The sequence below is a fragment of the Gordonia effusa NBRC 100432 genome (assembly GCF_000241305.1).
Lineage (GTDB): Bacteria > Actinomycetota > Actinomycetes > Mycobacteriales > Mycobacteriaceae > Gordonia > Gordonia effusa.
On record NZ_BAEH01000073.1, the window covers coordinates 1 to 57,671 of the forward strand.

The 57,671-nt window shown below is 62.3% G+C and carries 53 protein-coding genes and 1 tRNA gene (1 of these 54 running past the window's edge); 15 read left to right on the top strand and 39 right to left on the bottom strand.

Annotated features, from left to right (window positions below; translation table 11 throughout):
• Nucleotides 1–235 precede the first annotated feature (235 nt).
• The 20 genes from tyrS to infC all read right to left on the bottom strand — a co-directional run bounded on the left by tyrS (nt 236) and on the right by infC (nt 21,599).
• The gene (gene tyrS, locus GOEFS_RS12685; RefSeq protein WP_007318318.1) at nt 236–1,558 is read right to left on the bottom strand and encodes a tyrosine--tRNA ligase; all 1,323 of its coding nucleotides are present in this window, start codon (nt 1,556–1,558) and stop codon (nt 236–238) included.
• Nucleotides 1,559–1,574: 16 nt separating this feature from the next.
• The gene (locus GOEFS_RS12690; protein ID WP_007318319.1) at nt 1,575–1,796 is read right to left on the bottom strand and encodes a Trm112 family protein; all 222 of its coding nucleotides are present in this window, start codon (nt 1,794–1,796) and stop codon (nt 1,575–1,577) included.
• 45 nt (nt 1,797–1,841) lie between these two features.
• The gene (locus GOEFS_RS12695; RefSeq protein ID WP_007318320.1) at nt 1,842–4,832 is read right to left on the bottom strand and encodes an AMP-binding protein; all 2,991 of its coding nucleotides are present in this window, start codon (nt 4,830–4,832) and stop codon (nt 1,842–1,844) included.
• Nucleotides 4,833–4,984: 152 nt separating this feature from the next.
• Entirely contained in the window at nt 4,985–6,418 is a 1,434-nt protein-coding gene (gene argH, locus GOEFS_RS12700; protein WP_007318321.1) for an argininosuccinate lyase, read from the bottom strand.
• Nucleotides 6,415–7,614, bottom strand: coding sequence for an argininosuccinate synthase (locus GOEFS_RS12705; protein ID WP_007318322.1), 1,200 nt, complete (start codon nt 7,612–7,614; stop codon nt 6,415–6,417). The genes argH and GOEFS_RS12705 overlap by 4 nt, the downstream gene beginning before the upstream one ends.
• A gap of 97 nt (nt 7,615–7,711) precedes the next feature.
• Nucleotides 7,712–8,212, bottom strand: a complete 501-nt coding sequence (locus GOEFS_RS12710; protein ID WP_007318323.1) for an arginine repressor — start codon at nt 8,210–8,212, stop codon at nt 7,712–7,714.
• Nucleotides 8,209–9,138: an ornithine carbamoyltransferase gene (gene argF, locus GOEFS_RS12715; RefSeq protein WP_007318324.1), complete on the bottom strand. Its 930-nt coding sequence runs from the start codon at nt 9,136–9,138 to the stop codon at nt 8,209–8,211. The genes GOEFS_RS12710 and argF overlap by 4 nt, the downstream gene beginning before the upstream one ends.
• Complete coding sequence (locus GOEFS_RS12720; RefSeq protein WP_245549841.1) at nt 9,135–10,295, bottom strand: acetylornithine transaminase; 1,161 nt, start codon at nt 10,293–10,295, stop codon at nt 9,135–9,137. Before GOEFS_RS12720 ends, argF begins: the two co-directional genes overlap by 4 nt.
• 35 nt (nt 10,296–10,330) lie before the next feature.
• The gene (argB, locus tag GOEFS_RS12725) at nt 10,331–11,227 is read right to left on the bottom strand and encodes an acetylglutamate kinase (RefSeq protein ID WP_007318326.1); all 897 of its coding nucleotides are present in this window, start codon (nt 11,225–11,227) and stop codon (nt 10,331–10,333) included.
• Nucleotides 11,224–12,459, bottom strand: coding sequence for a bifunctional glutamate N-acetyltransferase/amino-acid acetyltransferase ArgJ (argJ, locus tag GOEFS_RS12730; protein ID WP_050949895.1), 1,236 nt, complete (start codon nt 12,457–12,459; stop codon nt 11,224–11,226). Before argJ ends, argB begins: the two co-directional genes overlap by 4 nt.
• On the bottom strand, nt 12,414–13,451 hold the full coding sequence (gene argC, locus GOEFS_RS12735) for an N-acetyl-gamma-glutamyl-phosphate reductase (protein ID WP_007318328.1): 1,038 nt from the start codon (nt 13,449–13,451) through the stop codon (nt 12,414–12,416). Before argC ends, argJ begins: the two co-directional genes overlap by 46 nt.
• Nucleotides 13,452–13,511: 60 nt before the next feature.
• Nucleotides 13,512–16,013 carry a phenylalanine--tRNA ligase subunit beta gene (pheT, locus tag GOEFS_RS12740; RefSeq protein ID WP_007318329.1) on the bottom strand — a complete coding sequence of 834 codons (2,502 nt, stop codon included), beginning with the start codon at nt 16,011–16,013 and terminating at the stop codon, nt 13,512–13,514.
• A gap of 52 nt (nt 16,014–16,065) precedes the next feature.
• Nucleotides 16,066–17,142, bottom strand: a complete 1,077-nt coding sequence (gene pheS, locus GOEFS_RS12745) for a phenylalanine--tRNA ligase subunit alpha (protein ID WP_085949527.1) — start codon at nt 17,140–17,142, stop codon at nt 16,066–16,068.
• A gap of 68 nt (nt 17,143–17,210) precedes the next feature.
• Nucleotides 17,211–18,635 (bottom strand): acyltransferase family protein, encoded by a 1,425-nt coding sequence (locus GOEFS_RS12750; RefSeq protein ID WP_007318331.1) that lies wholly within the window; start codon nt 18,633–18,635, stop codon nt 17,211–17,213.
• A gap of 65 nt (nt 18,636–18,700) precedes the next feature.
• On the bottom strand, nt 18,701–19,132 hold the full coding sequence (locus GOEFS_RS12755; protein ID WP_007318332.1) for a TA system VapC family ribonuclease toxin: 432 nt from the start codon (nt 19,130–19,132) through the stop codon (nt 18,701–18,703).
• A complete protein-coding gene (locus GOEFS_RS12760; protein WP_040525090.1) occupies nt 19,129–19,389 on the bottom strand; it encodes a hypothetical protein in 261 nt (86 codons plus the stop codon). Before GOEFS_RS12760 ends, GOEFS_RS12755 begins: the two co-directional genes overlap by 4 nt.
• Nucleotides 19,390–19,444: 55 nt before the next feature.
• On the bottom strand, nt 19,445–20,245 hold the full coding sequence (locus tag GOEFS_RS12765) for a TrmH family RNA methyltransferase (RefSeq protein WP_040525092.1): 801 nt from the start codon (nt 20,243–20,245) through the stop codon (nt 19,445–19,447).
• 34 nt (nt 20,246–20,279) lie between these two features.
• Nucleotides 20,280–20,660 carry a 50S ribosomal protein L20 gene (gene rplT, locus GOEFS_RS12770; protein ID WP_007318335.1) on the bottom strand — a complete coding sequence of 127 codons (381 nt, stop codon included), beginning with the start codon at nt 20,658–20,660 and terminating at the stop codon, nt 20,280–20,282.
• A 40-nt stretch (nt 20,661–20,700) separates the two neighbouring features.
• Nucleotides 20,701–20,895 carry a 50S ribosomal protein L35 gene (gene rpmI, locus GOEFS_RS12775; protein ID WP_005178720.1) on the bottom strand — a complete coding sequence of 65 codons (195 nt, stop codon included), beginning with the start codon at nt 20,893–20,895 and terminating at the stop codon, nt 20,701–20,703.
• A gap of 104 nt (nt 20,896–20,999) precedes the next feature.
• Nucleotides 21,000–21,599 carry a translation initiation factor IF-3 gene (gene infC, locus GOEFS_RS12780; protein ID WP_083837324.1) on the bottom strand — a complete coding sequence of 200 codons (600 nt, stop codon included), beginning with the start codon at nt 21,597–21,599 and terminating at the stop codon, nt 21,000–21,002.
• Between the two features lie 374 nt (nt 21,600–21,973).
• Between infC and GOEFS_RS12785 the strand changes: the two genes are divergently transcribed.
• Complete coding sequence (locus GOEFS_RS12785; protein ID WP_007318338.1) at nt 21,974–22,345, top strand: DUF1844 domain-containing protein; 372 nt, start codon at nt 21,974–21,976, stop codon at nt 22,343–22,345.
• A 20-nt stretch (nt 22,346–22,365) separates the two neighbouring features.
• Nucleotides 22,366–22,668 (top strand): hypothetical protein, encoded by a 303-nt coding sequence (locus GOEFS_RS12790; RefSeq protein WP_007318339.1) that lies wholly within the window; start codon nt 22,366–22,368, stop codon nt 22,666–22,668.
• Nucleotides 22,669–22,816: 148 nt separating this feature from the next.
• Here the strand turns inward: GOEFS_RS12790 and uvrA are convergent, their stop codons facing one another.
• On the bottom strand, nt 22,817–25,675 hold the full coding sequence (gene uvrA, locus GOEFS_RS12795; RefSeq protein WP_007318340.1) for an excinuclease ABC subunit UvrA: 2,859 nt from the start codon (nt 25,673–25,675) through the stop codon (nt 22,817–22,819).
• Nucleotides 25,676–25,769: 94 nt separating this feature from the next.
• Here uvrA and GOEFS_RS12800 point away from each other — a divergent pair, with 94 nt between their 5' ends.
• Complete coding sequence (locus GOEFS_RS12800) at nt 25,770–26,444, top strand: MBL fold metallo-hydrolase (protein WP_083837325.1); 675 nt, start codon at nt 25,770–25,772, stop codon at nt 26,442–26,444.
• Nucleotides 26,445–26,537: 93 nt separating this feature from the next.
• Nucleotides 26,538–28,847 carry a HelD family protein gene (locus GOEFS_RS12805; RefSeq protein WP_007318342.1) on the top strand — a complete coding sequence of 770 codons (2,310 nt, stop codon included), beginning with the start codon at nt 26,538–26,540 and terminating at the stop codon, nt 28,845–28,847.
• Nucleotides 28,848–28,942: 95 nt separating this feature from the next.
• Here the strand turns inward: GOEFS_RS12805 and GOEFS_RS12810 are convergent, their stop codons facing one another.
• Nucleotides 28,943–29,389, bottom strand: a complete 447-nt coding sequence (locus GOEFS_RS12810) for a universal stress protein (protein WP_007318343.1) — start codon at nt 29,387–29,389, stop codon at nt 28,943–28,945.
• A gap of 136 nt (nt 29,390–29,525) precedes the next feature.
• Entirely contained in the window at nt 29,526–31,682 is a 2,157-nt protein-coding gene (gene uvrB / locus GOEFS_RS12815) for an excinuclease ABC subunit UvrB (RefSeq protein ID WP_040525093.1), read from the bottom strand.
• 121 nt (nt 31,683–31,803) lie between these two features.
• Between uvrB and GOEFS_RS12820 the strand changes: the two genes are divergently transcribed.
• From GOEFS_RS12820 to GOEFS_RS12830, 3 genes are all read left to right on the top strand, one after another.
• Complete coding sequence (locus GOEFS_RS12820) at nt 31,804–32,331, top strand: hypothetical protein (RefSeq protein ID WP_007318345.1); 528 nt, start codon at nt 31,804–31,806, stop codon at nt 32,329–32,331.
• Between the two features lie 87 nt (nt 32,332–32,418).
• Nucleotides 32,419–32,862 carry a QcrA and Rieske domain-containing protein gene (locus tag GOEFS_RS12825; protein WP_007318346.1) on the top strand — a complete coding sequence of 148 codons (444 nt, stop codon included), beginning with the start codon at nt 32,419–32,421 and terminating at the stop codon, nt 32,860–32,862.
• A 23-nt stretch (nt 32,863–32,885) separates the two neighbouring features.
• On the top strand, nt 32,886–33,413 hold the full coding sequence (locus GOEFS_RS12830) for a ribonuclease FAU-1 family protein (protein WP_007318347.1): 528 nt from the start codon (nt 32,886–32,888) through the stop codon (nt 33,411–33,413).
• A 325-nt stretch (nt 33,414–33,738) separates the two neighbouring features.
• Here the strand turns inward: GOEFS_RS12830 and GOEFS_RS23935 are convergent, their stop codons facing one another.
• Entirely contained in the window at nt 33,739–34,002 is a 264-nt protein-coding gene (locus GOEFS_RS23935) for a hypothetical protein (protein ID WP_306304946.1), read from the bottom strand.
• Here GOEFS_RS23935 and GOEFS_RS12835 point away from each other — a divergent pair.
• Nucleotides 33,943–35,295 carry a DEAD/DEAH box helicase gene (locus GOEFS_RS12835; protein WP_007318348.1) on the top strand — a complete coding sequence of 451 codons (1,353 nt, stop codon included), beginning with the start codon at nt 33,943–33,945 and terminating at the stop codon, nt 35,293–35,295. The two genes, GOEFS_RS23935 and GOEFS_RS12835, sit on opposite strands and share 60 nt — an antisense overlap.
• Nucleotides 35,295–35,834, top strand: a complete 540-nt coding sequence (locus GOEFS_RS12840) for an SWIM zinc finger family protein (protein ID WP_007318349.1) — start codon at nt 35,295–35,297, stop codon at nt 35,832–35,834. The genes GOEFS_RS12835 and GOEFS_RS12840 overlap by 1 nt, the downstream gene beginning before the upstream one ends.
• On the opposite strand, the gene coaE is transcribed toward GOEFS_RS12840, so the two are convergent.
• Complete coding sequence (gene coaE / locus GOEFS_RS12845; protein ID WP_007318350.1) at nt 35,835–37,022, bottom strand: dephospho-CoA kinase; 1,188 nt, start codon at nt 37,020–37,022, stop codon at nt 35,835–35,837. It lies immediately after the preceding gene.
• A 182-nt stretch (nt 37,023–37,204) separates the two neighbouring features.
• On the opposite strand from coaE, the gene GOEFS_RS12850 reads away from it, so the two are divergent.
• Entirely contained in the window at nt 37,205–38,293 is a 1,089-nt protein-coding gene (locus tag GOEFS_RS12850) for a DUF2332 domain-containing protein (protein ID WP_083837326.1), read from the top strand.
• A 151-nt stretch (nt 38,294–38,444) separates the two neighbouring features.
• Here the strand turns inward: GOEFS_RS12850 and rpsA are convergent, their stop codons facing one another.
• Entirely contained in the window at nt 38,445–39,920 is a 1,476-nt protein-coding gene (rpsA, locus tag GOEFS_RS12855) for a 30S ribosomal protein S1 (protein WP_007318352.1), read from the bottom strand.
• A gap of 514 nt (nt 39,921–40,434) precedes the next feature.
• Between rpsA and GOEFS_RS12860 the strand changes: the two genes are divergently transcribed.
• On the top strand, nt 40,435–41,268 hold the full coding sequence (locus GOEFS_RS12860; RefSeq protein WP_007318353.1) for a class I SAM-dependent methyltransferase: 834 nt from the start codon (nt 40,435–40,437) through the stop codon (nt 41,266–41,268).
• A gap of 18 nt (nt 41,269–41,286) precedes the next feature.
• On the opposite strand, the gene GOEFS_RS12865 is transcribed toward GOEFS_RS12860, so the two are convergent.
• From GOEFS_RS12865 to GOEFS_RS12920, 12 genes are all read right to left on the bottom strand, one after another.
• Nucleotides 41,287–42,114 carry a peptidylprolyl isomerase gene (locus tag GOEFS_RS12865; protein WP_007318354.1) on the bottom strand — a complete coding sequence of 276 codons (828 nt, stop codon included), beginning with the start codon at nt 42,112–42,114 and terminating at the stop codon, nt 41,287–41,289.
• 21 nt (nt 42,115–42,135) lie between these two features.
• Nucleotides 42,136–43,209 (bottom strand): isocitrate/isopropylmalate dehydrogenase family protein, encoded by a 1,074-nt coding sequence (locus tag GOEFS_RS12870; RefSeq protein WP_007318355.1) that lies wholly within the window; start codon nt 43,207–43,209, stop codon nt 42,136–42,138.
• A complete protein-coding gene (locus GOEFS_RS12875) occupies nt 43,206–43,958 on the bottom strand; it encodes an amino acid ABC transporter ATP-binding protein (RefSeq protein WP_007318356.1) in 753 nt (250 codons plus the stop codon). Before GOEFS_RS12875 ends, GOEFS_RS12870 begins: the two co-directional genes overlap by 4 nt.
• A 17-nt stretch (nt 43,959–43,975) precedes the next feature.
• Entirely contained in the window at nt 43,976–44,920 is a 945-nt protein-coding gene (locus GOEFS_RS12880) for an amino acid ABC transporter permease (protein WP_007318357.1), read from the bottom strand.
• A gap of 33 nt (nt 44,921–44,953) precedes the next feature.
• Nucleotides 44,954–45,868, bottom strand: coding sequence for an ABC transporter substrate-binding protein (locus tag GOEFS_RS12885; protein ID WP_007318358.1), 915 nt, complete (start codon nt 45,866–45,868; stop codon nt 44,954–44,956).
• Nucleotides 45,869–45,981: 113 nt separating this feature from the next.
• On the bottom strand, nt 45,982–48,651 hold the full coding sequence (polA, locus tag GOEFS_RS12890; RefSeq protein WP_083837328.1) for a DNA polymerase I: 2,670 nt from the start codon (nt 48,649–48,651) through the stop codon (nt 45,982–45,984).
• An 81-nt stretch (nt 48,652–48,732) separates the two neighbouring features.
• Nucleotides 48,733–49,482 carry an ABC transporter ATP-binding protein gene (locus GOEFS_RS12895; RefSeq protein ID WP_007318360.1) on the bottom strand — a complete coding sequence of 250 codons (750 nt, stop codon included), beginning with the start codon at nt 49,480–49,482 and terminating at the stop codon, nt 48,733–48,735.
• On the bottom strand, nt 49,466–50,485 hold the full coding sequence (locus GOEFS_RS12900) for an ABC transporter ATP-binding protein (protein WP_007318361.1): 1,020 nt from the start codon (nt 50,483–50,485) through the stop codon (nt 49,466–49,468). Before GOEFS_RS12900 ends, GOEFS_RS12895 begins: the two co-directional genes overlap by 17 nt.
• Nucleotides 50,482–51,669: a branched-chain amino acid ABC transporter permease gene (locus GOEFS_RS12905; protein ID WP_007318362.1), complete on the bottom strand. Its 1,188-nt coding sequence runs from the start codon at nt 51,667–51,669 to the stop codon at nt 50,482–50,484. Before GOEFS_RS12905 ends, GOEFS_RS12900 begins: the two co-directional genes overlap by 4 nt.
• Nucleotides 51,666–52,736 carry a branched-chain amino acid ABC transporter permease gene (locus GOEFS_RS12910; RefSeq protein ID WP_007318363.1) on the bottom strand — a complete coding sequence of 357 codons (1,071 nt, stop codon included), beginning with the start codon at nt 52,734–52,736 and terminating at the stop codon, nt 51,666–51,668. The genes GOEFS_RS12905 and GOEFS_RS12910 overlap by 4 nt, the downstream gene beginning before the upstream one ends.
• A 105-nt stretch (nt 52,737–52,841) precedes the next feature.
• The gene (locus tag GOEFS_RS12915) at nt 52,842–54,065 is read right to left on the bottom strand and encodes a branched-chain amino acid ABC transporter substrate-binding protein (protein ID WP_007318364.1); all 1,224 of its coding nucleotides are present in this window, start codon (nt 54,063–54,065) and stop codon (nt 52,842–52,844) included.
• A gap of 180 nt (nt 54,066–54,245) precedes the next feature.
• Entirely contained in the window at nt 54,246–54,851 is a 606-nt protein-coding gene (locus tag GOEFS_RS12920; protein WP_007318365.1) for an ANTAR domain-containing response regulator, read from the bottom strand.
• Between the two features lie 129 nt (nt 54,852–54,980).
• Between GOEFS_RS12920 and GOEFS_RS12925 the strand changes: the two genes are divergently transcribed.
• Nucleotides 54,981–55,054, top strand: a tRNA-Leu gene (locus GOEFS_RS12925).
• 314 nt (nt 55,055–55,368) lie between these two features.
• Here the strand turns inward: GOEFS_RS12925 and GOEFS_RS12930 are convergent.
• Nucleotides 55,369–55,929: a TetR/AcrR family transcriptional regulator gene (locus GOEFS_RS12930; protein WP_007318366.1), complete on the bottom strand. Its 561-nt coding sequence runs from the start codon at nt 55,927–55,929 to the stop codon at nt 55,369–55,371.
• 90 nt (nt 55,930–56,019) lie between these two features.
• Here GOEFS_RS12930 and GOEFS_RS12935 point away from each other — a divergent pair, with 90 nt between their 5' ends.
• From GOEFS_RS12935 to GOEFS_RS12945, 3 genes are all read left to right on the top strand, one after another.
• Entirely contained in the window at nt 56,020–56,481 is a 462-nt protein-coding gene (locus GOEFS_RS12935) for a nuclear transport factor 2 family protein (RefSeq protein ID WP_007318367.1), read from the top strand.
• A gap of 86 nt (nt 56,482–56,567) precedes the next feature.
• Nucleotides 56,568–56,828 (top strand): hypothetical protein, encoded by a 261-nt coding sequence (locus GOEFS_RS12940; RefSeq protein WP_007318368.1) that lies wholly within the window; start codon nt 56,568–56,570, stop codon nt 56,826–56,828.
• Nucleotides 56,829–56,832: 4 nt separating this feature from the next.
• On the top strand, nt 56,833–57,671 hold the beginning of the coding sequence (locus tag GOEFS_RS12945; protein WP_007318369.1) for a cytochrome c biogenesis protein CcdA. It continues 865 nt past the right edge of the window; the window shows 839 of its 1,704 coding nt (coding positions 1–839); its start codon is at nt 56,833–56,835; its stop codon lies off the right edge, out of view.

Consider the following 57,671-nt stretch of genomic DNA (forward strand, 5'->3'; position numbering starts at 1 on the left):
ACTGGACGTACTTGGTCGGTACGGATCCTGCAGGCTGCCCCAGCGCGCAAGCCAATGCTTACGTTCTGTTCTCGGGGCTGGCACTCACATCAGCGGAGTGACTAGGTCACTCTACCAGACACACTCACTCACCCCTAATCACTAGGACCGGAGTGAGTGGCTCGTCGTGGTGCGTTGAATAAGTTACGCAGAAACGAACAGGGTGTCAAATCGCCTGGTCAGAGGCGCGCAAATGTTACGAGTCAGTGTCTAGGAAGCGAGCGCCCGCGAAGGTCTTCTTGCCCCGACGGACGACTAGCCACTGACCATGCAGAAGGTCTCCGACCGCGGGCGTCCAGTCCGGGTCCACGATCTTCTCGTTGTTCACGTACGCCCCACCCTCACCAATCGCACGACGAGCGGCCTTGTTTCCGTCGGCCAGACCACTGTCGACCATGATCTGCACCAGCGTCGGCTCAGCGCCGGTCGGGTACTTCGCAACCGTCGTCTCCCCCAACGCCGCGGCGATGGTCGCCTCGTCCAAGCCGGCCAATTCGGCCCGTCCGAACAACGCTGCGCTCGCCTGCTCGACGGCCGCGGTCTGATCCGCACCGTGGATCAGCGTGGTCATTTCCGCGGCCAACGTTCGTTGCGCCCGACGTAGATGCGGAGTCTCCTCGGTTGCCAACTCCAACTCGGCGATCTCGTCGCGGGTAAGGAACGTAAACCAGCGCAGGTATCGGACCACATCGGCGTCGGCCGTATTCACGAAGTACTGGTACCAGGCGTATGGACTGGTTAGCTCGGCGTCGAGCCATAAACTACCGCCGCCCGTCGACTTTCCGAACTTCTTACCGTCCGACGACGTCACCAAGGGAACCGTCAAGGCGTGAACCGCGGCTCCGTCGACCCGACGTGTCAGGTCCACGCCACCGACGATATTTCCCCACTGATCGGATCCGCCGATCTGCAATGCGCACCCATACCGGCGGTTCAGCTGCAAGTAGTCATTCGCCTGCAAGAGCATGTAACTGAATTCTGTGTAGCTGATGCCGTCGGACTCGAGCCGACGCTTCACCGTGTCGCGCGCGAGCATCACGTTGACCGAGAAGTGCTTGCCAACATCACGCAGGAATTCGATCGTGGACAGTGGCCCGGTCCAGTCCATGTTGTTGGCAACTATCGCACCAGACTGAGTGTCGTCATCGGACTCCTCGAGGCGCACGAATCGACGCAACTGCGCATCGATCCGCTGCGCCCACTCGGCGACGGTATCGGCCGAGTTCATCGTTCGCTCCCCCACATCGCGAGGGTCGCCGATGAGTCCGGTCGCACCACCGGCCAGCACGATCGGACGGTGGCCAGCCTGCTGGAACCGACTCAACGTCAACAGCGGAACCAAGTGACCGGCATGCAGACTCGACGCCGTCGGGTCAAAACCCGCGTATAGCGTGATCGGCCCCTTGGCGATCTCCGCGCGTAATTCGTCGAGATCGGTCGATTGGGCGATTAGCCCGCGCCACTCAAGTTCATCGATGATGTCGGTCGCGGTTGCCTGCTGGGCGCCTTCGAGAATCACGCGACCTATTTTGCCCTTAGCCGATGAGCCGCTGATGTTCGGCCTCGTCGACCGACCGCGCCTCGTCGGCGAGCATCACCGGTATGCCGTCGTCGTCAATCCGGTAGGCCACCTGCATACGCGGGTTGTACAGCTCATCCCCGGCATCGAGTAACGGCCCTTGATCCTGTGGGCAGACGAGTCTTTCACGAACGATGGGATCAATCTTCGCTGCACGCGAGGAAGTTTCTGTCGGCATCGGGAATCCCCTGACTTTCTTCGGGCGGATGAAAAGAGCGTCGAGCTACTTACTTGCGCCCCACTGTAGTTGGGCGGCCGCGGATTTCGTATACCGACGGTAGCGACCTCCTTCGTCGCGGTACCAGACTCGCGGGCCGGGAGCGGGCACGCCGCGTTTGGCCATCTCAACCCACAGTGGCCGGTATGACTCCGACACCGGAATCTCGTCGACCAGGCAGATGATGTGCGGGCGTTGTTTCGCGGGTAATCCACCCAACGCCGTGCGTAGTTGCGTGACGGTGATCGAATCCGCCTTATTCGGCTGCCCCTCGTCGGACGTCCGCACGGTAATCGCGGCGATCGCAGTCTGCTCACCCGGTTCGCCGACGACGTAGGCCACCACCTGGTCAATCGCCTTCACCCGCGAGAGGGCGTCCTCGATTGGCGGCAAAAAGACATACCCGTCAGCCGACCGCACGACCGCGGCCGCGGTGCCCATGTACCAATAGTCGCCATCGGGATCTTGCCGGAAGAGATGCCCGGAAAGCTCCCAGCGGTCATGCGACGAGAACACATCGCGCAGGACCGTCGATGAACTCTCGAAACGCTGCCGGGCGCGCGACAATAGGACGCCAACCTCGTCGACGTTGGCGCGTCGCACATACCCGTTGTCGCCGACTTCAAGCGACTCCCGTACCGGGTCGACGCCAGCGATCTGCACCGGATTCGTCTCCGGCAGCGCCTGTCCCATCGACCCGATCTTGTCGCCCGCCACGTTGGCCAAGATCGCCGATCCATCGGCTGTCGCGAAGAACTCCAGGACCTTCGCCCGCGGGAAACTGTCGAGTACTTCCTCCCACAACCCCGGCGGCATACCCGACCCCATGAACAGGCGAATCGGGTTGTGCTGGTTGATCGAGAACTTGGGCGACCGAATGATCTCTCGCATCATCGACCACGTATACGACACGACGGTAACGCCGTACCGATGTACCTCGGTGGTGAATGTGGTGGCGTCGACGCCGTCGGAAAGCGCGATCCTCGAACGTCCGGCAACCGTCGCGCCGAGCGTCGTGAGTAGGCCGGATGCGTGATGGAGTGGCGGCAGGCAGTAGACCGTATCCCCCGACGTCAGGCCGGCAGCCGACGCCGCGCCGAATGCCGACATGGCGAACCGGTGGTTGGTAATGGGCCAGCGGGAGAGTTTTCCGCCAGCCCGGGTGAACAGGACGAACGCCAGGTCACCGGCCAAGCCCGGATCGGGGCGATACCACGACGGAATCTCCACCGCGGCCGGGTCGATCTGCTCCATGTCGATGATCGTGTTGCCGTCGGCCTGGGCGATCGCGCGCGAATCGCCGCTACCGCCGCCGAGGACGAGAACATTCTTAGAATGTTCGACGGCGACGTCGAGATGACTGGGATCGGTCACGATGATCCGGGTGTCGGCCATGCGCAGCATCTCCTCGAGATTCCACTCGCCCGAGAGCATCACCGACACGGCGCCGATACGAGAGAGCGCGGCGACGACCACCAGTGCACTGGGCCGGGTATCCATCAAGACCCCAATGTGCTGACCGGGACGGATCCCACACGAGATCAAACCCGCGACGACATTGTCGATACGCGTATTGACCTGTGCGTGCGTCAGTACCCGGTTCTCGAACAGGAACAATTCGCTGTGCTTGGCGCGCTTATTGTTCTCCGACATGAGCTTGCCGAGGGAGATGCGAGTCCCCGACTGAATCTGACCGAGCCGGAACAGCCGAGGCACGGTGCGCACCGATTCTTGGGCGACCGCGAGCGATGTGCGCTGGATCGAACTGGCCGCCTCGAACACTTCGCGGCCCGCTGCGGCGCCGGCGTCGGCAACCGCTCCCAGTCCATGCGTCAGCCGCGAGGACAGACTCACCCCGCCACCGGATTTGCCGGCTTCGACCTCGCGCATATATCCCATGCGCTCGGGCTTCTCGCCGTCGCCTTCCTGCCAGTTGATCCACTCCGACGTCGTGGGCCAGGTTTGGGCCCCCGCCGTCGAACCGACGACCAGACCAAAGTGTCCGACCGGCACCCGCGATTCGTAGACATCTGCGCTCGGCGCCGCCCGCAGAATGCCACGTACCGCCTTAGGCTGGCCGATATCGTCGGCCTCCCCCACGAAAGCCAGTACGGGACAAGTGATTTCGGCCAGTGATACCAGATCACCATTGATGACGAAGCCGCCCGACACCATGCGGTTGTGCACGACGAACTGGCGCAGCAATTCGGCGATAGCGGGCCCCGACCACGCCACCCAACCGTCAGCTTCGATGAAGCGCCGCTGGTCTTCGCGCGGCAGCAAGGCGTCACGGTCGTGGAGCCGCCGCAAGAAATCGATCCGGCTTCTCGCGGTTTTGACCGGATCAGCCAGCTGGAAGCCGGCCCGAGCCATCCAACTCGGCATGGTGACATGCGGCAGGATCTTGTCCGCCATGAATTCGGCGCCCGGTGCCACCAAATTGGCCGGCAGTCCCAACGGCAACGCGCCGAGCACGTCGACCGGCGAACCGAAGGTGATCAGACTCGCGATCCCCTTCGACCGGCGGTATGCCGCGGTCTGATAGGCGAACATGCCACCCTGTGAGTAACCACCCAGATGGACATCACGACCCACCGTTTCGTGAACGATGTCGATAACCCGGCTCACCGCCACAATGTGATCGGCGAGCGTACGTTCCATACCGCCAACTTCACGGTCGGGCGACCCGAAGTCGATGACCCACGGGATGATGCCGGCCTCGTGCAGGATAGAAACCGCGCCGTTGTGCTCGGTGACGTCGTAAACGTTGGCCGACACCATCATCGGCGGCACCAAAACTACGTGGGGTCCGGTACCGGGATCATCGGGAAAATACCGGCGAAGCCGGAACATATTCTCGGTCTCCACGATCTGGAACGGCGCCGGTTGGGTCCCGGTGTCGAGGCCGCCGAGGCGAAGCACTTCCAAGCCGTTCTGCGCGGTCGCGACAACTCGATCGACCGCACTCCCGACGCTGGGCAAGATCGAAAAGTTCACTTGTAAAACCCCTCACCTCGGCGCGCTCACACTCCTAAGCGCGACCTGGACGTGACCTACATCACCGTTACTGTACAAGCGTCCGATTACCGCCCAGACGTCCGTGCCGACAAACGTGCTGTTCGGGCCGTGGCCTGGACAATTACCGATACTTAGCCGAACGCGGCGCGCAATGCGACGAGCTGTTCTTCCACTACCCTGAGCTGCCGGGCTACCTGCGACGACGACGTTCCGCCGTGCGCGTCTCGCGACTCGATGGAGCCGCGCACCGACAGGACCTCGCGGACCTGCGGTGTCAGCGCAGGGTTGATCGCGGCGAGCTGATCGTCGGACAGCCCGGCCAAATCGGTACCGGCTTCTTCTGCGGCACGCACACACGCACCCGCCACCTCATGGGCGACGCGGAACGGAATACCTTGCCGCACAAGCCATTCAGCGATATCAGTCGCAAGGGTAAATCCGGCCGGGGCCAGCTCGGCCATCCGCTCGGCATGGAAGGTGAGGGTGGCAACCAGACCGGTCATGGCGGGCAGCAGCAACTCTAACTGCGCCACCGAGTCGAACAGCGGTTCCTTGTCCTCTTGTAGGTCGCGGTTATAGGCCAGCGGCTGAGCCTTGAGCGTTGCCAGCAACCCGGTGAGATTGCCAATCAGGCGGCCACTCTTGCCACGAGACAATTCGGCGACATCCGGATTCTTCTTCTGCGGCATGATCGACGATCCCGTCGACCAGGCATCAGCGAGCGTCACGTAGCCGAATTCCGGTGTGCTCCATAGGATGATCTCTTCACTCAGCCGGGAGAGGTCAACCGAGATCATCGCGAAGACAAAGGCGGCTTCGGCGGCGAAGTCCCGCGCCGACGTCGCATCGATGGAATTTTCCGCCGGACCACCAAAGCCGAGATCTGCCGCGATCGCCGCCGGGTCCAGCCCCAACGACGATCCGGCCAGTGCGCCAGAACCGTAGGGCGACACCGCCGTTCGACGGTCGGCGTCGGCCAGCCGATCCAGGTCACGCAACAGCGGCTGGGCATGAGCCAACAATTGATGAGCCAGCAGCACCGGCTGTGCGGCCTGCAAATGTGTCTTGCCCGGCATGACGACGTCGGGATGCGAAGCTGCCTGTGCCACAAGCGCTTCGACAACACCGAGTACCCCTGCACCGACACGCCGCATCGCATCGCGCAGCCACATACGGAACAGCGTCGCGACCTGATCGTTGCGTGACCGCCCGGCGCGTAACCGACCGCCCAACTCCGCACCCACGCGATCGATCAGTCCGCGTTCGAGTGCGCCGTGTACGTCCTCGTCGGATTCGGCTGGACCAAAGCTGCCGTCGGCAACGTCGGCGGCAAGCTGATCGAGTCCCGCGAGCATCGCCACCAGGTCCGAATCACTCAGCAGCCCAGCACTATTCAAGACGCGGGCATGCGCCTTCGACGCCGTGACGTCGAACGGCGCGAGTGCCCAGTCGAAATGTGTCGACTTACTCAATGCGGCCATCGCGGCGGCCGGGCCGTCCGCGAATCGCCCGCCCCAGAGTGCGCCTTCGTTGGTACCCGACGTCGGATCGGCGTCGGAACTCACAGGTTCAGATCCCGGCGGGCCGCGATCTTGGACGAAAGTCCGTGCAACTCAACGAAACCGCGAGCAGCCGACTGGTCGAAGCTGTCGCCCTCGTCGTAGGTGGCGAGGTTGAAGTCGTACAGCGATTCGTTACTGCGGCGGCCGTTGACGATGATCGCGCCACCGTGAAGCTGCAGCCGGATCTCACCGGAGACATGCTCCTGGGTCGAGTCGACGAATGCGTCGAGCGACCGCTTCAGCGGCGAGAACCACAGGCCGTCGTAGACGAGTTCGGCCCATTCGGCGTCGGTGCGACGCTTGAAGCGACCCAGTTCGCGTTCGAGCGTCACATGCTCGAGCTCTTCGTGTGCGGTCACCAGAACCATCGCGCCCGGCGCCTCGTACACCTCACGGCTCTTGATGCCCACCAAGCGGTCTTCGACGACATCGAGGCGACCGACACCCTGAGCGCCAGCACGGCGGTTCAACTCCTCGATGGCCCCCAGCACACTCACCGGGCGGCCGTCGATGGCGACGGGCCGGCCCTTGTCGAAGGTGATGACCAATTCGTCGGCGGTATTCCAGTTGGCGGTGGGGTCTTCGGTGTAGTCGTAGACGTCCTTGGTCGGCGCGTTCCACAAGTCCTCGAGGAAGCCAGTCTCCACCGCGCGGCCCCAGACATTCTGGTCGATCGAGAACGGCGACTTCTTGGACACCGTGATAGGGATGGCGTTCTCTTCGGCGAACGCGATCGCCTTTTCGCGGGTCCAGGCATAGTCGCGGACTGGCGCGATAACGTCGAGATCCGGTGCTAGAGAAGCGAATCCGACCTCGAAGCGAACCTGGTCATTGCCCTTGCCCGTACAACCGTGGGCCACGACGGTGCCGCCGTGATCGCGGGCCGCGGTGACCAGGTGCTTGACGATCAGCGGCCGGGACAGCGCCGAGACGAGTGGGTACCGGTTCATGTAGAGGGCATTGCCCTTGATCGCCGGCAGGCAGTATTCGTCGGCGAACTCGTCGCGGGCATCGACGACAACGGCCTCGACCGCGCCACAGTCGATCGCGCGCTGACGCACGACCTCCATATCCTCGCCACCCTGACCGAGGTCGAGGGCCACGGCGACGACCTCCTTGCCGGTCTCCTTACCAATCCAGCTGATCGCGACGGAAGTGTCGAGTCCACCGGAATATGCGAGTACGACGCGTTCAGCCATTGGTGCTGCAACTCCTTGAAGTAGTTCTTGAATCGGTTGTGCTTGTGTTCTATTGTGCGGTCCTGCCACGGCGTCTCCGACGGCGGGTAGGGGTGGCTCAGATCAATCCGTCTATCCATGCCACCAAGGTGGCTCCGTCGGCCGGTTCCCGGGCGACGACGAAGACGGTGTCGTCGCCCGCGATGGTGCCGACGATGTCGGGCAGGCTGGCTCGATCCAGCGCACTGGCCAGGTACTGCGCGGCTCCGGGCGGGGTGCGCAACACGGCCAGATTTCCGCTCGCGTCCGCCGATACCAACAGTTCGCCCAGCAGTCGGGCGAGCCGGTCGGTGCCGCCGGACACCCCCCGAACCGGCGAGCCGTCCTCGGGCACCACGTAGACGCCGACGCCGCCGTCCGGGGCTCGCAGCTTGACCGCGCCGAGTTCGTCCAGATCCCGCGAGAGTGTCGCCTGGGTGGCATCGATTCCTTCCGCGGCGAGCAGATTCGCGAGTTCGGACTGCGACCGCACCTGTTGCTGCGACAGAATCGCGATGATCCGAGCGTGCCGCCCTGCCCGCGTCGCAGCGAGCGGAGCTGGTTGCTCTTCGGTAGTCATCTGTCTTGGTTCTCAAGTAGCCAGGTGAGCAGCGCCTTCTGCGCGTGCAAACGATTCTCGGCCTCGTCGAAGACCACACTGGCCGGCCCGTCGATGACGGCGTCGGTGATCTCCTCACCGCGATGCGCCGGCAGGCAATGCAGGGCTATCGCGTCGTCTGCAGCGTGGGCGAGCAACTCGTCATTGATTTGATAGGGCCGGAACGGTCCGATCCGATCGAGACCGTCATCTTCCTGCCCCATCGACGTCCAGGTATCGGTCACGACGACGTCGGCGCCGGTGACCGCCTCGACCGGGTCGACTAGAACCTTCGCGGTTGCCCCGGTCTGTGCCGCGCGTTCGCGTACGGAACGCAGCACCGCCGGGTCCGGAATGAATCCTTCCGGTGCGGCCACCGTCACGTTGATTCCGGCTGTTACCCCACCGAGCAGCAACGAATGCGCCATGTTGTTCGCGCCATCGCCGAGGTAGGTCATCGACAATCCGGCGGTCCGGCCTTTGTGCTCGATAATCGTCTGGAGGTCGGCGAGAACCTGACACGGATGAAAAGTATCCGACAACGCGTTTATCACCGGAACCGAGGCGCCAGCGGCAAGCGCCTCGAGTCGATCCTGGCCGAAGGTGCGCCACACCACCGCGTCGACATACCGGGATAGCACCGCACCGGTGTCGGCGAATGTCTCGTCCCGGCCCAGCTGGGTACTACCGCTATCGACAACTACCGGGTGCCCACCCAGTTGCGCGATACCGACCTCGAAGGAGAATCGCGTTCGGGTGGAGTTCTTATCGAAAAGCACCCCGACCCCGCGCGGCCCCTCCAACGGCCGCCGCGAAAACGGCGCCGCTTTCAATTCCGCTGCGAGAGTAAGGACTTCAGCTTGCTCGGCGGGCGTGAGGTCATCGTCACGAAGAAAATGACGGGTCATGGATGCACTCCTTGGGCTGCGGCATGCAACAGTTTGGGCAGGGCCGCGACAAAGGTCGCACCCTGTTCCTCGGTCAATATCAGTGGCGGCGCGAGCCTCAGTACATTCGGTGCCGGAGCGTTGATCAAGAACCCGGACTCCCGTGCGCGCAACTCGGTCGCCTTGGCGATTTCCGAAGTCAGCACGACGCCAATGAGCAGCCCAGCGCCACGCACATGGTCGATGGCCGGGTCTTGAAGCTCTTCGATACCCGCGACGATTGACTTCCCCACCGCCGCAACATGATTACACAGATCAAGCTCATCGATGCGGTTCAGCACGGCAAGCGCCGCAGCGGTACAGACCGGATTACCGCCAAATGTGGTGCCGTGCATCCCAGGGGCGAAGAGATCGGCAGCGGCGTCATCCGATCCACCCGTGGCAATAACCGCGCCGATCGGCAAACCGCCACCCAGGCCCTTGGCGAGAGTCATCACGTCCGGAACCACACCCGCGGATTGATGTGCGAAAAACGTCCCGGTACGGGCGATTCCGGTCTGAACCTCATCAAAGATCAGTAATGCGCCACGTTCGGCGGTAATCCGCCGTGCCTGCGCCAAATAATCGGCAGGCGGTACCACGACTCCACTCTCGCCCATGATCGGTTCGAGAATGACTGCCGCTGTCTTGTCGGTGACGGCCTCGTCGAGGGCTGTCGCATCGCCATACGGCACAAACTTCACACCGGCCGGCATCGGCTCGAACGGATCTCGCTTACCGGGCTGCCCGGTCATCGCGAGTGCGCCCATCGTGCGGCCGTGAAATGCCTTCTCGGCCGCGACGATCTCTGGTCTGCCGGTTAGGCGCGCCAGTTTGAACGCGGCCTCGTTCGCCTCGGTTCCGGAGTTGCAGAAGAACACCCGGCCCGGATGCCCGAACTTGTCCAGCAACCGCTCGGCAAGCTCGACGCCGGGTTCGGTGATGTAAAGATTCGACGTGTGACCAAGTGTCGCAAGCTGTTTCGATACCGCTTCGACGAGTGCCGGGTCGCCATGTCCGAGGGCGTTGACCGCGATTCCCCCGAGAAGGTCGAGGTATTGTGCGCCGTCGGCATCGGTGACTACCGCGCCTTCCCCACTGACTAGCGCGACCGGTGGCGTGCCGTAGTTGTTCATCATCGCGGCCGACCACCGCCGCTGCCATTCCTGCGTCGTCACTTTTGGTGCCCTCCGCTATTTTCCACGACCACGGTTCCGATCTGAGCTGATGTAAGCAATTGGGCGATCACCGAATGCGGCACTCGCCCGTCGATGACATGGGCACGTTCCACCCCACCGATGACCGCACGGAGGCATGCCTCCATCTTGGGCACCATCCCAGCGTCGAGTCGCGGAAGCAGTTGCGCCAGTTCCTCGGTAGTGATCTGGTCGACCAGTGACGACTGATCGGGCCAGTCTGTGTAGAGCCCTTCGACATCTGTCAGCACTACTAGACGCGCCGCACCCAACGCTTCCGCCAACGCAGCCGCCGCGGTGTCGGCGTTGATGTTGTGGACCACCCCGTCGCGATCGGGAGCGATTGTCGAGACCACCGGAATTCGGCCGGCCGCAACGAGATCGGTGACAGCGGAGGTGTTGACCGACGTCACGTCGCCGACCAAGCCGATATCGGTGGCGACACCGTCGACGTCGACCGTGCGCCGCGTCGCGGTGAATAGATGTGCGTCTTCGCCGCTGATGCCGACCGCGTAGGGTCCGTGCGAATTGATCAAGCCGACCAGTTCACGACCGACCTGCCCGAACAGCACCATCCGGGCGACATCCATCACCTCGGGAGTGGTCACGCGGAATCCACCACGGAATTCCCCTTGTAACCCAAGACGTTTGAGCATCGCGGAGATCTGCGGGCCACCGCCGTGCACCACGACCGGATGGATCCCACAGGCACGCAACAGCACCATGTCGGCGGCGAACGCGGTCTTCAACTCGTCGTCGACCATCGCGTTTCCGCCGTATTTCACCACAACCGTTGCGCCCTGCAGACTTTGGAGTGCTGGCAGCGCCTCGGCGAGGACATTCGCCTTATCAAGTGCGGTAAGTGATGCTGTCATGACGAGTACGCCGAGTTCTCTTCGACATATCCATGCGACAGGTCCGTCGTGCGAATGGACGCGGTGGCGTCACCAACTTTGAGATCCACATCGACGACGATATCCGCACCGGAAAGGTCAACTTCCCGGGCTCCCTCGGCGCCCATGCCGTCCACACAGACCGGAGATCCATTGAAAGACACCATGATCGTGTCCGGGTCGAGCGTGATCGGCGCGATGCCGATTGCCGCCAGCACGCGGCCCCAGTTAGGGTCGGAGCCAAATAATGCGGTCTTGACCAGCGAGTCGCGCGCGATCGTCCGGGCGCCGATTAGCGCGTCTTCTTCGCTGGCAGCACCGCGAACGGTGATGACGATGCGTTTGGTCACCCCTTCAGCGTCGGCCATGAGTTGCTCGGCAAGGTCGTCGCAAACGGCCAGGATCGCGGCGTCGAGCTCCTCCTGGGTCGGCACCTTCTCGCTGGCACACGACGAAAGCAGAAGCACCGTATCGTTCGTCGAGGTCGCGCCGTCGACGTCGAGACGGTCGAAGGTCCGCGCGGTCGCCCGTCGCAGCGCCGTATCAAGTTGGGCTGCACTAACTTTCACGTCGGTAGTGAGGACAACCAGCATGGTGGCCAGCGCCGGCGCGAGCATGCCGGCGCCTTTGGCCATCCCACCGACGTTCCAGCCTCCGTCGTGATGGAGGGCCGCCTGTTTCGGCACGGTGTCGGTGGTCATGATGGCGTAGGCGGCGTCGGTGCCGCCGGAGAGGCCGCCAGCCATCTCGTGCACGATCTCGGTGACACCCGCGAGGACCTTGTCCATCGGCAGTCGATCGCCGATCAGACCGGTCGAACATACCGCGACTTCGATTGCGCCCGTTTCGGTTCCCCAGTTCGATAACTCGGCGGCAACCTTTTCGGCGGTCGCGTGCGTATCCTGAAAACCCGCCGGGCCGGTACACGCGTTGGCGCCGCCCGAGTTGAGGATCACCGCGCGCAGGGCAGCGCTCTTAAGCACCTGTTCGCTCCACCGCACCGGCGCCGCTTTGACCTTGTTTGTGGTGAATACGCCGGCAGCCGCGTATTCCGGACCCTCGTTGAAGACCAGCGCCAAGTCGCTCTTGCCAGATGCTTTGATACCCGCGGCAATACCGGCGGCCCGGAAGCCCAGCGGCGCGGTAACCCCTTGGTCCCGAACAAGTTTCACGGTGCGACTCCGACCACTGACAGTCCCTCTGCTTCGTCCCAGCCCAGCGCCAGGTTCATCGATTGCACGGCCGCTCCACCAGTGCCCTTGGTCAGGTTGTCGATGGCGCCGACCGCAACCATGGTTCCGGCCCGCTCATCGACGGTCACCGATAATTGCACCGCGTTGGATCCGATGACCGAACCGGTGGACGGCAGCGCACCGTCGGGCAGCAGATGGACGAATTGCTCAGCACCATATGCCTTTTCGTATACGGCGGCGATATCAGCCGCACTCGCGGTGGTGCGGGCTGTACAGGTGGCGAGGATTCCTCTCGCCATCGGCACCAAGACCGGGGTGAATGACACCGAGACCGGCTCATCGGCCGCGTCCGACAATGCCTGTGAGATTTCCGGGGTATGCCGATGCACACCGCCGACGCCATAGGCCCGCGCCGAGCCGATAACCTCCGACGCCAACAAATCGACACGCAGCGACCGCCCGGCCCCCGACGTTCCGCTCACCCCGACGATTGTCGCGTGGGGTTCGACGATGCGTGCGGCGAGCGCTGGCAAAAGCGACAGGATGGAAATGGTCGGATAGCAGCCGGGCACGGCGATCCGGCTAGCATCGCGTAGCCGGTCGCGATTGCCCGGCAGTTCAGGCAGCCCATAGGGCCAGGTGCCCGCGTGGTCGCCGCCGTAATAATCGGCCCAGTCCTGCGGATCGGACAGCCGGAAGTCAGCGCCACAGTCGATGACGATGGTTGTCGGCGGCAATGCATCGGCGATCGCCGCGGACGTTCCATGCGGAAGTCCCAGAAATACGACGTCGTGTCCAGCGAGGACTTCGGCGGTTGTCTCCTGCAAGACCACATCGGCCAGCGGCAACAGATGCGGATGGTGCCCACGCAGGGTGGTACCGGCGTTGCCGCCCGCGGTCAGAGCGCCGATCTCGATCTCGCCAGATGCATATCGCGGATGCCCGAGCAACAGTCGAAGGATTTCGCCACCGGCATATCCGCTGGCACCCGCTACCGCTATCCGTGTCGTCATAGAATCATTATGCACTAAGGTGCAAGTTGATTCATCGACGGCTCTGCATTCCGCCCCCGGCTACCGCAGCCGCGCCCCGACGCTCGACGCCGCCGCATCGACCGCCGCTAGCTTGGCCGCGTTGGCCTCTTCTTCGGTCAATGTCCGGTCGGGGGCACGGAAACGGAGCGCGAACGCCAACGACTTCTTCCCCTCACCTACTTGTTCTCCGACGAACACGTCGAACAGTTCCAGCGATTCGAGCAGTTCGCCTGCCCCGCCGCGTAACGCCTTTTCCACGTCTCCCGCAGCGACATCGGCGTCGACGACGACCGCGAGATCCTGCAGTACCGCGGGAAATACCGACAACGCTGGCGCCGGTAACACGACGTCGAGCGGTAGGTCGTCGATCGATACCTCCACCGCGCAGGTTCCCTTGGGGAGCCCGGCCCGCTCGAGCACCGCAGGATGCAGCTCGCCCGCCCAACCTACGGTCACCTCACCCCGAGATTCGTTGCCCGGCACTATGACTCGCGCACAACGTCCCGGATGCCACGGCAGTTTCTCCGCGTCGGCGACCAGTTCCACCTCGACGCCGGCGGCTCGGCCGATGGTGCGCGCGGCCTCGAATGCGTCGGTCGCGTCGGCGGCTCGCCCGGCGCCCCACGGTCCCGCCGGGTCCCGCAGGCCGGTAAGAACAGTTGCCACATGGACCGGCTGCAGCGGTAGCGCGGCATCGACCTCGGCGATTTCGGCGTCGGTCGGCCGACGTGTCACATCGAGCGCGCCGACGACCGGCTTCGCTTCGCCGACAACGCCTTCCACAATTTGCCCGATCGCGAACAACGACAGATCGCGCTGCCCTCGCGCGATGTTGCGTACGGTCATCTCCAGCAGCCCCGGCAAGAGGGTGGTATTTAATTCCGGCCGGTCAGCCTCCAACGGATTCAACACCTTCACCGTGGCCCGGCGCGGATCATCGTCGGCTAGTCCCCACACATCGAACACTCCGGCCGGCATGAACGGAAACGGCAAGACTTCGACGAATCCGTCAAGCGCCAATGTCCGGCCGATGCTGCGTCGACGCCGCTGAGCGGCCGTCAACCCGGTCCCGGCTGGCGCGGTCGGCACAATCGCCGGAATGTCTTCCAGCCCTTCGAGTCTCACTACCTCTTCGACAAGATCGGCGCGCTGTCGTAGATCCGGTCGCCAGGACGGTGGATTCACCGTCAACCAATCCCCGTGGTCGGTGACCGCACATCCGACCTCGACCAGTCGTGTGCGTGTGGTCCCCGCCGGGTAGGTCTTGCCCGCCGTCTTATCGACGGCATCGACAGCGATCTCGATCGAGACCGGCTCGGTGGGTGCGACCCGCACATCAGTCCAGTCGTCCGCAACGACACCGCCGGCGATTTCGGCGATAAGCCCGGCGCCGCGCGCCGAAGCGATAGCGGTGATCTCCGGATCGACGAGACGTTCGAAACGCTTACTGGCCTCCGACGTAAGCTTGTGCCGCTTTCCGGTTCGGAAGACTCGGACCTGATCGAATGTGGCCGCTTCCAACAGAACTCGCGTCGTGTCGGGACCGACCTCGGTCGCCGCGCCGCCCATCAAGCCGGCGAGTGCGATCGCACCCGACTCGTCGGCGATGACCACATCCTCGGGATCAAGTTTGCGTTCGACGCCATCGAGCGTCGTCAGCATCTCCCCAGCCGTGGCGTTGCGCACGGTAATCGCACCGGTGATCTTGTCGGCATCGAAGGCGTGCAACGGCTGTCCTAGTTCGATCATCACATAATTGGTGACGTCGACAATTCCGGAGATCGGGCGAATTCCAGCGACGAGTAGCCGCTTGCTCAACCACCACGGCGAAGGTGCGGAGGCATCGACGTTCGAGATGATTCGCGCCGTGTATCGCGTTGCGGCACTGTTAGATTCAATCTCGACCGGCCATCCCTCGGTCGCCTCGCGGCCGACCACGATCTGCGCCGCCGGATCGGCGTAGGGCACCGCGAAAGCGCTTGCGAGCTCACGTCCCAGCCCCCGCATCGAGAATGCGTACCCGCGGTCGGGTGTCACGTTCACATCAATCGCGACGTCAACCAATCCCAGTACCTCGCGAGCGTCGGCGCCCGGCTCCGCGGTACCCGGCGCTAGCACCAGAATGCCGCTGTGATCGTTGCCGATGCCCAATTCGGTCACCGAACAGATCATGCCGTCCGACGTCTTGCCATAGGTCTTACGCGAGGCGATCTCGAACGGGCCAGGCAGCACCGTGCCCGGTAGCGCGGCGACGATCAAATCACCGACCGCGAAATTCCTTGCTCCGCAGACAATCTCACGCGGCGAATCTTCCCCCACCTCGACGGTGCAGAATCGAATCGGCTTCTTGAACTCGGTGAGTTCCTCGATGGTCTCCACCCGTCCGATGACCAGCGGCCCGGTGATCGTCGGGAACGGTTCAATGTCTTCGATTTCGAATCCGACACGCACGAATCCCGCGTCGATCTCCTCGGCTGTCGCCGTCCAGTCGGGGGTACTGACCCGCAGGGCTTCGGTGAGCCAAGACTGTGGAACACGCACGGTGAGTTCTACTTTCGTTTCTGATGAGTTGAGTACGGTGTGGCCACGGCGCTCAGGCGGCCGGGCCGAACGGCGTGGTGAAACGGATGTCGCCCTCGACCATGTCACGCATGTCAGTGATCTCGGTGCGGAACTGCAGCGTGCGCTCGAGACCCATCCCGAAGGCAAACCCCGAATAGACGTCGGGATCAATTCCACTGGCCCGCAACACATTCGGGTTGACCATGCCGCAGCCGCCCCATTCGATCCAGCCCGCGCCACCCTTCTTGGCCGGAAACCAGACGTCGATCTCGGCGGACGGCTCGGTGAAGGGGAAGTAACTTGCCCTCATACGGGTGACGGTGTCCGGACCGAATAGCGTCTTCGCGAACATGTCCAGTGTGCCGCGCAGATTCGCCAGGGTCAGTCCCTTGTCGATGGCGAGCCCCTCGACCTGGTGGAAGACCGGCGTATGAGTAGCGTCCAATTCGTCGGTGCGGAATGTCCGGCCGGGGCACACCACATAGATCGGCAATTCGCGGGTCAACATGGCGCGTACCTGCACCGGCGACGTGTGCGTGCGCAGCACCTGCCGGGACCCCTCCGGCGCGATGTAGAAGGTGTCCTGCATCGACCGCGCCGGATGGTCGGGCAAGAAATTGAGCGCGTCGAAGTTGAAGTGTTCTGCCTCCACCTCGGGCCCCTCGGCGACCTCCCAGCCCATCCCGACGAAGATGTCGGCGACTTGCTCGCTGATCACGGTAACCGGATGCCGTGCGCCAACTGGACGTCGCGCACTGGGCAACGTGACGTCGATGGCCTCGGCAACTAGAACAGCGGCGTCGCGTTCGGCGGTCAAGACCTCGGTGCGCTTGTCGAGCGCGGCGCTCGCACGACCACGAACCTGATTCACCAATTTGCCTGCCGCGGAGCGCTCTTCCTTTGGCAACGATCCAAGCTCGCGGCGCGCGAGTGAGATCGGTGCGCGCTCACCGAGATGTTCAGACTTGGCCGCCTGCAGTTCTTCAAGGGTCGACGCCGCATCAAAGGCTGCGATTGCTGCGACGACGGCATCGTCGAGCGCCGCGGGATCCAGGGGCGAGCGAACATGGTCGGCGGAATCGGTGGCCACGGACGGCGGTCTCCTCATGCGGAATCGGGAACAAATTCACGCTCGACACTAGTGCATCACGCTCGACTCGCCGGACTCAGGTCGTATCACCTGACCTGCGCCGGGGCGCCGCTGCGTGTCATCACCCGCGCGACGAGCGCGCATGTCGCACCGATCGCCAGCCACCACAGTCCGGCACCGGGCAGGCCGCCGCGGGCGAGCATGAGGATCGCTAGCCCCGTCACCATCAGGAGCGCCCACACGACGGCGTCACGCACCGGACTCGCCACGCGATTACGCGCGTCATCCCACCAACGAAGCGGTCTGTTCTCCAACCGGGACAACGCGCCGATCACTGGGATCATCGTCAGAAGCAGTAGAGCGGTCTCGCCGACGATGATCCAGCCGTAACCCGCGGTCGTACTTGATCGATCAAGTCCCAACACCATTCCCCCGCCGATGATCAGTGCCAACACCGGCAGGTGCCAGAGGTAAAGCGTCATCGCGCCGCGGTTTCCGAGGGCGACAAACCACCACACCCTGGGACGCGAAACAATACGCGCCAACACCTGCGCACCCGCTATAGCCAGGCAGCTCAGCACGACGGTGTGACCAGCGAGCAGCAGACTAGGCGGGGTCATGTTGGAGAATTGCTGGCCGGGGACGGTCACCAGGGAAACCTCATATGGCCCGGCGGCAACCAACACGATATTCACCGCCAACATTCCGAGGGCCACTCCGAAGGCGAGGATGGGGCGGATGAGTCGCTTCGCATAGCCGACGCCGAGTAGCGCGGGGATCATCCACACGGTCAGGTAATTGACGTATCCCCACTCTTGAGCCCGGGTAAACAACCGAAGTAGATCCATCACGGCGGTGGTCGCATAGCAGCCGAGAATCGTGGCCACTAGCGTCGCGCCGTCAGCTATCCGCTGCATGAGCGGTACCACCGCGAGAATCATCAGATAGGCACCGAGAAACCAGAGAAGTTGGACCCCAAGCCGGGCCACGACGTCGACCATCGCCGAATCGCCCAGCACCACAAGCACTCCCAACACAGTCCCGACAGCGAGCAGGTACCAGAAGACCGGCCGCAACAGCCGCTGAGTTCGGGTGAAAAGCCAGTGCCCGGCCGTATTCCGGCTGGGCCGCCACCCATAGGTCGACGCTGCGGCGCCGGCGAAGAAGAACAACGGCAAGATCTGGAGGAGCCACGTCGCGACTTGTAGAGCGGGTACATCGCCGAGGATATTTCCCAGCTCGACCCGCCCGTCGGTCACGCTGACTGTCAACATGATCGAATGCCCGGCGATAACCACGATGAGCGAGACCAAGCGGAGCAGGTCGATGACCCGGTCCCGTCCCGGACCGGTAAGCGCGTCGAGGCGGGCCGCGGTCATTCGCAGTCGGGCGTTGGGCAATTGCGGAGATGCGGCAAGGTGAGCCGACGGTAGTCGACGGATCTTCAGCGGCTTAGAAGTGGTGGCGTCGAACGGGATCGACGTCGGGCGGGGCGCGGTTGACACGGTCATACGTCAAGCCTCGCGGGCGCGGCGACGCTGGAACTGAGCAGAACTACTTGGTCATGTACCGCGAACTACGCGAGTTCGGGCGGAATTACCAGCGGAAGGTCGAATCGCGCGAAATCGCGGTCCAAAGTGGCGATCTTGCCGCCGAGCTCGAGAGTAAGTGCCGCAAGGTAAGCGTCATTGGTGAGATTTCCCGCGGTTCCGGCACCTTCGAGTAGCCCTCGCATGAGTTCGAAATGACGCGGGCCGGGCTCGGGGGTGCTCACATTCGGCAGCGCGAGCCAAGAATCAATGACTCCCAACGCCTGAGTGGGCTCCAACGGTGTCGCAAAGATCCGCTGATGAGTGGTCACTCGGATGAACGCGAGCAGACTCACCCACGGGAGACCAACCGGGCGCCCGGACGAAAGTTCATCGATCAGCCAACTCTTACATCGATTCTGTTGCGCCGCATCATTATTCACCGTGTAGATGAGAATATTGGCGTCGACCAGGATCATCGACCCTGTTCCAGCTTGCGAGCGATCTCTTCGTCTTCCAACTCCCCCGCCAACGCCAGCGCATGCGTCAGATCGACCCGTGCTCGACCCATGGAGTAGGTCGGGAAGGTGATATCGCGATTCTTGGTAGGCGGCTTGGCAAGTCCAGCGCGAATAGCGTCGTTGACCGCATCCTTGAAGGTAATGCCACGCTCACTCATCGCCCTGCGCAGCAAGGTCTCCACATCGCGGTCGAGAGTGATGGTCGTGCGTCGCATACTTGAGTTTAGCATCATCGCGTCAAGCATGAAGCATCATGATGCTTCGTTCGAGTTATCTCGCGAGGGCGACACTGCTCGCATAGAGACAGATTGCCGACGCCGCAGCCAGATTCAGGCTCTCCGCCCGTCCCCGGATCGGGATAGAAATGCGATGGTCGGCGCTCACCGCGACATCGTCGGACAAGCCGTGGGCCTCGTTGCCGAATAGCCACGCGGTCGGCCCGGCGAGAATTGTCGACGCGTCATCGAGGGTCAGCTCACCGTCAGCAGCGGTGGCGAGAATCGTCAGCCCGGCTGTCCGCACAGCGTCGAGTCCGGCGGCAATGTCTCGTTCGCGAATGACCGGCACATGAAAGATGCTGCCGGCGCTAGCGCGTACGCATTTGCCATTATGCGGATCGACACTGTCGCCGAGCAGAATCACCGCGTCGGCTCCCATCGCATCGGCGCAGCGGATTAGCGTTCCAGCGTTTCCCGGCTCGCGCATTTCGACGGCGATGGCCAAGAGCCGCGGCTGGGTACCGAGTAGTTCTCCCAAGTCGGCGTCTAGTGACGCGCAGACCGCGAAAACGCCTGGAGTCGTTGATGTTTCGGCCAGTTTGTCAGCAGCGCGCGGCGTCAACTGCAATACCTGAACACCGTCGTCGATGCCTCGGGCGATCAGATCGGCAAACCGGTCGATGTCGGCGTCACGGACCAGCAGGTGCGTCGCGCGGCCGGTGTCGAGGGCGGCGGTCACCGAGTTGGCACCTTCGACGAGGAATTCGCCCCGTTCTCGACGTACCGATGCGCGAGCCAGCTTGGCAATCGAAACGACCCGCGAGGAGCGATCGGACAGCGGTTCGGCTGTCAGATACGCCCTCGCGGGTCGTGACTCTGAATTCAAATCAGGCGGCCGGCGCGTTCACGTCGGCGGGCAGTGCCTTGCGAGCGACCTCGACGAGCGCGGTGAAGGCCGCGGCGTCGGTAACCGCGATGTCGGCGAGGACCTTGCGGTCCACCTCGACGCCAGCGGCCTTGAGGCCCTGGATGAAGCGGTTGTAGGTGATGTCGTTAGCACGGGCTGCAGCGTTGATGCGCTGGATCCAGAGCTTACGGAATTCGCCCTTGCGCGCACGGCGGTCGCGGTAGGCATAAGTCAACGAATGCAGCTGCTGCTCTTTAGCCTTGCGGTAGAGCCGCGAGCGCTGTCCGCGGTAACCCTTCGATGCTTCGAGAGTTGCGCGGCGCTTCTTCTGGGCGTTTACGGCCCTTTTCACGCGTGCCATGTTGTTAGTCCTTTACTTCAAGTCGTGTGGGAAAGAGTGATCAGCGGTTGAGCAGGCGCTTGATACGCGGTGCGTCGTTCTCGCTGACGACGGCAACGCCGTCCAGACGCCGGGTGCGGCGTGACGACTTGTGCTCGAGGAGGTGGCGGCGGTTGGCCTTCTGGCGCACGATCTTGCCGCTGCCGGTCACCTTGAATCGCTTCGCGGTGCCCTTGTGAGTCTTGCTCTTTGGCATGGTGAGTTCCTTTTCGTCAACGGCTTCGAATAAACCTCGGCCGTTCATGCTTACTGTGCAGCTCCCCTATGGAGACCTGCGATTGGTCTATAAGTCTTGGCGCGTTATTCGGCTGCCGGAGCAGCGTCGTCGCCTCGCGGTTGACCCTGCGGCGCGGCCTTGGCGCGAGTCTTCGCACCCTTGTGCGGCGCGAGCACCATCGTCATATTGCGGCCATCCTGTTTGGCGGATGTCTCGACGAAGCCGTACTCGGCGACATCGTTGCCTAGGCGCTGCAGCAACCGGAATCCGAGTTCGGGCCGGGACTGCTCGCGACCACGGAACATGATCGTCACCTTCACCTTGGACCCAGCTTCGAGGAAGCGGACGACGTGACCCTTTTTGGTCTCGTAGTCGTGGTCGTCGATCTTGGGACGAAGCTTCTGTTCTTTGATGACGGTCATCTGCTGGTTGCGACGCGATTCGCGCTGCTTCTGAGCCGCCTCGTATTTGAACTTGCCGTAGTCCATGATCTTGCAGACGGGCGGCCGAGCGTCGGGAGCAACCTCAACCAGGTCGAGATCGGCTTCATACGCAAGGCGCAGCGCATCTTCAACACGCACGATGCCCACCTGCTCCGAATTCGGTCCGACGAGTCGGACTTCGGGGACGCGGATGCGCTCGTTGATGCGAGTCTCAGTGCTGATGGGGCCTCCTAATTCAATACGTACAGGTCTGGCTGCCCGGCGCCGGGAGCGCGCGAGCGGGCCGTGGCTACTCGAGCGCCGGGAGCGCGCGAGCGGGCCGTTTCACGACCACACCAAGCCCGAAAGGGGAACTCACCTCAGCAAAGAACCCCGTCGACGATACGCTTTCGCGTGCGCCACGGGGCTCCGAAACCGACCGATCCATCCAGGTCTCGCCGCAGCCACAATGGACAACGCCGAACCCGCGCAATTGCTTCCCAACTGGGAGAATTGCCGTTGGACCGGACCGTGCAACTACGCCAGGCAAGCTGTGCGTCGAACGGTGGGAGCGGAACTCCACTTGCGAACCCCGGCAAACACCAGGGCGGTCGTACTGTGGAAGTCTAACAGTCATGAGTGAGAACTCCTATTCGGCTGCCCGCGGTGACGATGACGGGGTCGACGTCGATGACGTGCGTGACCTGGTCGATATCCCCGCAATCGAAGTCATCACTCGATCCATCGTGATGCTCATGAGTGCGGCAGCCGAGAAACTCGGTCTTGCCGAGGGTGCTTCAGACGACGTGATCGACCTCGACGAAGCGCGCAAACTTATCACCGCACTGGCCGGGATTGTCACCGCCGCTCGCCCCGATCTCGGCATTCATGCCGCGCCGATCCGCGACGGACTCAAAGGACTACAACTCGCGTTCCGCGAAGCGAGTGCGCATCCCGACGAGCCCGGTGAAGGTCCCGGCGAGAAGTTGACGGGTCCAGTGCGATAGCGCGGACTACGCTGGTTCTCATGACTGACACTTCGGGCGACGGCCTCACCCCCGCGCAAACAGGCGACATCGTCGACGCCGAGGTCGTCATCAATCCGCAAGCCCTGGACCCCGCCCTCACCGCGACTCCGTACACAGAGTCGGGCGTGCCGACCTTCGATCATGTTCGCGACAAGATCGAGCAACGAGTGACGAGAGCCCTCGGCTCCGAAGAGCTTGCCAACGAGACGTCCGAAGGTCAGGCCGCCGACGAGTTGTACCGCAAGAACAAGGAAGCCGCGGCGTCAAAGCTGGCGGAAATCCGCAAGTCGATGGGCCAGTAGCCTCGAAGCGGCCAATAGCTCTGCGGCCCAACCCAATTCACCTCTTTACTCGTATTCACCTCGCCCGAAGCTGAGGTGAATACAAGTAAAGAGGTGAATTTCTCGGCCAGGTCCGGCCGGACCAAACTCTGCCAGGCCCGCACCGCGCCTAAACCTGCAGAATCTCCGCCAAGAATTTGCCGGTATGACTCTCCGCCGCCGTCGCGATATCCTCCGGAGCGCCTTGCGCCACAACGGTTCCACCGCCATTACCGCCCTCTGGCCCCATGTCGATTACCCAGTCGGCGGTCTTGATGACGTCGAGGTTGTGCTCGATGACGATGACGGTGTTGCCCTTGTCGACGAGTCCATTGATTACGCCGAGCAGCTTCTTGATGTCCTCGAAATGCAGGCCGGTCGTCGGCTCATCCAGAATGTAGACCGTTCGTCCGGTTGACCGCTTCTGCAGCTCAGCAGCGAGCTTCACTCGCTGAGCTTCACCGCCCGACAGCGTCGGCGCGGGCTGACCGAGACGCACATACCCGAGCCCAACCTCGACCAGCGTCTTGAGATAGCGATGGATCGACGTAACCGGCTCGAAGAATTCCGCGGCCTCTTCGATCGGCATATCAAGCACTTCGGCGATCGTCTTGTGCTTGTAGTGCACTTCCAGCGTTTCCCGGTTGTATCGCGCGCCGTGGCAGACCTCGCACGGGACGTAAACGTCGGGCAGGAAGTTCATCTCGATCTTGATGGTGCCCTCACCGGTACACGCCTCGCACCGGCCGCCTTTGACGTTGAACGAGAACCGGCCCGGCTGATAACCACGCACTTTCGCCTCGGTGGTTGCCGCGAAAAGTGTCCGGATTTTGTCGAAGACCCCTGTGTACGTAGCCGGATTGGACCGCGGAGTTCGTCCGATCGGCGACTGGTCCACCTGCACCAACTTGTCGAGATTGTCGAGACCGTTGATGCGTTTATGCCGACCCGGAACCTGTCGGGCACCGTTGAGTTTGTTGGCCAGGGTGGTAGCCAGGATGTCGTTGACCAGCGTCGACTTGCCCGACCCCGATACGCCGGTAACCGCGGTCAGCACACCGAGCGGAAATGAGACATCGATGTCGCGCAAATTGTGCTCGTGTGCGCCGACGACGGTCAGTTGCCGTTTCCGATTGATGGGGCGCCGAATCTCCGGCACCGGCAGAACATCGCGCCCGGCCAGGTATGCACCGGTCAGCGACTTCTTGTTCTTCAGCAGGTCCTTATAGCTGCCACTGTGGACCACTTGACCGCCGTGTTCGCCGGCCAGCGGACCGATGTCGACGATCCAATCCGCGGAACGAATGGTGTCTTCGTCATGTTCGACGACAATCAGGGTGTTCCCGAGGTCGCGCAGATGCGTCAACGTCTCGATAAGCCGACGGTTGTCGCGTTGATGGAGGCCGATCGACGGTTCGTCGAGTACATAGAGGACCCCCGCCAGACCCGCGCCGATCTGCGTGGCAAGCCGGATCCGCTGCGCCTCACCGCCGGACAGTGACCCCGCCGCACGGGACAGCGATAGATACTCCAACCCGACGTCGAGTAGGAATTTGATGCGCGCCTGTACCTCTTTGAGCACCCGCCCGGCAATCGCCTGCTCGCGTTCGCCCAATTTCAACCCCGACAGATAGTCGGCGCATTCGGCCACCGATAGTTCGGCGACGGCCGCGATGGACTTCGGACCATGTACCGCGTTGTCGAGAGTTACCGCCAGAATTTCGGGACGTAATCGCGCACCCGCACAGACCGGACAGGGCACATCGCGCATATAGCCCTCGTACCGGTCCTTCATTTGCTCGGACTCGGTCTGCTCCATCCGACGCGCGAGGAATGCCATCACTCCCTCGAATTCCGTGTAATACGAACGGGTACGCCCGTATCGATTGCGGAACTTCACGTGCACTTGATGGTCACTGCCGTTGAGGATCGCGCGACGCGCTTTGATCGGCAGCCTGCGCCACGGAGTGTCGACGTCGAAACCCATCTGATCGGCGAGGCCACCCATCAGTCGCAGGAAGTAGTCGGCATTATGTCCCGACGACCACGGCGCAATCGCGCCCTCCGCGAGCGAGAGGTCCGGGTCCGGAACGACGAGGTCCTCGTCGACTTCCTTTCGGATCCCCAAGCCGTCGCATTCGGGGCACGCGCCATAGGGCGAGTTAAACGAAAAAGCCCGTGGCTCAAGGTCATCCACCGCGATCTGGTGCCCATTGGGACACGCCATCCGCTCCGAGAAACGGCGCTCCCGCTTGGGGTCGTTCTCTTCGAGGTCGACGAAGTCCAGCACCACGATCCCATCGGCCAAGCCGAGTGCGGTTTCGATCGAATCGGTCAGCCGCTGCTTCGACGTCGGCTTGACGGCCAATCGGTCCACGACTACTTCGATGTCGTGTTTCTCCTGCTTCTTCAGCTTGGGAGGCTCGGTGAGCGGATATACGACGCCGTCGATCCGGGCGCGCGAATAACCCTGCGTCTGCAGGTCGGCGAACAGGTCGACGAACTCCCCCTTGCGGGTACGCACTACAGGTGCGAGTACCTGGAAGCGCACTCCCGATTCCATCGCCAGCACCTGGTCGACGATCTGCTGTGGAGTCTGTTTGGCGATCGGTGATCCACACTGAGGGCAATGCGCCTTACCCGCGCGGGCATAGAGCAGACGTAAGTAGTCGTACACCTCGGTGATCGTGCCGACCGTCGATCGCGGATTGCGGTTCGTCGACTTCTGGTCGATCGACACCGCCGGCGAAAGTCCCTCGATGAAGTCGACGTCTGGTTTATCCATCTGGCCGAGGAACTGCCGGGCATAGGCCGACAGCGATTCCACGTACCGACGTTGTCCCTCGGCAAAGATGGTGTCGAAGGCCAGTGACGACTTGCCCGAGCCGGACAACCCGGTGAAGACGATGAGACTGTCTCGCGGCAGATCGACATCGATCCCCCGAAGATTGTGCTCCCGCGCACCGCGCACGATCAGGCGATCAACCACTGGATTCCTCACATATTCACGTTCGAGAATTCGTACGTATCCACGATACCGAGGGGCACTGACAAGTAGAGATTCGCCGACTACCGTGACCGGCATGGCCAAAACCAGCTCTGCCCCACCAGCCCCACACGTCAACCTCGTCACCGACCATGCGACCATCACCGCGTTGTCCGTCGGGCCGATGGACAACAACGTCTACATCGTGACCTGCCGCGAGACCGGCGACCAATTGCTGATCGATGCCGCCAACGACGCCGAGCACATCGAAAACCTACTCGCCGGCCTTCCCGGCCAGCTCAGGAGCATCTTCACCACGCACCAGCACCCCGATCACGTGCAAGCGCTCGAGGCTATCAACACCGCCCATCCCGGTGTCCCGACCGCGGCCGGCCGCCACGACGCCGCGGCATTGCCGGTGGCACCCGATGTCCTCGTAGACGACGGCGACACCATCACCGTCGGCAACCTCACGTTGAACGCCATCCATTTGGTCGGTCACACCCCCGGCTCGATCGCGCTCGCTTTCGCTGATACCGACGCCGATCACTCCCAGCCGCGCACACACCTGTTCACTGGCGACTGCCTGTTCCCCGGCGGCGTAGGCAAGACCTGGCGACCTGAGGATTTCGTCACGCTGTACCGCGACGTCACCACCAAAATCTTCGACCGCTACCCCGACGACACCGAGGTCTACCCCGGCCACGGCGCCGGCACCACGCTCGGGGCCGAGCGCGGCTCCCTCGACGAATGGCGTCAACGCGGCTGGTGAGAACAACACACAAGTCGCTCTCGCCGTACACGCGTAAGATTGTTCGAGTCTCTTTCGCGATGGCATAGGCCGCCAGGAGGTTGTTGACCCACCGTGACGCATACGCGCCCCTCTTCCGGCGACGGCAGCATCGACCCGCGCATCACCGACGAGCAGACCCACCTCGACGCCGTGTACGCGCGTCTCGATCGGATGCGCTCGACCGCCAAACGTCGCCTCTCCGACACCTTGCGCGAATCGGCGGACACGCCACAAGCACTCTCCGAACGTGAGTCCTATGAACGGCTCTATGTCGAGGACCTGGCGAAATTCGATGCCGCCGAACACAACTTATACTTCGGACGTCTCGACCTCGACGATGGCGAGACCAGGCGCATCGGACGTATCGGCATCCTCGACGACGACGCCGCCGATTCGACCCTCCTCCTCGACTGGCGCGCTCCCCTGTCCCGACCGTTCTATCTCGCGACCCCCGCAGCCGCCGAGGGCGTCACCCGACGCAGGCATATCCGCACCCGCAACCGGGCGGTACGCGGACTATCGGACGAGGTCTTGGCCGCGGGCGAAGCACAGCTCGACGACCTGGGACACGGTGACGTTGTCAACGAGTCAGCGCTCGTCGCTGCCCTGAACGCGGCGCGCACCGGCGAGATGACCGACATCGTGGAGACCATCCAGCGTGAACAAGACCTGATCATCCGCTCAACCCATCGCGGCATCAGCGTGGTGCAAGGAGGCCCGGGCACGGGTAAGACCGCCGTCGCACTGCACCGCGCCGCCTATCTTCTCTACACGCACCGCGAAATCCTTTCGCGCAGTGGAGTTTTGATTATCGGACCGAACGCCGAATTCTTGCGCTATATCGGCCAGGTGCTGCCGTCGCTCGGTGAGACCGGCGTCGTGTTGTCCACCGTCGGCGACCTGTTCCCCGGAATCTCGGCTCAGCACAACGACTCTCGCGAAACTCGCGCCATCAAAGGCGACCTCCGCATCCTCGACGTCCTCAAACGCACTGTCCGCGCACGACAGTCACTCCCCAAGCAACGGGTCGAGGTCAGATTCGACGGCTACCCGTTGTTCATCGACGCCGAGTTGGTCAAGGCCGCACGCGGCAAAGCGCGCGGTTCTCGACGCGCGCACAACCAAGCGCAATCGGTATTCCTACGCGCGGCATTGGACGGCCTGGCCGCGGCCCATGCGCGCACCATCGGTGCGAGCGTCCTGGACGGGTCACAAATGCTAACGTCATCCGATCTTGCCGACATTCGCGACGACCTCGGACGCGACGATGACATCCGCGCCGCCATCCTCGAGTTCTGGCCGTACCTTACCCCGCAGCGTCTGCTTACCGACCTGTTGAGCACGCCATCAGATATCCGACGGGCGACGCCGGGCTGGTCGGAGGCCGACCGAGCCGCACTGCATGACTCGACTATCGTCGCGCGAGATACGTTCTCCGACAGCGATATTCCTCTCATCGACGAGTTAGCCGAATTGATCGGCTACCAGACCGAAGACGCCAATGAGGCCGATAAGGCACGTTGGCGTCAGAAGCTGGCCGAAGCTCAAGACGCTCTCGATATCCTGACCGGCTCAGCGCCGCAGGACATCGAAGACGAACTCGATCCCGAGATTCTGATGGCCTATGACCTGATAGATGCCGAACAACTCGCGGCGCGTCAGGTGGAAACCAAGCGGATGACGACGGCCGAGCGAGCGTTTGAGGACCGCACGTGGACGTTTGGGCATGTCATCGTCGATGAGGCGCAGGAACTTTCGGCGATGGCGTGGCGAATGGTTATGCGGCGCATACCCAATCGATGGATGACGATCATCGGCGACACCGCGCAGACCAGTGATGTGGCTGGCACTACCTCGTGGCGAACAGTATTCGAGCCGTACGTCGCTAACCGCTGGCAGCTCCACGAGCTGACCGTCAACTATCGAACTCCGGCCGAAATAATGGAGTACGCGACCGAAGTTCTCGCCGACATCTCGACCTCGCTGCACGCACCGACGTCGTTGCGCAGCAATGGGATAAAACCACTTGCCCGCAAAGTTGACGCCGCGCAACGCATTTCGACAGCGATAGAGATAGCGCTGGAATCCGATTGGCCGGGGCTGACAGCGGTCATCGTTCCCGACGCGCTGCTCGACGACGCGAGGGCCGCCCTGGATGCCGTGCCAGACTCGCCAGAGATCAAGGTGCACAGCGTCGTCGAGTGCAAGGGCCTCGAATTCGACAACATCATCGTCGTCGAACCTGCCGAACTCATCACCGAGTCACCGCGCGGCAACAACGATCTGTACGTGGCGTTGACCCGCGCTACTCAGCGTCTGGTGGTCGTTCACAGCCATGAGTTGCCCCGGGCACTGGCGCAGATGCCGACGACTACCGCGTGAAGTCCGCGAGGCCCAATAGCTTCAATGCCGACCGGGCATAAACAAAACACCAACCCGGCCGCGGCCGGGTTGGTGTTCTATCTGAGTGCGTTCGACTAGGTCGTGTGGACGATCAGGACATCATTCGACGCCTTGCGAGCAACATCCGCGGGTACGGAACCGAGCAGTCGGCCGGCCAACGAGTTGAGGCCCCGGTTACCGACCACCAGCAGGTCGGCACTGGTGTCCTCGACGAGCTGCAGCAGCGCATCGACCGGTGCACCCTTGACGGGGCGCAGCTGAACAACCTCGGCCCCCGCCTTGTTGGCGCGTTCGCGCGCACTGCGAAGGATCTCCTCCGTCGGCGCCGAGCCGTGGACCTGGTACGCGTCTTCCTTCAACACATCCGACATCGCATCGATGTCGCGGTGATCGTTCGGAAAATACGCGCAGGCGATGACCAGCGTGGCATCACTGCCGGCAATGGCGCCAGCTCGCTCGACTGCCTTCAACGACGATTCGGAACCGTCGGTGCCGACGACGATCGTCTGGTATGCGCTCATTGAATTCCCTCCAGAGGTAACAGAGCTTTAGAACAGGTCTGGCTAGTGAGATTAGTTTGCTTCAACAGAGTTTGGGTCACAATCGTGCCGATCGACACAGTTAGCCTGCTTACAGTACTCGATGAAATGCGAGTTGTTACGAAATCCCGGCGGCATCCATACCGCGCAACTCCTTCTTCAGATCGGCGATCTCGTCACGGAGACGACCGGCAAGTTCGAACTGCAGGTCGCGGGCCGCCGACATCATCTGATCGGTTAGTTGCGACACCAGATCCGCCAATTCCGCGCGTGGCATCGCCGACACATCGCGTTTCTCGACAATGCCCGAGCTACCGCGCTTCGGTCCGTCTCCCTGCGCACGACGGCCTCGACTCGCGTTGCGACCCGATCCGCCCACGGCCACCGAATCGTCGTCGGCTTCGCGATATACCTGGTCGAGGATGTCGGCAATCTTCTTGCGCAAGGGTTTCGGGTCGACTCCCATCTTCTTGTTGTATTCGATCTGCTTTTCGCGGCGCCGTTCAGTTTCCTCAATGGCATTGCGCATCGAATCGGTGACTTTGTCGGCGTACATATGCACTTCACCGGACACGTTTCGCGCGGCGCGCCCGATCGTCTGAATAAGCGAGGTAGTGCTACGCAGGAATCCTTCTTTGTCGGCGTCGAGTATGGCGACGAGCGATACCTCCGGAAGGTCGAGACCTTCCCGGAGGAGGTTGATACCGACGAGGACGTCGTAGTCACCGGCACGGAGTTGCCGAAGCAACTCCACGCGACGAAGCGTGTCGACTTCCGAATGCAGATACCGCACCCGGATATCGAGTTCAAGCAGGTAATCGGTCAGGTCCTCGGACATCTTCTTGGTAAGCGTGGTGACCAAGACGCGTTCGTCGCGCTCGGTGCGTTCACGGATTTCGTGAACGAGGTCATCGATCTGTCCCTTGGTGGGTTTGACCACCACCTGCGGGTCGAGCAGCCCGGTCGGCCGAATCACCTGCTCGACGAATTCGCCATTGGATTGACCCAATTCGTACGGCCCCGGCGTTGCCGACAGATAGACGGTCTGGCCGATGCGATCTACGAACTCATCCCACGTCAGCGGGCGGTTGTCGACCGCCGAAGGCAACCGGAAACCGAAATCGACAAGATTACGCTTCCGCGACATGTCACCCTCGTACATCGCCCCGATCTGGGGCACGGTGACATGGGACTCGTCGATGACGAGCAGGAAGTCGTCGGGAAAATAGTCGATCAGCGTCGCGGGTGCCGTACCAGCGCCACGGCCATCGATATGGCGTGAGTAATTCTCAATACCGGAGCAGAACCCGACTTGCCGCATCATTTCCAGGTCGTATGAGGTGCGCATACGTAGCCTCTGCGCCTCCAGCAACTTGCCCTTGTTCTCGAGTTCTTCGAGACGTTCGGCGAGTTCCGCCTCTATCGAACTCATTGCCTTTTCCATCCGTTCCGGCCCGGCAACGTAGTGCGTCGCCGGGAAGATCCGCAGCGAATCCACTTGTCGCACAATATCTCCGGTCAGCGGATGCAGATAGTAGAGCGCCTCCACATCGTCGCCGAAGAACTCGATCCGGACGGCAAGCTCCTCGTAAGACGGGATGATCTCCACGGTGTCGCCCCGTACCCGGAAACTGCCTCGGGTAAATGCGTGATCATTGCGGGTGTACTGCACGTCGACCAGCAACCGCAGGAGTGCGTCGCGATCGATTTGTTCGCCGACGGCCAATTCCACCGAACGATCCAAATATGACTGCGGCGTTCCGAGACCGTAGATACATGACACCGACGCGACCACCACCACGTCTCGACGAGACAACAGACTCGACGTCGCGGAATGCCGCAGGCGCTCCACATCGTCATTGATGGACGAGTCCTTCTCGATATAGGTGTCGGTCTGGGCGATATACGCCTCGGGCTGATAGTAGTCGTAGTACGAGACGAAATACTCGACCGCGTTGTGCGGCAACATCTCTCGCAACTCGTTTGCGAGCTGAGCGGCGAGAGTCTTATTCGGCGCCATCACCAGAGTTGGCCGTTGCACTTTCTCAATGAGCCATGCGGTGGTCGCCGATTTTCCGGTGCCGGTGGCACCGAGCAGCACGATGTCACGCTCGCCCGCGGTGATGCGTCGTTCCAGATCGGCGATGGCCGTCGGCTGATCGCCTGCGGGCTCGTGCTCACTGACCACGTCGAACCGCGCTTCGGTCCGTTCGATGTCGCCGATCGGACGAAACTCGGAGTGCGCGACGATCGGTTGCTCTGCTGCAAACGCCATGACCACAGGGTAGCCGCGGCCTATGACAACACTCCCGATCGGCGTAACGTCAGGATCGGCTGGCAGCACATGCGCCACGACTACATCGAAATTCAGTCGGGGTCACCTCACCGAGGTTTCAATGTTCACTCAACTCAATGCTCGCCGAGTTCTCACCCGTCTCGTGGCCATCGTCGCCACGACCGCGGGCCTCGCGGCCGGCGCCACCGCGGTCGCGCCCACGGCTTCGGCCGCGACTCCCGCAGCGCTCGGCATCCACGGCGATATGGTCATCGGCAACTTCCATTCGCTACGAATTGACGCGGTAGGAGTTCGCACCGCAACCGGAAACACCACCGGAACCTACCGTGCCCAGGTACTCAATGGCTCAGGACCGATCGGCGTCGAATTCCTCGGCCCGGTTACCTGCATATATGTCCGTGGCAACGTCGCATCACTGGTCTATCCGATCCGGGCGGTAGTCCCGTTGGGCGAGCCGGGCGGGCTGACGAACGCCTACGCCATCCAGGTAACCGTGCGCAAGGGACCAAATAATCGCGGCAGCAAGGTCGGCTTGATGGGGCCGCTACCTACCAATAGCTTCCGAGGCTGCTCCCCTGCTGCGACTCCCTTCGCGTTCGTCGGCACCATCGTCACTTATGGAGGTTGACCAACTCGCCTGTGCGAACTCGCCGAATGCGCGATGATAGGCGGCACAGCCCACATAACTCAATGATTGCCCCGAAGGGACTTCCCGATGGATGACCAGCCCACTGTCACCCGTCGTCGATTCGTTGCCGGAACCGGTGTAGCCGTCGGCGTTACGGCCGTCGCGCTGGCCGTATCTTCTTGCGGCAGTGACGATTCCGAATCGACGACCACCAGCGACACCCAAGCGTCACCACCCAGCACTAGCGCGGCGGCAGGGGTCCTAGCCCCACTCGCCGACGTTCCGGTCGGCGGCGGAATCATCGTCGGCGACACTGTTCTCACCCAAGCGACGGCCGGCAAGGTCGCCGGCTTTTCGGCGACCTGCACCCATTCCGGCTGCAAACTGAGCGGCGTCACCGATGGCAAGATCGACTGTCCCTGTCACGGCAGCAAATTCAATCTCGACGGCACGGTCGCCAATGGCCCGGCGAAAACCTCGCTGCCCGCGGTAGCCGTCCAAGTCACCGGCGGCAACGTCGTCAAGGCGTAACGCAGCGATGGTATGTGTAATGAATGAGCAGCGACCTCCACCCGCCCAAGCGTGAGGTGTTCGACGTCCCCGCATCGACAAACACCGACAACAAAGGTTTCGTCCGCCCGGTCGAACAATACGGGCAGACCGACTTCGGCTTGTATATGTCGCGCACCGCGGACCATCCCCGCTTCTCCCACTTAGAGAGCTGGCTTCTACCCTCACTCGGACTGCGCGCCAGCATCTTTCACTTCGTTCACGGCCATCGCACCGGTCAGCGTCTCTATCTCGACGTCGGGCGATTCGCCGGACCCGACACAGCCGGACGGTGGCACGCCGAAGATTGGTATCTCGATCTGGTCGACGTTCCCGGCGCACCGCTCGAACTCATCGACATCGATGAGATTTTTGATGCCCACGCAGCGAACTTTCTGACCACGACGCAATGCGAAGAGGCCGTCCAGATAGCGACACGAGCGTTGGTCGGCGCGGCAGCGCATGGCGACGACGTTCAAGCTTGGCTCGACGACGAGGTCGGCGAGAAGATGACCTGGCTCGACAGAAAATAGCTAGGCCGGGAACATTTTCCGTGCGGCGTGCGTTGCAGAACCGCCACGCCGCACAAGAACCGCATTTCACCGGAGGTCCCCCCTGCCTTCTCCACAGGCCACCTATCTACCCGACCGACATGCTTTTGCACTATGGTCGACGCCCGGTTCAGCCAAACTGACCGACGTCGACGAAACAATCTCCCTCGCCATCCCCGGCTTCGGGGACGACGCATCAGGACTGCGTATTCGATCGACCGAGGTTGACTGCCGGATTATCGAGCCCGCCGACCTGAGCGGCATCGCCGCCAGCGAGCCATCCGCGTCACTACGCGCGTGGCAGACGCTAGTCACCGACATCGAAGCAGATGTCCCGCTGCCCGTTGCCGCGCACGCTGTCCCCGACGCACTCGGAAACTCGATCACCACAGCCGACTTCGCCACGACAACGCTGCGCGACACCATCGAGCTGGGCGCCACACTCGACGATCAGCTCGGCGCCACGCTGCGCGGCTACCAGGTTCGCGGCGTCGGCTTCCTGCTGGACGCGGTGGACACCTTCGATGGAGCGGTACTCGCGGACGAAATGGGCCTGGGTAAGACGCTGCAAGCCATCGCATTCCTCGTCCACCAGTCGATGCGACTGTCGTCGACGGCGCTGGTCGTATGCCCGACGTCTCTCGTGACCAACTGGCTGCGCGAGATCAACCACTTTGCTCCCCAACTCAATCCGAGTGCATATCGCGGTGGGGAACTCGAGGTCCCCGACGATTGCGCCGTCGTTGTCACCGGTTACCCAACGCTGCGCGGACATCATTCGACGCTCGCGCAACGACACTGGTCGACGACGATTTTCGACGAGGCGCAGTTTCTCAAGAATCACCGCACGCAAGTGTCCAAGGCAGCGCGCGCCCTGGACAGCGACGCCCGAATAGCGCTGACCGGCACACCCGTCGAGAATCATCTCGACGAATTATGGTCGCTACTCAACCTTGTTGCCCGGCAACAATTTTCGAACCGCGCTCTCTTTCGACGGCGCTTCACTCTGCCCATCGGCCAAGGGTCGCCCGACGCCATGCGCCGAATGCGCGCGACGATCGCGCCAATCGTGTTGGGTCGCAACAAGACCCAAGTGGCAGCCAGCCTACCCGCCAAGTTACATACCGATGTCGTCTGCGATCTCACCGACGAACAGGCAACGCGCTACGATCAACTACTCAATGCCGCAATCGATGAGGGCTTCGGCCACGGCACACAACGGCACGGCCGAATTCTGGCGACTCTCACGCGTCTCAAACAGGTCTGCAACCACCCGGCGCTCGCCGCCACCGCGCCGACATGGCAGGTCGACCAACTTATCGGACGTTCCGGAAAACTCGACACCTGCACCGAAATCGTCGGCGCGAATCTCGAAAATGATTCCCCCACAATAATCTTCACGCAGTATCGAGAGGCGGGCGAACTGCTGTGTGCACATCTCGCCGAACTGTTCGGCGTCGCCGTGCCGTTTCTCCACGGCGGTCTTCGCCAATCTGTCCGCGACTCGATCGTGGACGACTACCAATCCGGTCGCGGCGCCGGTCTGTTGGTCGCGAGCCTCAAGGCCGCCGGCACCGGCCTCACCTTGACTCGCGCCGCAGACGTCATTCACTTCGACCGCTGGTGGAATCCCGCCGTTCAAGCGCAGGCATCTGATCGCGTTCACCGCATCGGCCAAACCCGAACGGTCACCATCACAACGTTGAATACCGCAGGCACCATCGAGGAACATATCGCCGCGATGCACGAACGGAAATCCGCACTGACCCTCGATTCCGATGCTTCGGCACTGTCAGCGCTGACCGCGCTGTCCGACGAAGGACTGATCGATATTCTGCGCAGGACACGCGACGAGGAGGCCTGATGAACGAATTCGGTTATACGGCTTGGGGGATGGACTTTCTGCGGCTTGCCGAGCCCCTGTCGACGAATCGACCCGAGCCGATGTTGCCGCGAGCACGGAGCATCGCTCGCAACGGCTGTGTCACAGTGTCATTCGACGGACGGGAAGCACGCGCGACGGTCCATCGTGGATCCGAGGCGTCGGTGGTCAGTGTGGAATTCGGTCCAATGACGCGTGAGTTGACTTTGGCCATAGCCGATCTCGCCGTGGCATCGCGAGGGCCGAGCGAAGACAACCATCGCGCACTCAACACGGCTGGACGGTCCACGGCTCCGACAATCATAGGATCGGATTGTTCGTGCCGGGCGCGCTCGCCGCGGTGCCTCCATTTATTGGCGGTACTTTACGAAGTCGCCAGGCAGGTAGATGACACACCCGCACTCGCACTCACCCTGCAGGGCTATGGGCAGGGCACAGACAATGCCGCGTCGGAAAGCATGCCGGTATCGAAGTGGCTGTCGATCAACGAGATCGATCCGCGTACGTTCTATGAGGTGTGACTACTCCCGACCGACTTTCCACGCGCCTACCCGCAGATATGCCTCGTCGAACCACGGTTCTTTCGCCGCCGTGTAGGCGTCACCGTCGCCATCGGCGGCGGCGAGTGCTTCTCGTTTGATCTCCTCGTACTCGGCGCGCGCTAGCGGATCGTCGATCAACCAGTCGCGAAAGTCGAGTGCGAAACGCTGGCCCGGCGATCCCGCTGCCCGAATGTGTACGTTGACCGGGCGGCCCGGATCGGCTGAGCCGTGAAAACGCTTGGCCCACAACAGTGGATCGATGATCTGAGTTTCCGGATCAGCCTTCGGACGGTCCGACCGCACCTCCTCGATGCGGGGAAAACCACCGTCGGCGAGCAGGTCGGCAAATTGATCGGCGACGTCGAGGTCGGCGACACTCACTTGAATATCGATCGTTGGCTTGGCGTCCAGGCCGGCAACCGCCGTTGAACCGATGTGATCAATCGCGATTGCCTTGTCGCCGAGGAGGGCCCACAAGCGGTTGACAATCTTTCGGCCTGCCGCTGCCCACGTGGGGTCCGCGACATCTAGGCGAATAGGGCCACGCACCACACGCCGTTCGACGACGTTGCGCGCAAATGGCGCAAGGCGCTCGTCCCATAGCGCAGCCGCCGCAGCGGCCAAATCCGCTGGAGAGCCAGAATTCTCCAGCCAAGCATCGGCGACCTCGCGGCGTTGCGCTTCGGTAGCCTGCGCGGCGATCCGGGCGCGGGCATCGGCCTCGTCAAGGCCGCGCGACGTCGTGAGTCGGTGAATACGCACCTCTTCGTCGGCGTCCACCACCACAACGGCGTGAAAGAACGGGGCCGTGTGATTCTCTACCAGCAGCGGAATATCTTGCACCACAATCGCATCGCTCGGAGCTGCGGTCAGCAATTCTTGGGTGCGCGCGCCAACGAGAGGATGGGTGATCGCGTTGAGCTTCCCGCGCTGTTCCTCATCGACGAACGCCTTAGCGGCCAACGCGGGACGATTCAACGAACCGTCATCACTCACGATGTCGTCGCCGAATGCCTCGACAAGCGCCGTGAGTCCCGCACTGCCCGGCTCGACCACTTCGCGCGCGATCTTATCCGCGTCGATCAGATATGCACCGCGCTCGGTGAACGTCTTGGCCACTGTCGATTTGCCCGCACCGATTCCGCCGGTCAGCCCTACCCTGATCACCGGTCCAGTCTGACAAATCTCTCGGCTACACCGTCGCCCACCCCACTCTTACCGCCTGTGGCGGGCGATGTCGCCGGGTACGTTGGCATCATGCCCTTCCCACCTAGCCCGACGATGTCGGTGACTCTGCGTTGGCAGCATCATTGTGTGGCGAGCGTTTCGACGAAGACCGGCCGCCAGCTGTGACTACCGCGAACGAACTGGTCGCCGCCGAGGTCCGCATGCAAGGCAAGGCATGCGGCAATCTCGGATCACCGCTGTACCGCCAGTTGATGGAGGCCGCCGCAACCGACGCGGAAGCAGGCGGCATCATCGCCGATATCCTCGCACCGCTCGCATTCGAGCCGACTGGTTCGGCAATCACCTTGCGACTCTTCGGCGCGATGCACCGGCTCGCACTGGCCGGCCGCGCACCTGATCTGGCCCGCGCGTATCCCAGCTGCGGCGGTGATCCGGCCGGTGTTACGCCTCGCGACCTTTGGGAGGCCTTCGAAAGCACCTGTCGCACAATGCAGTCCGAGATCACCGGCCGCCTCAATCAGGCGCCGCAGACCAATGAGGTCGGCCGGAGCGCGGCCCTACGCGGCGCACTCGACATCGTTGCCGCCGCCGCTCCACTACCGATCCGCCTCGTCGAGATCGGAGCCTCGGCGGGACTCAACCTGCTAGTCGACCACTTCGCACTTCGCTGGCCTGGCGGTTCACGCGGGCCACTGACGTCGCCCGTCCGGCTCGACGACGCGTGGACGGGAAACACGCCGCCCGAAGGAGACCTGCTGATCGTCGATCGTCTCGGATGTGACATCAATCCGCTCGATGCGACCGCCCCCGACGACGCGCTGTCCTTACAGTCATTTGTCTGGCCGGACCAGACGACCCGCTTGGAGCGGCTGCGCGGCGCACTCGATATCGCCTCTACCACAACGATCTCCGTGCGACCGGAGTCTGCTGACTCGTTCCTCGCGGCAATCGAGCCCAGTCCCGGTGTACTCACCGTAATCTCACATTCGGTGATGTGGCAGTACCTGCCTGACGACGTGCGCGCGGCAGCGTCCGACCAACTCGGCCGACTCGCGGCGGCCGCCACTCCAGACGCGCCGATCGCTCATATCGGTCTCGAACCGCCTCGCACCTCCGACGACTCCGATGTCGATTACCGAGCGGCGCGACGTCACGGCGGCTTTGTCATCACTGCCGGCTGCGCTCCGCACTTCTCAGATCGTGTCGTCGGATACTGTCCACCCCACGGCCCGCCGGCACATTGGCTGTAGTCGAGCCGCTACCCCACAGCTGAATCGACGTACACGACAATTATTGTCGCGAAAGGTGGAATTTCTGTGGGGCAGCCAGCGCATAGCAAAAGAACAGCTCCCCGATCCATAGACCGGGGAGCTGTTCTGTATCTAGCTATAGATCAGCGAATCAGGCGTTACCCGAAAGCTTTTCGCGCAGAGCAGCGAGCTGCTCGTCGCTGGCGAGCGAACCACCGGTGGAAGCCGGCGCCTGCTGCGCGGCCGCACCATCTGAGCGGTTCTCATCCGACGAGGACGAGTAGTCCGTCGGAGCATTGGCTGCCTCGGCGGCCGCTGCGGCGAACTTCTCCATCTGGGTGGTGTGCATCTTGTGACGACGCTCCGCCTCGGCGTACCGAGCCTCCCAGACACCCTGCTGCTCCTCGAAGCCTTCGAGCCATTCGTTGGTCTCGGCGTCGAAGCCCTCGGGGAAGATGTAGTTGCCCTGATCGTCGTAGCTGTCGGCCATGCCGTACTTCGACGGGTCGAACTCTTCGGTGTAATCCTCGTTGGCCTGCTTGAGGCTCAGCGAGATCCGACGACGCTCCAGGTCGATGTCGATGACCTTGACCATCGCGTCATCACCGACGGCGACAACCTGATCCGGAACCTCGACGTGGCGCTCGGCCAGCTCGGAGATGTGAACCAGACCCTCGATGCCCTCTTCGACACGGACGAACGCGCCGAACGGCACCAGCTTGGTGACCTTGCCGGGCACGATCTGGCCGATGGCATGTGTACGGGCGAACTGACGCCACGGATCTTCCTGAGTTGCCTTGAGCGACAACGAAACACGCTCGCGGTCGAGATCGACGTCGAGCACCTCGACGGTGACCTCGTCGCCAACCTGAACGACCTCGTTCGGGTGATCGATGTGCTTCCAGGACAGCTCGGAAACGTGCACCAGACCGTCGACGCCACCGAGATCGACGAATGCGCCGAAGTTGACGATCGAGGACACGACGCCCTTGCGGACCTGGCCCTTCTGCAGCTGATGCAGGAATTCGCTGCGGACCTCGGACTGGGTCTGCTCGAGCCACGCGCGACGCGACAGGACCACGTTGTTGCGGTTCTTGTCGAGTTCGATGATCTTGGCCTCGATCTCCTTGCCGATATACGGCTGGAGGTCACGGACGCGACGCATCTCGACGAGCGACGCGGGCAGGAAGCCGCGCAGACCGATGTCGAGGATCAGGCCGCCCTTGACGACCTCGATGACGGTGCCCTTGACGGCCTCGTCCTTTTCCTTGAGCTCCTCGATGGTGCCCCACGCGCGCTCGTACTGTGCGCGCTTCTTGGACAGGATCAGGCGGCCTTCCTTGTCCTCCTTGGTGAGGACGAGTGCTTCCACCTCGTCGCCGACATTGACGACCTCATTGGGGTCGACGTCGTGCTTGATGGAGAGTTCGCGGGAAGGGATGACGCCTTCGGTCTTGTAACCGATGTCGAGCAGAACCTCGTCCCGATCGACCTTGACGATGGTGCCTTCTACGATGTCGCCATCGTTGAAGTACTTGATCGTGGAGTCGATGGCGGCGAGAAAGTCCTCAGCCGAGCCGATATCGTTGACGGCTACTTGCGGCGAGGTGATCGTGGGGGACGACATATGTTGAGTTGCTCCGGACAGGTATGTAGTAGGTGTATGTTGTTGATCTGCCGAACCTGGTACCAGGCCTTTCCGAGGAAAGACGGATCGGGCACGACAACGCGCGCGAGACTTCACGCGCGCACGTAACACTACGCCATCCCGATTGCGCTGGGCAAATGAGGCCGACGATACGATTACGCGCATGAATTGCAAAGGCGGCGTCGCACTCTGGATCGGGCGCGCCGTCGGCAGCGGTTTACTGGTGATGAGCATCGCTGTCGCAGATGTCGGAATTCTCGCATGACGCACTCAATCGAACTGCTTCCCGACGACACCGCCGACGCATTGAACGTGGACACCCCACATCACGCTGGCGCGCCGTCTAACCTCGCAGCAACTGGCCATCGCCCTCGAGTCGCTCGACCTCGACGATGCACCGGTCAGATTCTCTGCGGTGCGCCAGTGGGACGGCGATGCGCGAACCGAACATGTGCTGCCCGGCCGCGACTGCTGACGACTATCATCTCCGTACATGAGTTCTGAGGGTGAAACCGACCGGCCACCAAGGCTTCTCGGCGACATTGACTCGCCCACCAGCGAACGCGCCAACCGCGCGTGGTGGGATAGCGACGCCGACGATTATCACGCAACCCACGGAGACTTCCTCGGCGAGCACACCGCCGGCGGCGACTTCGTCTGGTGCCCAGAAGGATTGCGCGAAGCCGAGGTCGAGCTACTAGGTCCGATCGCCGGAAAGGTGATCTTGGAGGTCGGCTGCGGCTCGGCGCCGTGTTCACGGTGGCTCGCGGCAAACGGGGCGCATCCGGTCGGTTTGGATCTCTCGAAACAGATGCTTGCGCATGGTATCTCGGCGATGGCTGGCGACAGAATCCACGTCCCGCTTATCCAGGCAGGTGCCGAGCACCTGCCATTCGCCGACAATTCCTTCGACCTAGCGTGTTCAGCGTTCGGCGCGGTGCCCTTCGTGGCTGATTCCGCTCGCGTCATGGCCGAGGTCGCGCGAGTATTAAAGCCCGGCGGCCGTTGGGTTTTCGCGGTCAACCATCCGATGCGGTGGATGTTCCCGGACGATCCGGGCCCGGCCGGACTGACCGTAGCCATCCCCTATTTCAATCGCACGCCCTATGCCGAATTCGACGACGACGGAGTCGCGACCTATGTCGAGCACCACCGCACCATCGGCGACCGGGTGCGTGAAATACGTTCAGCGGGAATGATTCTCGACGACATCGTCGAGCCCGAGTGGCCCGAGGGCTTCGAACGCGAATGGGGGCAGTGGAGCCCGCTGCGTGGGTCATACTTCCCAGGTACCGCGATTTTCTGCGCACATAACCCGCTCGGCTGAGACGCGGCGCTGCGTCAGTCAGAATCCAACCGTCACCGTCGACAACGTGACCGGCAGCTTTGGTTTACCGTCCACGCCACCCGCCGTTTCGGCGATGACTCCACCCGACGAAATCGTGTCGAGTACCTTGAGGCCTTCGTTACTGACCTGTCCAATCACGGCGTACTGCGCGGGCAATGGGCTATCGGCGATGGCTATGAAGAACTGGCTGCCTCCTGAGTTCTTGACACCGGTGTAGGTGCTATTGGCATTCGCCACGGCGATCGTGCCCCGCCGATACACCACTGACTCCGGCGTCGAACCCGGCTCGAGTCCCTTCGGCGGTTCGTCGGGACTACTCCACCCCGGCCCGCCAACGCCGGTGGCTGTCGGATCGCCACACTGCAAGACTCTCAGTGTTTGAGCCAACGCGAGGCGGTGGCACTCTGTGTTGTCGAAGTATCTATTCTGAGTCAGCGAGACAACAGCATTCACGTTGCAGGCGGCGTTATGACGTATCAGGGTCGCTCCGATGACTCCTCGGTTCGTCGCGATCGTCCACACGACTTCTCCCTCGGCGGCGGCCGAGCTATCGGGTTTGGGCGCCGACCGCTTCTTTGCCGCACCCGCCTTCAGTTCTCCGATCTGCTTGAGCGCCGCGATTCGCTGATCCTCGGGCACGCCCGGTGGTGCGGCGGTTGGAATTTTCGCGAATGGATCCGCCGCGTCGGGGTATGCGCATTGCACAGTCGACGCCGGGCCCGCACTCGAGCTCGGTGCCGCGCTTGGTGACCCGTCGATAGTGCATCCACCAACCGCTGCGACCATCATCGCGACGACGATGAACTCCCCCGTCCGCTTGCGCATCCCACTCTCCCTATTCCACGTTCACAAGCGCCGAAGAACCTCGGCGGCGAAATCCGACGTACTCGCCGTACCGCCGAGGTCCCGTGTCGCGACTCCAGCGGAAACGGTGGCGATAAGCGCCGAATCAATCTGCGCTGCCGCCGTCATCAGCCGCTCATCTCCGTAATGCTGTGCCTGCCATGCCAACAGCATCGCCGTCGAGGAGATCATTGCCGCGGGATTCGCGACGTCGTGCCCCGCGATATCGGGCGCCGCGCCATGCGCCGCCTGAGCCATCGCCTTGGTCGCCGAGCAGTTAATCGATGCCGCTGTGCCCAGTGACCCAGCGAGTTCGGCGGCAAGATCGGACAAGATGTCACCGAAAAGATTCTCGGTCACCACTACGTCGAAATCGGCCGCACGGCGCACCAGGTGTGCGGCCATCGCGTCGACGTGTTCTTGCGACACCTCGACGTCGGGGAATTCGGCCGCGACGTCGAGACACGCGTCGCGAAATAGCCCGGTCGTCATCGTCAGCACATTGGCCTTGTGCACCACGGTCACCTTTCCCCGACGTCGCCTCGCCCAGGTAAAGGCTTCGCGCGCAATACGTTCGGACGCCGCTCGAGTAATGACCCCGACCGCGAGTGCGACATCGGGGGTCGGCATGAACTCTCCCGAGCCGACGGCCATATTCCGATCTGCGTACAGACCTTCACTGTTCTCCCGCGCTATCAACAGATCGATATCGGGAGTGGTCGCCCGCGCTGCGTCCAGAGCTTTCGCCGGGCGAAGGTTGGCAAAGAGGTTGTAGCGCTTACGAATCACCGCGCCCGGTGTGAGTTGTCCGCGAAATTCGGACGGATACGAGGCCGAATCGTGCGGCCCCAAAATCCACGTGTCGAGTTCATCGAGGGCGGTTAGTGTCTCCTGGGGAGCTGCTGATCCGTGCGAGTCGATCGCGGAACGGCCGAACGGCAATGCGACCCAGTCGACGTCCAAGCCGTTGCGCCGCAACGCTTTCGACGCCACCGACACTGCCACCGGAACGATCTCCGGCCCGATGCCATCACCATCGAGCACTCCGATACGCACGCTCGCGCCGATGCCGCTCACAGTAGCTTCGACAGGAATGCTTGAGTCCGCTCGTGGGTCGGGTTCGCCAACAACTCGCGCGGATCACCCTTCTCCACCACCACGCCACCGTCCATGAACACGAGTTGATCGGCAACCTCACGGGCGAAGCCCATCTCATGGGTCACCACCAGCATCGTCATGCCGCTGGCCGCCAGCTCCCGCATCACGTCAAGCACATCGCCGACCAGTTCGGGGTCCAACGCCGACGTCGGCTCGTCGAACAACATCAGCTTGGGATCCATCGCGAGCGCGCGGGCGATCGCAACACGTTGCTGCTGTCCACCGGACAACTGCGCCGGGTACGCGTCAGCCTTATCTGCCAGCCCAACGCGTGCGAGCAATTCACGGGCCCGCTCGACGGCCTGCGCTTTGGGTGTGCGGGCCACTTGCACGGGTGCCTCGATGACATTCTCCAACGCCGTTCGATGCGGAAACAGATTGAAATGCTGGAACACCATCCCGATGTCTCGACGTTGGCGCGCAGCGTCTTTCGGACTCATCTCGTAAAGTTTGCCGCCACGTTCGCGGTACCCGATAAGCTCGCCGTCAACTACGAGGCGGCCGGCGTTGACCACGTCGAGATGATTGACGCAGCGCAGGAACGTCGACTTACCCGAGCCAGACGGCCCGATAAGACACGCGACCTCGCCCCGCTGCACTTCCAGATTGATGCCCTTGAGCACCTGCAACGCGCCAAAGTTCTTACACACCCCGTCCGCGCGCACCATTGGAACAGTCATGGCTCTCACGCTTCCCTGTTGGTCTTGGTGTCGGACTTGGAGTCGACCGCGGCCGCCAGCGCCTCTAGTTGACGCGCTGACAACTGCCTACTCGCGCCACGCGCGTAATACCGCTCCAGATAGTACTGACCGATCATGAGCACACTCGTAACCGCGAGATACCAGGTGGAGGCCACCATCAACATTGGGATCGGCTGGAAGTTCACCCCGGAAATATCGCGAGCCCGACCGTAGAGTTCCCCGCTGAACGGCACGGCGGCCACCAAGCTCGTCGTCTTGAGCATGGAGATCACCTCGTTGCCGGTGGGCGGAATGATGACCCGCATCGCCTGCGGCAATACTGTGCGCCGCATCGTCTGCGACCACGACATACCAAGTGCCACAGATGCTTCGGTCTGCCCCTCACCGACAGACGAAACTCCGGCACGGACTATTTCGGACATATATGCGGCCTCGTTGAGTCCGAGTCCGATCACCGCGAACAGGAACGCAGCGTTGAGGCTCTGCACGTCGAAATGCGCGAACTGCACCGTAAACGGAATGCCAATATCGATGCGTTTGTAGATCGACCCGAACAACCCCCAGAACACCAACTGCACATAGACCGGCGTACCTCGAAAGATCCACAAATAGGTCCAGGATGTGTACCGCAACACCGGGTTTGGCGATAGCCGCATGATGGCGAGCAATACACCAAGTACCACCGCGATGACCATCGCGAGCACGGTCAGCGCGAGTGTGTACCAGACGCCGGACAGAATTCGAGTATCGAAAAGGTACTCCCGGTAGGTGCCCCACCGATAGGCGCCGTTGGTGGCCGCGCCATAGAGGAAAAGTGCTGCGAGCACCGCGATTACGGCCGCCGCGATCCATTGCCCCGGATGACGCAGCGGCACCGCTTTGATCGGCGCGGCGGTATCACCGCCATCCAGCTTGTCGGATACTGTCATCGACTCTCCTGACCCTGCATATTCGACACCATTTCAGTCTTTGGCGGCGTCGTTGATCTTGGATGTGCCGATCATGCCGCTCTGCACACCCCAGTGTTCCGAGATCGTCCGATAGAAGCCGTTGTCCATCAGGTATTGCATCGCCCGCTGCAGGGCCGGACCAAGCGACGAGCCCTTCCGGACCGGCAAACCATATGGAGCAGCGTCGTAGACCGGGCCAACCACTTCTAGTTGACCATCGGTCTTCTTGACCGCGTAGGCGGTGACCGGCGAATCGGCCGACAGTGCATCGACTCTGCCCAGCAGTAGAGCATTCACCGCCTCGTCCTGACTATCGAATTTCACCTTGACGATCGGTTCCTTACCCTGCGCAACACATTTCGCACTCTTGGCGGGCACTTCGTCGGTGTCTTCGTAGGTCGTTGCCTGAACGCCGACCTTCAGTCCGCAGGCATTGTCCGGGTCGACGTCGTCGTCGGTCCGTTGTGCCCACAGCACACCGGCACTGAAATAGGTGACGAAATCTACCTGCTTCTCACGCTCGGCCGTGTCGGTGAACGACGACATTCCCATGTCGAAAGTCCCCGACTGAATAGCCGGGATGATCTTGTCGAAGTCGGACTCTTTGAACTCCGGACGCAGCCCGAGGACCTGCGACACCGCGCGCATCAAATCGACGTCGTATCCGATGATCTCGCCGTCGCGGTTCTTGAACTCATTCGGCTGATAGGGCGGATTGGTACCGATACGGAGCACGCCTGACTCGCGAATCTCCGCGGGCACTATCTCGGCAATCGCCGGCTGCTTCGCGATTGTCAAGGTGATCGGCTTGGTGTCCAAAAGGGATTCGTCGTTGGTGCAGGACGACAGAGATAGAACTGCCGCGACCGCGATGATCACGACGGCGACGAACCACCCGTCCCGCGCCTCGCGTCGTCGAATCAACACTCTTGTCTCCTGCCTGGTTACCCGGAGTCGAACACCGGGAATCTCCAGAAGAAACTTACTGTGTCATCGGGTTCGATGCTGGCTAACGGTGTATGCGCGGCGCGTCTGTGGGCTCAGTGTGCGGCGTCGTCCCAGGACCGGCCGAAGCCGACCGACACATCAAGCGGCACTGACAGTTCGATTGCCGAACCCATTTCTTCCCGCACCAGCTTCTCGACGTCGTCGCGCTCGCCGTCGGCGATCTCCAGGACCAATTCGTCGTGCACCTGCAGGAGCATGCGGGAGCGTCGTTCCTCGGCGACCAACCGCTTGTGCACGTTGATCATCGCTACCTTGATGATGTCGGCGGCCGTGCCCTGGATGGGGGCGTTGAGCGCCATCCGCTCGGCTGCCTGACGCCGCTGCCAGTTGCTGTGAGTGAGATCTGGCAAGTACCGTCGACGGCCGAAAAGCGTTGCGGTGTACTCGTTTTTGCGCGCCTGTCCAACCACGTCGCGCAAGTAGTCACGCACTCCGCCGAATCGCGCGAAGTATGCCTCCATCTGTTCACTGGCCTCGTCACGACTGATACCGAGTTGCGCGGCGAGCCCGAACGCGCTCAACCCGTATGCCAGTCCATAGGACATCGCCTTGACCCGATGCCGCAATTCGGTTGTCACTTCATCGATCGGCACCCCGAACGCCCGCGATCCGACGAAATTGTGCAGATCCTCCCCCGAGTTGAACGCTTCGATAAGACCCGCGTCCTCGGACACATGAGCCATGATGCGCATCTCGATCTGGCTGTAGTCGGCGGTCATCAAGGTCTCGAAACCCGAATCGTCCCCCGACTCCACCACGAACCCCTTGCGGATTTCCCGGCCAGCAGCCGTACGGACTGGAATGTTCTGCAAATTGGGTTCGGTCGATGACAGGCGGCCGGTCGCGGCGATCGTCTGATTGAATGTCGTGTGGATTCGACCATCGGGCGCAACCGATTTCAATAGACCGTCGACGGTCACCTTCAATCGTGTCGCATCACGATGCTCCAGCAGGTGCGCCAAGAACGGATGCTCGGTCTTCTCGTACAGACTCTGCAGCGCGTCGGCGTCGGTGGTGTACCCCGTCTTGGTCTTCTTGGTCTTCGGCATATCGAGCTTGTCGAAGAGGATTGTCTGCAGTTGTTTAGGTGAACCCAGATTGACCTGCTCGCCGATGACCGCGTACGCCGCATCTGCCGCGGTCCGCACTCGATCGGCGAAACCCGCCTCAAGTGTCTGAAAGTGCTTGGTATCGACCGCGATTCCGGTCGCTTCCAGTTCGGCGAGTACGAACAGCAGCGGCAATTCCAGATCGGTTAACAGCGACCGAGACTCGATCTGTTCGAGTTCGGCGTCGAAAGCGTCGGCCAACTCCGCGACTGCGCGGGCCTGCAGCATCTGTTGCTGGGCCTGCTTGTCGTCGGACGCGTCGGCGTCGAGGAGCGACATCTGACCGTCGCCGGGAGTGTCGTCGGCACGCAATTCTCGGCGCAGATAGCGCAGCGCGAGATCGTCGAGGTTGAAGGTGCGCTGACCGGGCCGGACGAGATAGGCGGCGAGTGAGGTGTCGCTACTGACACCTTTGAGCTTCCAGCCACGGCTACGCAAAGCATGAAAAGCCCACTTAGCCTCGTGTACCGCCTTGTCTGCCCCATCATCAGCAAGCCAGTCACCCAGGGCCCGCTCATCGTCGGGATCGAGCGTGGCGGTGTCGAGGTACGCCGATACGCCGTCGGCAGCGGCGATGGCCAGCCCCTCGGTGTCAGAATCCATCACCGACTGCGCACCAACGATCGACAAGCCGCTGCGTCCGGTGCGGGCATGTTCATCCAGCCAGGCGCGTACCGTCCCGGCTGCCAACAACTCTCCATCAACTTCGAATCCCGCGTCGGCTTCCGGTTCGACTGACGTCAGTTGTGCGAACAGGCGATCACGCAGCACGCGGAATTCCAGCTCGTCGAACAGAGCGTGAACTCGCTCGCGATCCCACCCCACCACCTTCAGATCGTCTGGGCCGGAGGGTAATTCGACGTCTCGAATCAACTGAGTCAGTTGCCGGTTGGTTTGCACGGATGCCAAATTCGCCCGCAGCGCATCGCCTACTTTGCCGCGGACCTCATCCACGTGGTCGACCAGTTCTGACAACGATCCATAGTCTCGGATCCATTTGGCGGCGGTCTTCTCGCCGACGCCGGGGATATTGGGGAGATTGTCGCTCTTGTCGCCGCGGATTGCCGCGTAGTCGGGATACTGCGCCGGAGTGAGCCCGTATTTCTTCTCCACTTCTTCCGGCGTAAAGCGCGTCAGCTCCGACACTCCGCGCTTGGGGTAGAGAACCGTGATGTTGTCGTTAACCAACTGCAGGGCATCCCGGTCACCGGTCACCACCAACACCTTGTAGTCACGCTCGTCGGCCTGAGTGGCCAGGGTGGCGATGACGTCGTCGGCCTCGAAATTCTCCACCGAGAAATGCGGGATCCCTAGGACGTCGAGCACGTCTTTGATGATGTCGACCTGGCCGCGGAAGGCATCCGGTGACGACTCGCGCTGCGCTTTGTATTCGGGAAACATCTCCGAACGAAATGTCTTACGCGACACGTCGAAGGCCGCGGCCAGGTGCGTCGGCTGCTCGTCGCGCAGGAGGTTGATCAGCATCGAGGTAAAACCGAAGACCGCGTTGGTGACCTGCCCGGACGCCGTTGTGATGTCCGGCGGCAACGCGAAGAAGGCCCGGTAGGCCAGCGAGTGCCCGTCGAGGAGCATCAGGGTCGGCGTCTCTTGGGCTGTCTTGGTGTCACTCACCGTGTGGAGTCTAGTGCCTACTACCGACAGGGCGGGGCGCGGTTACGCGACTCCCAGGTAAGCGTCCCGCACGGCATTGTCATGCAGCAGATCACGCCCGGCGCCTTCTTTGGTAATGACGCCGGTTTCCATGATGTAGGCGCGGTCGGACCGACTCAGAGCCTGCTGTGCGTTCTGTTCGACCAGCAGCACAGTGGTCCCCTCGGAGTTGATCTGTTTGATAATCGCGAAAATCTGGGCGATTACCTTGGGCGCCAACCCCATTGACGGTTCATCCAGCAATAGCAGCCGCGGCCGCGCCATCAGCGCCCGCCCGATAGCGAGCATCTGCTGTTCGCCACCGGACATCGTGCCGCCGTACTGGCCACGTCGCTCGGCGAGTCGCGGGAACAGCCCCAGAACGTGGTCAAGGGTCGATCTGTAAGCCGGTTTGGACTCGAATTTCCTTGCGTAACAGCCCATATCAAGATTCTCTTGCACGGTCATGCCCGGGAAGATGTGTCGTCCCTCGGGAACCTGAATGATGCCTTGTTTCACTCGAGAATGGGTTGAGGCAACCGTGATATCGGTGCCGTCGAACATGATTCGCCCGGTTGTGGGTTTATGCAGTCCCGACAACGCGCGCATCGTCGTCGACTTTCCCGCGCCGTTCGCGCCGAGCAGAGTTACCAGCTCCCCGGGCCGAACATGCAGCGAAATCCCATGCAGGGCTTCGATCCGACCGTAGTGGACCGCGAGATCGTCGATGATCAGTAGCGGGTCGTCAACCGATTGCTCAGGCGATCTCGTCATCAGGTACTCCAAGGTAGGCCGCAATGACTGCGGGGTTCTCACGCACGTGCGCCGGTGTCCCCTCGGCGATCTTACGACCGAACTCCAGCACTACGATTCGATCGGTTACCCCCATGACCAGGCGCATATCGTGCTCGATGAGCAGTACCGTGTAGCCGTCGTCGCGGATCTTACGAATGAGATCCATCAATGCGGCCTTCTCCCGGGGGTTGAATCCGGCGGCCGGCTCGTCAAGACATAGCAGTTTCGGTTCGGTTGCCAACGCCCGCGCGATTTCCAGCCGCCGCTGGTCACCGTAGGACAAGTTGGATGCCTTCTCGGCGGCACGGGACGCGATGCCCACGAATTCCAACAAGGCCATCCCGCGGTCGACGGCGTCGTGCTCCTCGCGGTAATGCCGCGGGGTGCGGAAGATCGCCCCGGCCACCGAGGTGTGGTGCCGGGCGTCGGTCCCGACGGCCACATTCTCCAGCGCGGTCATCTCGCCCCATAACCGCACGTTCTGGAATGTACGGGCGATACCCAGCCGAGTAATCTTGTGCTGCTTGACTTTTCCGAGCAGCTTGCCGTCGAAGACCACTGTGCCGCGGCTGGGTCGGTAGACGCCGGTGATGGCGTTGAAGCATGTCGTTTTGCCCGCGCCGTTTGGCCCGATGAGACCGAGGATTTCGCCGCGCTTGATATCGAAGGTGACGTCATCGAGGGCGGCCAGGCCGCCGAATTCTACCGTAATGCCATCGACCTCGAGTAATACCTCACCTTCAGCCGATGCCATCTCACGTTGCGGCGCAACGATTTCCGCGACGGCCTCCGGATCAGCCAGAGCCGGATCGATCGCGGCCGGATCGACCACCACGGTGGTGTCGGCAGCAGTATCGTCAACAGCGACGGAATCGGGTTGCACTTCGGTCTCGGCGTCCGACTTGGTCAAGTCGGCGGGTGCCTGCGTGTCGGGCTCCTGCACCGAATCAGCCGTCCAGTCGTCGGAACGTCGATGTCTCATGAGCGAACCTCCTGCGCGACGGCTTCCGAATCTGGTACCCGCCGCGCCGTCGAATAGACCTTGCGGCCGAAGGTAATTAGCTTGGCCCGCGCCGGGAACAACCCTTGTGGGCGGAAGATCATCAAGAGCACCAACGCGATTCCGAAGAACAGGTATTTGTAGTCACCGAGCGATTGTCCGCCGACTTCGATGCCCTGCACTTTCGCCGGTAGGTACACGACGATAAACGCACCGACGATCACACCGAGTTTGTTGCCCTGACCACCGAGTACCACCGCGCACAGGAACAGCATCGAGTTGATGACGGTGAATGCCTTCGGGTCGACGTACTGAACCTGTCCGGCGTAGATGGCACCCGAAAGGCCACCAACTCCGGCGCCGATAACAAAGGCCCACAATTTGTACTTGAACGTCGGGACGCCCATGATCTCCGCCGCATCTTCGTCTTCGCGGATGGCGATCCAGGAGCGACCGACCCGGCTACGCTCCAGATTGCCCACCACTAGCAGCACCAAGATGATCGCGGCGATACCCAGCCAATACCACCAGACACCGTAGCTAATTCCAGAATCATTCGAGTTAGAGAAGACGCCCTCGGGGTGCGCATCGGACTTGCCCAGTTCCGGGAATAGCACGTTGTTGAGGCCGGCGGCTCCGTTGGTGAGACCCTTGAGGTTGTCGGCCAGCAGCCGGACGATTTCGCCGAAACCAAGCGTGACGATCGCGAGATAGTCGCCCCGCACGCGCAGCGTCGGCGTACCCAAAATCACGCCAGTCAGGCCGGTGATAATGATCGCCAGCGGTACACACGCCAGCCACGCCCACGGCCCCGAGAACAGTCCGTGGTCGGCACTATCCCAGAGCGGACTGGCCGGGCTGGTCAGCAGTGCGACCGCATACGCACCGACCGCGTAGAACCCGACGTAACCCAAATCGAGCAAACCTGTCTGTCCGACAACAACATTCAGGCCGATCGCGATCAACGCGACCATCGCGACCTGAGCCATCGTGGCACCGAAATCAACGGCGGTGGTGGTGATGAACGGTGGCTTGATTACCGGCAAGAGGGCCAGTAGCAGGATCAGCGGTGCACCCGCTACCCATTGCATCGGACGGGATAGATCGTTCCAACGATCGCGGATCGGTATCCAGATCGACAACCATCGCTCGACGAACTTGCTCATACGCGCGCCTTTCCAAGCTTCTCCCCAAGGATGCCGGTCGGTCGGAACATCAGCACGAGAATCAACAGGGCGAACGCGACGACGTCTTTCCACTGATTGCCGAAGACGACCGAACCGTAGTTCTCCATCACGCCGAGCAACAGACCGCCGAGCAGGGCGCCGCGAACGTTGCCAATACCGCCGAGAACCGCCGCACAGAACGCCTTGATGCCGAGGATGAAGCCGCCGTAGTAGACGATATTCGTGGGGATACGCAAGGTGTAGAAGAGCGCCGCGGCGCCGGCGAGTATTCCGCCGATCAAGAAGGTCACCATAATGGTGCGTTCCCGTGAGACGCCCATAAGGAGCGCGGCGTCGGGGTCTTGCGCGACCGACCGGACTCCACGGCCGAGTTTCGTTTTGTTGAGCGCCAGGTCGGTCCCCAGCGCTAGCCCGATCGCGACAATGATGGTGACCAATGTCAGGTTCGACACCGACGCACCAAAGATGTGGAACTGGGTAGTCGGATCGACGAGTTTGATCTGCGGCTGCGCGGTCGAACCACCGAGCCGCGGAGTGGTCGGGATCTTCGGCAGGAGGTAGTGCACCACTTCCTGCAGGACGAACGACATACCGATCGCGGTAATCAGGAAAGCGAGCGGTTTGGCACCTCGACGTCGTAGCGGCCGGTACGCGACGAACTCCAAACCGACTGCGGCGGTACCGGATACAGCCATACCGAGCAGACCGGCGACTAACAAGTACACGATTGTCATCATCGTGCCGGAGTTGTAGGTGTCGCCTGAGGGCGAGAACCCCAGCAGCAGGAGACCAACGTACTGCCCGAACATGCCGAGCATGAAGATCTCGGAGTGCGCGAAGTTGATGAGTTTGAGGACGCCGTAGACCAATGTGTAGCCGACCGCCACCAGTGCGTAGATCGAGCCATAGGCCAGGCCTTCAATGGTCAGGCTCCAGAACCCGGCGCGTAGTGCGCCGAGGTCGAAATTGAGATCAGAGGCGATGGTCTGCGGTTCGAGCACTTGAGGTGCCGTTGCTATCGTCTCGGCAAGGGTGTGGACGATCATTCGTGGAGTTTCACCGCGCTATCTTCTCGCGTACCGACAGGTCACAGCATGTGAGACGACAGCATGCCCGGACACCAGGGTCCGGACATGCTGTGCGTCATCGAATTACTTGACCTGGTAGACCCAGATATTGGATGAGGTCAGCTCACCCTTCGGAGTCCACTGGTACTTACGCGCCAGTCCGTTCCCGCTGTAGTTCTTCACGTAGTTCAGTAGCGCCGAACGAGTGCGCTTACCCTCGGTGATGCCCTTCATCAGGATGGTCGCGAGGTCGTATGCCTCCACCGAGTAGACGCCCGGCTTCTGGTTGAACTTCGCGGTGTAGTCAGCTTTGAACTTGTCCGGCGCCGGGCCACACGGGCAGGACAGCACCGCACCCTTAGCCGAATTGCCCGCCAGGGAAATGAAGTTGGGGTCATTGGCGCCGTCACCGGAAACAAAGGTGACGTCGGGGGCAGCCGACTTCAATTGCTGCGCAAGAGGTGCGGCCTCGGAGTAGTACCCCGCGTAGAACACGGCGTCGGGGCTAGCCTGCTGAATCTTGGTCACCACCGCCGAGAAGTCACGCTCCCCCTTCTTGACATCGCCATCGCAGTCGGCGTTGGCCGATCCCAGCGAAGCGCTGACCGCACGCGCCAGTCCCGCACCGTATTCGGTGTCGTCTTTGATGACACACACCTTCTTCTTGCCGAGCTTGCCGGTGAGGTACTTGGCGACCGCGGGTCCCTGTACGTCGTCGTTGGCCAGTCCGCGGAAGAAGGTCTTCCAGCCGTTGTCGGTCAGTGCCGGGTTGGTCGCGGAGGCAGTCACCGAGACCAGACCGGCTTGGCTGAATACGCCACCGGTGGCCTTGGTTTCACCGGAGAAGGCCGGACCGATCAGCGCGACGATTGAGTCCTGCGAGACGATCTGCGGCGCGACCTGTGTTGCCTTCTGCGGATCACCTTCTGTGTCAAAGGTTTTCAGCGTGATCTGGCAGTCGGCATTGGCCGCGTTGTGTTGATCGACGGCCAATTGTGCGCCGTAGCGGATGTTGATACCCAACGCGGCGTCGGCGCCGGTGAGCGCACCAGCCATCGCGATGGTCGTGTTGGGGCATTTGGCTTTGCCGTCCCCGGCCGGGTCAGCAGCGTCGGTCTCGGCGGTAACCGGAACCTCTTGGCCGGATGTGTTGATCTGTGCCAACTTGTCGATCGACAGTCCGGAGCTGGGCGCACCTGCGCTGCTTCCGGACTCATCGGAGTTGGTCGATTTGCTGCCACACGCGGAGACTGCGAGCACTCCGGTGAGTGCCACCGCTAGGGCGGTCGTGGTCATGCGACGGTGCATTTAGCTACCTCTCACTTGCCCTCCGACGCCGGTACGCGGAGGTTCTACTAGGGAAGACCCTCGCAAAAAGATAAACCGAACGTCGTGCGGGCGCGCGCTTTTGGGACAACCGTGCAGGCACTCTTGTGGGAGAGTTTCACAGATTTAACACGATGTCCGCTTTAGGCGGTATGTGAGAGATCAACCGAGAGTTTCGACGACGACCTGCGCGACGGCCTTCATGGTCGTGCGGCGGTCCATCGCGGCGCGCTGAATCCAGCTGAACGCCTCGGGTTCGCTCATCGATTGCTTGGCCATCAGAAGTCCCTTGGCGCGGTCGACGAGTTTGCGGGTTTCCAGGCGGTCGCCGATCGTGGCGACCTCCTTCTCCAGCGCGGTCAACTCCTGATAGCGACTAACCGCGACTTCGATCGCGGGCACCAAGTCGGTTTTCGTGAACGGTTTGACGAGATATGCCATCGCGCCTGCGTCGCGCGCCTTCTCGATGAAGTCGCGCTGGCTGAACGCGGTCAGCATTACTACCGGCGCGAGTCGTTTGGCGGCGATCTCGGTGGCGGCGTCGATACCGTCGCGGACTGGCATCTTGATATCCATGATCACGAGGTCGGGATTGAGTTTGACGGTGAGGTCGACGGCGACCTGCCCGTTGGGCGCCTCCCCAACGACGTCGTAGCCCTCTTCGCGCAGCATTTCGATGAGGTCCATCCGGATCAGCGAATCGTCTTCGGCGACCAGGACGCGGTGCGCGGTCGGCGTTACCTCGCCTGCCTGCGTGCTGTCTGTCATCGCTTTCGCCTCTCTCCCAAACACATTCGCCGACGATCACCGCACGTCGCGCACCCATGACCCTACCGGGTTGGATTCTCCTGGCACCGATCTACTAGAGTGATCTCTCGCGGCTCTCACGAGCCGCATGCCCTCGTAGCCCAATTGGCAGAGGCAACGGATTCAAAACCCGTCCAGTGTGAGTTCGAGTCTCACCGAGGGCACAGTGAGACCCCTGTTCAGCAGGGGCTGCGTTTTCAAATGCGGTCAGAACTGGTGTCTGGCCATGTCGAATTGCCTGCGTTTGGCGTCGCAGCCGCCATACTCACCAAGTACGCACTCATCCAGACCACTTCATCAAAAGCTGACACCTCAACTTGACGGCGGGCGACCGTCAGCGAACCAGGCTCGCAGCTCTCGCGGCCCTAGCCCTACTTCATGAGCCCCGTGGGCGCGCATCGATTTTCAGCCGTTCGCCATCTTGGGCCCGAATCGGCGACCCCAGTTGTGCAGCGATTCCCCCCGTGCGAGGATCCGCCTAATCCATCAACGCTCGCGCCGCAGTCCGCGCGTCCCGCGCAACCGCCACTCCACCCTGGATTGAGGCCATGACGATCGCCCCTTCGGCTAGCAGACACAACGGGACCGCCAGTCCGTCGCCAACGTCATTGGCCCAGGTAGCAATTTGCCTATGGAAAGCGTCCTTGTGCGAACGCACCTCGGCGAGAATCGCCGGCGATGCGGAGCCGAGCTCGCCATAGACATTGATCCACGCGCAGCCACGAAACTCCGGCTCGGCAAACCATCGCTCAAGCCAGTCAAAAAGAGCGAGGACCCGCTCGCGCGGTTGGTCATATCTCCGCACGTATTCGACAACGCTTGACCGCCACCGCAGGTCACGTCGTTTCAGTACCGCGACAACAAGATCCTCCTTCGTCGGGAAAAGTCCATAGATCCGCTTCAGCGATATGCCAGAGGCCGCACGTACCGCATCCATACCGACCGCTTGGATACCGCGCTCGTAGAAGAGAGATTCTGCTGCGTCGAGGAGTGCCTGACGCTCGCGGTCTAGCTGCTCCGGGCTTGTGCGAGTGGGCAAATCGGACCTCTCCTTGACCTTGAGAACGTACGTTCTCTACTCTAACCGACAAGTCCGAGAACGATCGTTTTCCACCGAAAGGTTGCAGCAATGGCCGAAACCCGACCACCGTTCCCGCCGTTCACCGAAGAGACGGCCATTCAGAAGGTCCAGGCAGCGGAGGACGCGTGGAACACGCGTGATCCCGAACGAGTGTCGCTCGCTTACACACCCGATTCGACATGGCGCAATCGAGACGTATTCATCTCGGGCCGACTCGAAATCGTCCAGTTCCTCACCGCCAAGTGGGAGCGCGAACTCGACTACGCCCTCCGAAAAAGCTTGTGGGGCTTCCGGAATAACCGAATGGCGGTGCGATTCCAGTATGAATGGCACGACTCCGATGGCCAGTGGTGGCGCAGCCACGGGAACGAACTGTGGCAGTTCGATACGGAAGGGCTGATGGAAAGGCGCGAAGCCAGCATCAATGACGTGGCGATAGCCGAGACCGATCGGCGCATCTTCGGCCGGCGAACCGATGAGGAACGAGGCGTGGAGATTCCACTGCGATAGTTACCAAGAAGCCTCCGGCCTCCTTGTGACCCACCTCACTATCGGCGTAGTCTGAGACAGCGCACCGCCAACCCAAGGAGGCCACCATGGCCCTGCTTTCAACTTCGCGCCGCCTCGCCGCGATCACGGCGGCAACAGCAGCAGTCATCACCGGAATCGGTGGGCTCAGCGCCGCCAATGCCGCCCCGGCGCCCGGCACATCTTGTGGCCCCAACAAGGTGATTACCACCGTCCACACCTGTGCGCCGATCAACTCACACTGCACCGGATACGACCTCATGCTCATCGGACGCGTCGACCGCGCCGGACGCTGCGTCATCCCCGGAATGAATGGCACCACTTGGTGACCCAGTGACACTTCTGCTCGTCGGCTTTGTCGGCGGGATCCTCGCCGGCATTTCGCCGTGCGTCCTCCCGGTACTCCCGGTCGTCCTGATGGGCAGCGCCACAGCCCCCTCCCCTAACGGCGCAGGATCCTCTACCTCGCTCGGTCGCCTACGGCCGGTCTGCATCGTCCTCGGCCTCACCCTGAGTTTCGCGCTCATAACACTGTTCGGCACGTTACTGCTCGCAGCACTGCATCTGCCCACATCACTACTTCGATGGCTCGGACTCGCAGCACTGGTCCTCGTCGGGTTAAGCATGCTGATCCCATCCCTCGAACAACTCATCGAGCGTGTGTTCGCCCGAATCCCACAGCGCCACATCACATCTCAAGGCTCCGGTGCGCTCGGCGGATTCGTGCTCGGACTCGCGCTCGGCGCGGTATTCGTTCCGTGTGCCGGGCCAGTACTCGCAGCGATCGCCGTTGCCGGCGCTACCGGAACCATCGGTGTGGAAACCGTTCTACTCACCGTCGCATTCGCGGCAGGCGTGGCGGTACCCCTACTCATCGTCGCGCTCGCGGGAAACCGATTGAGCGCCCGTGTCCGCGGGCTCCAACGTCGCCAACGACTCGTCCGCGGTATCGCCGGTGTACTAGTCATCGCGCTCGCCGTCGCACTAACCTTCGACCTGACCGGCGCTATCCAGCGCCGAATCCCCGACTACACAGCGTCTCTCGCCGATCCGCTACAAACTCACGTCACTGTCCCGGCGGCCGCGGGAAACGGGTCACTGCGAACATGTCAGGAAGCCGCGTTCAACGCCGAAGAGAAGGGGCTGACCGACTGCGGACGCGCGCCCGAGTT

Coding starts and splice junctions, on each gene's coding strand:
- GOEFS_RS12840 (WP_007318349.1), top strand. CDS start 35,295: ATGAACGAATTCGGTTATACGGCTTGGGGGATGGACTTTCTGCGGCTT.
- argB (WP_007318326.1), bottom strand. CDS start 11,227: ATGACAGCATCACTTACCGCACTTGATAAGGCGAATGTCCTCGCCGAG.
- GOEFS_RS12875 (WP_007318356.1), bottom strand. CDS start 43,958: ATGGTGCGCGCGGACGGGGTGTGTAAGAACTTTGGCGCGTTGCAGGTG.
- GOEFS_RS12720 (WP_245549841.1), bottom strand. CDS start 10,295: ATGATGAACAACTACGGCACGCCACCGGTCGCGCTAGTCAGTGGGGAA.
- polA (WP_083837328.1), bottom strand. CDS start 48,651: ATGCTCCTCGACGGGCACTCGCTGGCCTACCGGGCCTTCTTCGCGTTG.
- pheS (WP_085949527.1), bottom strand. CDS start 17,142: ATGAGGAGACCGCCGTCCGTGGCCACCGATTCCGCCGACCATGTTCGC.
- GOEFS_RS12710 (WP_007318323.1), bottom strand. CDS start 8,212: ATGACTACCGAAGAGCAACCAGCTCCGCTCGCTGCGACGCGGGCAGGG.
- GOEFS_RS12755 (WP_007318332.1), bottom strand. CDS start 19,132: ATGATCCTGGTCGACGCCAATATTCTCATCTACACGGTGAATAATGAT.
- GOEFS_RS12800 (WP_083837325.1), top strand. CDS start 25,770: ATGGCCAAAACCAGCTCTGCCCCACCAGCCCCACACGTCAACCTCGTC.
- rplT (WP_007318335.1), bottom strand. CDS start 20,660: ATGGCACGCGTGAAAAGGGCCGTAAACGCCCAGAAGAAGCGCCGCGCA.
- argC (WP_007318328.1), bottom strand. CDS start 13,451: ATGACGACACGGATAGCGGTAGCGGGTGCCAGCGGATATGCCGGTGGC.
- GOEFS_RS12830 (WP_007318347.1), top strand. CDS start 32,886: ATGAGCAGCGACCTCCACCCGCCCAAGCGTGAGGTGTTCGACGTCCCC.
- GOEFS_RS12920 (WP_007318365.1), bottom strand. CDS start 54,851: ATGACAGACAGCACGCAGGCAGGCGAGGTAACGCCGACCGCGCACCGC.
- GOEFS_RS12860 (WP_007318353.1), top strand. CDS start 40,435: ATGAGTTCTGAGGGTGAAACCGACCGGCCACCAAGGCTTCTCGGCGAC.
- GOEFS_RS12825 (WP_007318346.1), top strand. CDS start 32,419: ATGGATGACCAGCCCACTGTCACCCGTCGTCGATTCGTTGCCGGAACC.
- GOEFS_RS12865 (WP_007318354.1), bottom strand. CDS start 42,114: ATGCGCAAGCGGACGGGGGAGTTCATCGTCGTCGCGATGATGGTCGCA.
- GOEFS_RS12760 (WP_040525090.1), bottom strand. CDS start 19,389: ATGCGACGCACGACCATCACTCTCGACCGCGATGTGGAGACCTTGCTG.
- GOEFS_RS12910 (WP_007318363.1), bottom strand. CDS start 52,736: ATGATCGTCCACACCCTTGCCGAGACGATAGCAACGGCACCTCAAGTG.
- GOEFS_RS12935 (WP_007318367.1), top strand. CDS start 56,020: ATGGCCGAAACCCGACCACCGTTCCCGCCGTTCACCGAAGAGACGGCC.
- GOEFS_RS12915 (WP_007318364.1), bottom strand. CDS start 54,065: ATGCACCGTCGCATGACCACGACCGCCCTAGCGGTGGCACTCACCGGA.
- GOEFS_RS12810 (WP_007318343.1), bottom strand. CDS start 29,389: ATGAGCGCATACCAGACGATCGTCGTCGGCACCGACGGTTCCGAATCG.
- GOEFS_RS12750 (WP_007318331.1), bottom strand. CDS start 18,635: ATGACCGTGTCAACCGCGCCCCGCCCGACGTCGATCCCGTTCGACGCC.
- rpsA (WP_007318352.1), bottom strand. CDS start 39,920: ATGTCGTCCCCCACGATCACCTCGCCGCAAGTAGCCGTCAACGATATC.
- GOEFS_RS12895 (WP_007318360.1), bottom strand. CDS start 49,482: ATGACGAGATCGCCTGAGCAATCGGTTGACGACCCGCTACTGATCATC.
- GOEFS_RS12900 (WP_007318361.1), bottom strand. CDS start 50,485: ATGAGACATCGACGTTCCGACGACTGGACGGCTGATTCGGTGCAGGAG.
- GOEFS_RS12705 (WP_007318322.1), bottom strand. CDS start 7,614: ATGGCTGAACGCGTCGTACTCGCATATTCCGGTGGACTCGACACTTCC.
- uvrB (WP_040525093.1), bottom strand. CDS start 31,682: ATGGCGTTTGCAGCAGAGCAACCGATCGTCGCGCACTCCGAGTTTCGT.
- GOEFS_RS12690 (WP_007318319.1), bottom strand. CDS start 1,796: ATGCCGACAGAAACTTCCTCGCGTGCAGCGAAGATTGATCCCATCGTT.
- GOEFS_RS12785 (WP_007318338.1), top strand. CDS start 21,974: ATGAGTGAGAACTCCTATTCGGCTGCCCGCGGTGACGATGACGGGGTC.
- GOEFS_RS12880 (WP_007318357.1), bottom strand. CDS start 44,920: ATGACAGTATCCGACAAGCTGGATGGCGGTGATACCGCCGCGCCGATC.
- GOEFS_RS12905 (WP_007318362.1), bottom strand. CDS start 51,669: ATGAGCAAGTTCGTCGAGCGATGGTTGTCGATCTGGATACCGATCCGC.
- GOEFS_RS12790 (WP_007318339.1), top strand. CDS start 22,366: ATGACTGACACTTCGGGCGACGGCCTCACCCCCGCGCAAACAGGCGAC.
- GOEFS_RS12820 (WP_007318345.1), top strand. CDS start 31,804: ATGTTCACTCAACTCAATGCTCGCCGAGTTCTCACCCGTCTCGTGGCC.
- argF (WP_007318324.1), bottom strand. CDS start 9,138: ATGACCCGTCATTTTCTTCGTGACGATGACCTCACGCCCGCCGAGCAA.
- GOEFS_RS12940 (WP_007318368.1), top strand. CDS start 56,568: ATGGCCCTGCTTTCAACTTCGCGCCGCCTCGCCGCGATCACGGCGGCA.
- rpmI (WP_005178720.1), bottom strand. CDS start 20,895: ATGCCAAAGAGCAAGACTCACAAGGGCACCGCGAAGCGATTCAAGGTG.